General features: G+C 49.1%; 38 protein-coding genes and 1 tRNA gene (1 of these 39 running past the window's edge). 13 read left to right on the forward strand and 26 right to left on the reverse strand.

Features of this window, described 5'->3' with window-relative positions; translation table 11 throughout:
* Positions 1-191, forward strand: a 191-nt coding sequence (locus HPS57_RS14250; RefSeq protein ID WP_216653391.1) for a hypothetical protein, incomplete at its 5' end; no start/stop codon positions are given.
* Positions 192-518: 327 nt separating this feature from the next.
* On the opposite strand, the gene HPS57_RS08110 is transcribed toward HPS57_RS14250, so the two are convergent.
* The 14 genes from HPS57_RS08110 to HPS57_RS08175 all read right to left on the reverse strand — a co-directional run bounded on the left by HPS57_RS08110 (position 519) and on the right by HPS57_RS08175 (position 15,223).
* On the reverse strand, positions 519-1,553 hold the full coding sequence (locus HPS57_RS08110; protein ID WP_172181995.1) for a Rossmann-fold NAD(P)-binding domain-containing protein: 1,035 nt from the start codon (positions 1,551-1,553) through the stop codon (positions 519-521).
* A 30-nt stretch (positions 1,554-1,583) separates the two neighbouring features.
* The gene (locus HPS57_RS08115) at positions 1,584-2,819 is read right to left on the reverse strand and encodes a glutamate-5-semialdehyde dehydrogenase (RefSeq protein WP_369811498.1); all 1,236 of its coding nucleotides are present in this window, start codon (positions 2,817-2,819) and stop codon (positions 1,584-1,586) included.
* A 61-nt stretch (positions 2,820-2,880) separates the two neighbouring features.
* Positions 2,881-3,651: a glutamate 5-kinase gene (proB, locus tag HPS57_RS08120; RefSeq protein WP_369811485.1), complete on the reverse strand. Its 771-nt coding sequence runs from the start codon at positions 3,649-3,651 to the stop codon at positions 2,881-2,883.
* Between the two features lie 113 nt (positions 3,652-3,764).
* On the reverse strand, positions 3,765-4,556 hold the full coding sequence (proC, locus tag HPS57_RS08125; RefSeq protein WP_172182001.1) for a pyrroline-5-carboxylate reductase: 792 nt from the start codon (positions 4,554-4,556) through the stop codon (positions 3,765-3,767).
* Positions 4,553-5,698: an aspartate aminotransferase family protein gene (locus HPS57_RS08130; protein ID WP_172182003.1), complete on the reverse strand. Its 1,146-nt coding sequence runs from the start codon at positions 5,696-5,698 to the stop codon at positions 4,553-4,555. The genes proC and HPS57_RS08130 overlap by 4 nt, the downstream gene beginning before the upstream one ends.
* 131 nt (positions 5,699-5,829) lie before the next feature.
* Entirely contained in the window at positions 5,830-6,846 is a 1,017-nt protein-coding gene (gene argC, locus HPS57_RS08135; protein WP_172182386.1) for an N-acetyl-gamma-glutamyl-phosphate reductase, read from the reverse strand.
* A gap of 23 nt (positions 6,847-6,869) precedes the next feature.
* Positions 6,870-6,943: transfer RNA gene (locus tag HPS57_RS08140), tRNA-Pro, on the reverse strand.
* Between the two features lie 85 nt (positions 6,944-7,028).
* The gene (locus HPS57_RS08145) at positions 7,029-8,231 is read right to left on the reverse strand and encodes an argininosuccinate synthase (RefSeq protein WP_172182005.1); all 1,203 of its coding nucleotides are present in this window, start codon (positions 8,229-8,231) and stop codon (positions 7,029-7,031) included.
* A gap of 42 nt (positions 8,232-8,273) precedes the next feature.
* On the reverse strand, positions 8,274-8,885 hold the full coding sequence (locus tag HPS57_RS08150; protein ID WP_172182007.1) for a GNAT family N-acetyltransferase: 612 nt from the start codon (positions 8,883-8,885) through the stop codon (positions 8,274-8,276).
* A 1-nt stretch (position 8,886) separates the two neighbouring features.
* Positions 8,887-9,363 carry an arginine repressor gene (locus HPS57_RS08155; protein ID WP_172182009.1) on the reverse strand — a complete coding sequence of 159 codons (477 nt, stop codon included), beginning with the start codon at positions 9,361-9,363 and terminating at the stop codon, positions 8,887-8,889.
* A 289-nt stretch (positions 9,364-9,652) separates the two neighbouring features.
* The gene (locus tag HPS57_RS08160) at positions 9,653-10,144 is read right to left on the reverse strand and encodes an immunoglobulin-like domain-containing protein (RefSeq protein ID WP_172182011.1); all 492 of its coding nucleotides are present in this window, start codon (positions 10,142-10,144) and stop codon (positions 9,653-9,655) included.
* A 150-nt stretch (positions 10,145-10,294) separates the two neighbouring features.
* Positions 10,295-12,421, reverse strand: a complete 2,127-nt coding sequence (recG, locus tag HPS57_RS08165; protein ID WP_369811500.1) for an ATP-dependent DNA helicase RecG — start codon at positions 12,419-12,421, stop codon at positions 10,295-10,297.
* A 37-nt stretch (positions 12,422-12,458) separates the two neighbouring features.
* The gene (locus tag HPS57_RS08170; protein ID WP_172182013.1) at positions 12,459-14,006 is read right to left on the reverse strand and encodes an ATP-binding protein; all 1,548 of its coding nucleotides are present in this window, start codon (positions 14,004-14,006) and stop codon (positions 12,459-12,461) included.
* A gap of 140 nt (positions 14,007-14,146) precedes the next feature.
* Positions 14,147-15,223: a trypsin-like serine peptidase gene (locus tag HPS57_RS08175; RefSeq protein ID WP_172182015.1), complete on the reverse strand. Its 1,077-nt coding sequence runs from the start codon at positions 15,221-15,223 to the stop codon at positions 14,147-14,149.
* A 983-nt stretch (positions 15,224-16,206) separates the two neighbouring features.
* Here HPS57_RS08175 and ftsZ point away from each other — a divergent pair.
* On the forward strand, positions 16,207-17,508 hold the full coding sequence (gene ftsZ / locus HPS57_RS08180; RefSeq protein WP_172182017.1) for a cell division protein FtsZ: 1,302 nt from the start codon (positions 16,207-16,209) through the stop codon (positions 17,506-17,508).
* 4 nt (positions 17,509-17,512) lie between these two features.
* The gene (locus HPS57_RS08185) at positions 17,513-18,106 is read left to right on the forward strand and encodes a hypothetical protein (RefSeq protein ID WP_172182019.1); all 594 of its coding nucleotides are present in this window, start codon (positions 17,513-17,515) and stop codon (positions 18,104-18,106) included.
* Between the two features lie 449 nt (positions 18,107-18,555).
* On the opposite strand, the gene HPS57_RS08190 is transcribed toward HPS57_RS08185, so the two are convergent.
* The 4 genes from HPS57_RS08190 to HPS57_RS08205 all read right to left on the reverse strand — a co-directional run bounded on the left by HPS57_RS08190 (position 18,556) and on the right by HPS57_RS08205 (position 28,646).
* Complete coding sequence (locus HPS57_RS08190) at positions 18,556-21,423, reverse strand: glycoside hydrolase family 2 protein (RefSeq protein ID WP_172182021.1); 2,868 nt, start codon at positions 21,421-21,423, stop codon at positions 18,556-18,558.
* 136 nt (positions 21,424-21,559) lie between these two features.
* Entirely contained in the window at positions 21,560-22,849 is a 1,290-nt protein-coding gene (locus tag HPS57_RS08195) for a DUF4974 domain-containing protein (RefSeq protein WP_253946510.1), read from the reverse strand.
* 3 nt (positions 22,850-22,852) lie between these two features.
* Positions 22,853-25,246, reverse strand: a complete 2,394-nt coding sequence (locus tag HPS57_RS08200; RefSeq protein WP_172182023.1) for an alpha-L-rhamnosidase — start codon at positions 25,244-25,246, stop codon at positions 22,853-22,855.
* 16 nt (positions 25,247-25,262) lie between these two features.
* Positions 25,263-28,646 carry an MGH1-like glycoside hydrolase domain-containing protein gene (locus tag HPS57_RS08205; RefSeq protein ID WP_172182392.1) on the reverse strand — a complete coding sequence of 1,128 codons (3,384 nt, stop codon included), beginning with the start codon at positions 28,644-28,646 and terminating at the stop codon, positions 25,263-25,265.
* 514 nt (positions 28,647-29,160) lie between these two features.
* On the opposite strand from HPS57_RS08205, the gene HPS57_RS08210 reads away from it, so the two are divergent.
* The 10 genes from HPS57_RS08210 to HPS57_RS08255 all read left to right on the forward strand — a co-directional run bounded on the left by HPS57_RS08210 (position 29,161) and on the right by HPS57_RS08255 (position 42,313).
* Entirely contained in the window at positions 29,161-30,018 is an 858-nt protein-coding gene (locus HPS57_RS08210; RefSeq protein ID WP_253946511.1) for a glycosyltransferase family 2 protein, read from the forward strand.
* Positions 30,015-30,731 (forward strand): tRNA 2-thiocytidine biosynthesis TtcA family protein, encoded by a 717-nt coding sequence (locus HPS57_RS08215; protein WP_172182025.1) that lies wholly within the window; start codon positions 30,015-30,017, stop codon positions 30,729-30,731. Before HPS57_RS08210 ends, HPS57_RS08215 begins: the two co-directional genes overlap by 4 nt.
* A gap of 54 nt (positions 30,732-30,785) precedes the next feature.
* Entirely contained in the window at positions 30,786-31,970 is a 1,185-nt protein-coding gene (locus HPS57_RS08220; protein WP_172182027.1) for a MalY/PatB family protein, read from the forward strand.
* A gap of 10 nt (positions 31,971-31,980) precedes the next feature.
* Entirely contained in the window at positions 31,981-35,211 is a 3,231-nt protein-coding gene (locus HPS57_RS08225; protein WP_172182029.1) for a glycosyl hydrolase, read from the forward strand.
* Between the two features lie 9 nt (positions 35,212-35,220).
* Positions 35,221-36,702, forward strand: coding sequence for a sialate O-acetylesterase (locus tag HPS57_RS08230; RefSeq protein ID WP_172182031.1), 1,482 nt, complete (start codon positions 35,221-35,223; stop codon positions 36,700-36,702).
* 95 nt (positions 36,703-36,797) lie between these two features.
* Entirely contained in the window at positions 36,798-39,383 is a 2,586-nt protein-coding gene (locus tag HPS57_RS08235) for a glycoside hydrolase family 2 protein (protein WP_172182033.1), read from the forward strand.
* A gap of 638 nt (positions 39,384-40,021) precedes the next feature.
* Positions 40,022-40,813: a glucosamine-6-phosphate deaminase gene (gene nagB, locus HPS57_RS08240; protein WP_172182035.1), complete on the forward strand. Its 792-nt coding sequence runs from the start codon at positions 40,022-40,024 to the stop codon at positions 40,811-40,813.
* A gap of 9 nt (positions 40,814-40,822) precedes the next feature.
* Positions 40,823-41,371, forward strand: a complete 549-nt coding sequence (locus HPS57_RS08245) for a nitroreductase (protein WP_172182037.1) — start codon at positions 40,823-40,825, stop codon at positions 41,369-41,371.
* A 9-nt stretch (positions 41,372-41,380) separates the two neighbouring features.
* Entirely contained in the window at positions 41,381-41,797 is a 417-nt protein-coding gene (locus tag HPS57_RS08250; RefSeq protein ID WP_172182039.1) for a VanZ family protein, read from the forward strand.
* A gap of 36 nt (positions 41,798-41,833) precedes the next feature.
* On the forward strand, positions 41,834-42,313 hold the full coding sequence (locus tag HPS57_RS08255; RefSeq protein ID WP_172182041.1) for a PaaI family thioesterase: 480 nt from the start codon (positions 41,834-41,836) through the stop codon (positions 42,311-42,313).
* 128 nt (positions 42,314-42,441) lie between these two features.
* Here the strand turns inward: HPS57_RS08255 and HPS57_RS08260 are convergent, their stop codons facing one another.
* From HPS57_RS08260 to HPS57_RS08295, 8 genes are all read right to left on the reverse strand, one after another.
* A complete protein-coding gene (locus HPS57_RS08260; RefSeq protein WP_172182043.1) occupies positions 42,442-43,296 on the reverse strand; it encodes a hypothetical protein in 855 nt (284 codons plus the stop codon).
* A gap of 208 nt (positions 43,297-43,504) precedes the next feature.
* Positions 43,505-46,654 carry a DUF6298 domain-containing protein gene (locus HPS57_RS08265; protein ID WP_172182045.1) on the reverse strand — a complete coding sequence of 1,050 codons (3,150 nt, stop codon included), beginning with the start codon at positions 46,652-46,654 and terminating at the stop codon, positions 43,505-43,507.
* Positions 46,651-47,256: a DUF3826 domain-containing protein gene (locus tag HPS57_RS08270; RefSeq protein WP_172182047.1), complete on the reverse strand. Its 606-nt coding sequence runs from the start codon at positions 47,254-47,256 to the stop codon at positions 46,651-46,653. Before HPS57_RS08270 ends, HPS57_RS08265 begins: the two co-directional genes overlap by 4 nt.
* A gap of 53 nt (positions 47,257-47,309) precedes the next feature.
* Positions 47,310-49,040: a thrombospondin type 3 repeat-containing protein gene (locus HPS57_RS08275; RefSeq protein WP_172182049.1), complete on the reverse strand. Its 1,731-nt coding sequence runs from the start codon at positions 49,038-49,040 to the stop codon at positions 47,310-47,312.
* Between the two features lie 150 nt (positions 49,041-49,190).
* Positions 49,191-50,630, reverse strand: a complete 1,440-nt coding sequence (locus HPS57_RS08280; protein ID WP_253946513.1) for a glycoside hydrolase family 28 protein — start codon at positions 50,628-50,630, stop codon at positions 49,191-49,193.
* A gap of 523 nt (positions 50,631-51,153) precedes the next feature.
* Positions 51,154-52,188, reverse strand: a complete 1,035-nt coding sequence (locus HPS57_RS08285; protein ID WP_172182051.1) for a hypothetical protein — start codon at positions 52,186-52,188, stop codon at positions 51,154-51,156.
* Positions 52,189-52,556: 368 nt separating this feature from the next.
* A complete protein-coding gene (locus HPS57_RS08290; protein ID WP_172182053.1) occupies positions 52,557-54,842 on the reverse strand; it encodes a RagB/SusD family nutrient uptake outer membrane protein in 2,286 nt (761 codons plus the stop codon).
* Between the two features lie 13 nt (positions 54,843-54,855).
* Positions 54,856-57,671, reverse strand: partial view of a SusC/RagA family TonB-linked outer membrane protein gene (locus HPS57_RS08295; protein ID WP_172182055.1) — the 3' portion only. Its footprint extends 529 nt past the window's final position; 2,816 of the gene's 3,345 nt are visible here — the last part of the coding sequence; its start codon lies beyond the right edge, outside the window — the gene reads right to left on this strand; the stop codon is at positions 54,856-54,858.

The following is a 57,671-nucleotide window of genomic DNA, read 5'->3' on the forward strand; positions in this document are numbered from 1 at the left end:
GAAAGTCGCTTCTCTTGTACTACTTGTCTGTATTGCAAATCTTTCAAAGAACCGCTTTCTCAGCTGCCTCGCAGGGAGGCGTTTTTCAAAAGCGAGTGCAAAGGTATAGCTTTTTTGCCAATCTCGCAAGGGTTTTGAAGGATTTTTTAGGTAAAATGGGTGAATTTTCGCTTTTCGTTGATTTAAATTAATGGGTGCGGAGGGTGGCACATTATTATATATTATAAAGGGAGGGTGGAATTGATGAAACGCGGGAATGCATGATAAAACATGATACAATGTGGGACAACGTGGGAAATCATGATGCGGATTGTGGAAAATGAGGGGAAAACATGGTGAAAACGGAAGAAAAATCATAAGAAAATGGACACAAAAACAAAGTGTTACCTTTGATATGGTAAAAGGTAACACTTTATACAGCCAAAGGTAACCATTCGTGATGCGAATGGTTACCTTTGGTTATTGGTAAGAATAGCGGACTATTCTTTAAGAAATAGCAATTAATATGAGAAACCTTATCAGAGGCTTTCAAGCATACGCTTGATGACTACCGAACAGGAGATTTCACGGTTGGCAGCTTCAGGGATGACGAGGGAGTTAGGAGACTCAATGACATCATCGGTGACTATAAGTCCGCGACGTACAGGGAGGCAATGGAGGAACTTGCCGTTGTTTGTCCATGACATGTGCTCTGTGTCAACAGTCCATGACATGTCCTTGCAAAGAATCTTTCCATAGTCAGCAGGCCGGGTGACACCCGGACATGACCAGTTCTTCGCATATATAAAGTCAGCCCCCTCAAACGCCTTGCGCTGGTCGTACTCCACTACAGCACGGCGCACTTCACCTGTTGCAGGGTTGGTGTATTCAAGGAATTTCGGGTCAAGTTCGTAACCGTGAGGATGCGTAACAACAAGTTCCACATCAGGAGCGGCGAGCATCCACTGCGCATAAGAGTTCGGCACCGCCTGCGGCAAAGCACGGCAGTGAGGCGCCCATGTCAGCACAGCTTTCATTTTCTTATGGTTGAAATCAAAGTTGTCAAGACCATGCCCATTGTCCTTTGCCCACGATTCCTCCATTGTGATAAGGTCGGCGAATGCCTGCAGAGGGTGGACTGTCGCTGTCTCCATGGCGAACACCGGCTTACCACTGTACTTCAGGAACTGGTTGAGGACAGTCTCCGCATAGTCATACTCACGGTCGGAAAGTCCTGCAAATGAGCGCACTCCAATCATGTTGCAATAGCATGCCATGACAGGAATAGCCTCCAAAAGGTGCTCTGCCTTATCACCGTCCATTATGACACCACGCTCAGTCTCAAGTTTCCATGCCCCTGCATTGACATCAAGCACAATGACATTCATGCCAAGGTTCATCGCCGCCTTCTGTGTTGAGAGGCGTGTACGCAGGGAGTTGTTGAAGAATATCATCATCAAGGTCTTATTCTTGCCAAGATGCTGGTACTTGAAACGGTCGTTCTTGATTTCGAGTGCCTCCTGCATGGCCTTCTGAAGGTCGCCGAGGTCTTGCGGATTTACGAAACTTCTCATATTCAGGTAAGTATGTTATTTGTCTTGTTATCAGGCTCTTGTCTGTCCGTTGCCGTCAATGAGCCACTTATATGTTGTCATCTCCATAAGTGCCATTGGTCCTCGGGGTCCGAGTTTCTGTGTGGAAATACCAATTTCGGCACCGAGTCCGAACTGTGCTCCGTCGGTGAATGATGTCGGCGCATTGACATATACACACGCAGCATCAACCTGCTGTTGGAATTTCAAGGCTGTTTCTTTGTTTTCCGTGATAATAGCCTCAGAGTGTCCGGAACTGTATTTGCGTATATGTGCCAACGCATCGTCCACGGAATCAACGGTTTTGATGCTCAGTTTGTAGTCCATCCATTCCTTTCCATAGACAGAAGAGTCATTGTCATCGCAAAGGATTGCAGTGTTGAGGTATGCCGCCGCACGGCTGTCAGCATAGAAATGCACACGTCCCATCATCGGGGAGAGCAGTTCTTTAAGGTCATCAAGACGGCTGCTGTGGACAAGAAGGCAGTCGAGGGCGTTGCAGACAGATACCCGGCGTGTCTTAGCATTGTCGATTATCGCCTTGCCTTTCCCAAGGTCGCCGTCCTTGTCAAAGTATGCATGCACCACTCCTGCCCCTGTCTCTATCACCGGAACACGCGCATTGTCACGGACAAACTCAATGAGTTGCTTTCCGCCACGTGGTATGCAAAGGTCGATATATCCCACAGCGTTGAGCATCTCCGCCGTAGCCTCATGGGTGACAGGCAGCATATTGACAACATCAGGGTTAACACCTTCGTCCGCAAGCACCTGCTTTATCAGGGAAATTATTGCCAGATTGGAGTTTTCCGCATCCTTTCCTCCCTTCAATATGCAGGCATTGCCTGACTTGAAGCATAGCGAAAAGACATCAAAGGAGACATTCGGGCGTGCCTCGTAAATGACGCCGATGACACCGAACGGCACTGAGATGCGACGCAGGAAGAGGCCGTTTTCCAAGGTATGCGCATTTGTTATCTTTCCCAAAGGAGACTCCAACCGTGCCACGTTGCGCATGTCCGTAGCAATGTTTTCGAGGCGGCTTTGCGTAAGTTGCAACCGGTCATAGAGAGGGTTGCTCTGCTCCATGCGCTCAAGGTCCTTGCCGTTGGCCTCAAGAAGCATTGAGGCATTTGCCACAATAGCGTCCGCAACACGGTTAAGGACAGTGTTGCGCAGCTCGTCACTCATGCCGGCAAGTGTGTAGCCGGCATCTTTTGTTATCTGAAAAATCTTGTTCATAAGTATGGCAAATGCCTGTTATATTAGTAAAAGCCCGTTATTCGACGAGAGAAACGGCAAATCGGACTTAATCTTTTACCCTATTTGACGGTATGAATTCCGTATGGATGACTTTCTCCGGGCATGTCAGCACATCCGGAAGTATGTTGTCGCGGTTGCCGTTGGCTATTATCACGCGTATGCCTTCGGCAGCAACAGACTGTGCCGTATGGTACTTTGACTCCATTCCTCCACGTCCTGCGGAACTTTTGGATGTCCGGATGTACTGCTCTATGTTGTCATCGGGATGCACATGGCTTATGACCTCCGATGTCGGGTCTGACGGATTGCCGGTGTAGATGCCATCGATGTTTGATAGAAGCACAAGGGTTTTCGCGCCCATCATCTTGGCTATCAGTCCTGAAAGTTCATCATTGTCGGTGAACATAAGTTCGGTGACGCACACCGTATCGTTCTCATTGACAACAGGAATCACACCATTGTCAAGCATCACTTCCATGCAGGCGCGCTGGTTGTCGTACTGTTCGCCCTCCTCAAAGTTCTCTTTCATCGTCAGCACCTGCCCGATATGGATGCCGTATTCACGGAAAAGGTCGTAGTAATGATTGATGAGTTTCACCTGACCTATCGCCGAATACAATTGGCGTTGCTCCACAGAATCAAGGGCATACTCCACCTTCAGTTCGCTGCGGCCGCAAGCCACAGCTCCGGAAGAGACAAGGATGACCTCGTAACGGTGTTCCTTAAGCCATGCTATCTGGTCGACAAGAGCCGACAGACGGGTGATGTCGAGTTTGCCTTTGGCGGTTGTGAGCACATTGGAGCCAACTTTTATCACGATTCTTTCCACCTTAGTATTTGGGTTGAGGTTGTGGGGTTAGGTTATGGAAGGATATTGACAATATTGTCAGTACTGTCATTATTGTCAATATTCTCCCACAACCAATTATTCTACTTCATACCTGCTTTCAGGCAGCGGATTACCGCTGAGGTCATTCCGGAGTGCTCCAGTTCGTTGAGTCCACGTATTGTCAGACCGCCCGGAGTGGTCACCTTGTCAATGGCAGCCTCAGGGTGCAAGCCGGATTCCTGCAGAACAGCAACCGCACCGGTCATTGTCTGCTGCGCAATCTGCTGGGCGTTGGCAGGATAAAGTCCGAGCTCTACCCCACCCTGCATCATGGCATGGATGAAGCGCATCACATAAGCAATGCCACATCCGGCAAGCATGTTGCCTGCTGCAAGTGTCTTCAAATCGCAGACCTGTGTCTTTCCGAGAAGCGACAAGAGAGCCTGCACTGCCTCCACTGTCTCTGCCGGCACATCGTCCGCAGGAGATATGAAAGTCATGCTCTGTCGGTATTCTGCTGCAATGTTGGGCATGACGTAAAGAATCTGTGCCGTGCTTCCCGGCAACATTGACTTCAAGTCCTCCGGAAGTATGTTGGCAGCAACGGAGATGAATATCTTTCCGTCAAGTCTTCCTTCCGAAGCAATATCATCGATGACAGTCTTCACCATCCACGGCTTCACGGCAAGCACCACGATGTCTGCATCTGCCACTGCCGCTTTGTTGTCAAGCGTGCAGTGAAGTTCCGGGAAATCCACCTTGATTCTGTCCAACGACTGCTGTGTGCGTGCAGTGACAGTGATGTCAAGGTCCTCGCCTTCACGCTTTGCCTTCACCCATCCTTTGGCAAGGGCACCACCCATGTTGCCTGCTCCTATTACTGATATTCTCATAATACTGCTTTAAATCGTTCAATGAAATCGTCCGCTTCCTGCATTGTCAGGCACAACGGCGGCAGCAGGCGGATGACATTAGTTCCTGCACAGCCCGTGAAACAGTGCTGTTCCTTTACAAGTCGTGTGCGCGGCTCTTTGTATGGCACTGCCAATTCTATGCCTATCATCAGACCGCATCCGCGTACATCTGTGATGACAGGATAATCTTTCTGCAGTTCTTTCAGGCGAGAGACAATGTGATTGCCCACCTTTTCCGCATTCTCCACAAGGCTTTCCTGCTCCATAACGTCAAGGACAGCTATTGCTCCTGCACAAGCGAGGTGGTTGCCGCCAAACGTTGTGCCAAGCTGTCCATAGACAGGCGCGAACTTTGGAGAGATGAGCACACCGCCCATAGGGAAACCGTTGCAGATGCCTTTGGCTACTGTAATCATGTCAGGAGCATCCGTAGGGCTGTCCATGAGCCACTGGTGGGCGAAGAATCTGCCGGAACGGCCGTAGCCGCACTGTATCTCGTCGCAGATGAACACCGTATTATATTTTGTACAAAGGGCACGGAGTCCGGCATAGAACTCCTTTGTCACCATGCGTATGCCGCCTACTCCCTGAATACATTCGATAATGACTGCGCACACATCACCCTTTGCCAATTCACGCTCCCATGCTTCAAGGTCGTTGATTGGAAGATAAGTGACATGTCCGTTGGCATTTATCGGTGCTATGATTTTCGGGTTGTTGGTAGCCTCAACGGCAAGGGATGTCCTGCCATGGAATGCTTTTTCGAGCGAAAGCACACGTGTCCTGCCATTGTGGAAAGAAGCGAGTTTGAGCGCGTTCTCGTTTGCCTCGGCACCGGAGTTTATCAGGAACAACTGATAATCATCATATCCGCACACCTCGCCAAGACGCTTGGCAAGCTGTTTCTGCAAAGGATTCTGAACAGAGTTTGAATAGAAACCGAGTTTTCCGACCTGATTGCTTATGTCATCCACATAATGCGGATGGGCATGACCTATGGAAATCACAGCATGACCGCCATAAAGGTCGAGATATTCCTCGCCCTTATCGTCCCAGACATGGCAGCCTTTGCCTTTTTCTATCGCTATGTCGAAAAGCGGATAAACGTCAAATAGTATCATAATATGCTCTTTTTTACTGATTAAAAAGCCCTTCATGCAAAGGGATGCTGTTAAACCTGCGCAATGGACTGTTGCAAAGATACCATTGCAAAAAAGCAGGATAGGAAGCCCACCCTGCCATATATTATTGATCAGAAAGCGGATGCCTTCAGATTAAGTCCTGCCCATTCGTCACATCCGAACATGATGTTCATGTTTTGAACAGCCTGTCCGACAGCACCTTTGAGTAGGTTGTCTATAATCGATGTGACCACAACTTTCCGTCCAAAGACATCGACATGGACAATTGCCTTGTTCGTATTCACCACCTGCTTCAAGTCAGGAGCCTTGTCGGAATAGTGAGTGAAGGCTGCATCCTTAAAGAATTCCTTGTACAGAGCGACAATCCCCTCTGCATCAACAGCCTTGTCGAGAGTGACAACCTCTGTGCAGAAAATGCCACGGGCGAAATCACCGCGATAAGGAATGAAATCCACCGTTATGCCTTCCGTATCAAATCCGTAGTCAAGAGTGTCCACAAACTTAGGGGCGGAATCAGGACGAATAGCGTTCAAAGTTTGGCAAATCTCATGCAGATGCTGATGAGTGAAGAGCTTATAGACTGAGAAATTGTTGTTGCGCCATGAGAAATGGGTCGTCGCGCCCGGCTTCTGACCTGCTCCGGTAGAGCCTGTTACGGCATTGACACTGACATCATGGGTCAGCAATCCTGCCTTTGCAAGTGGAAGGAGACCTTCCTGAATGCACGTAGCGAAGCATCCCGGATTGGCAAGGTGCTTGCATGAGGCTATCTCGTCACGGTAAATCTCCGGCAAACCGTAGACATAGTCATGGTCGCCCTTTATGCGGAAATCCTGCGCAAGGTCGATTATCCTGACATTCTCAGGAATGGAGTGTTCTTTCAGGAATGCCGCACTCTTGCCATGACCGAAGCAGAAGAACACGACATCCACCTTGTCAAACGGCATCTCTGATGTGAAGACAAGTTCCGTATCACCAAGAAGTCCTTCATGGACATCGTAAAATTTGTTGCCGGCATTTGACTCTGAGTTTGCAAACACAAGCTCCACCTCAGGGTGGTTAAGCAGAATGCGGATAAGTTCACCTCCGGTATAACCTGCCGCTCCGAGAACACCTACCTTTATCATCATTCAGGAATATTACAAAATTGTCGGGGTGACCAGACTCGAACTGGCGACCACACGCCCCCCAGACGCGTACGCTAACCAACTGCGCCACACCCCGAAAAAGCAAAATGCAGACATATTCATCCCTTGGAGGGTAAGTGTTGAAATGTCAGAATGAAATGTCTGCACCATTCATTTATAGATTAACGCTCCTCGTCAGGATGCGCAAGGTAATATGCACGCAGTGCCGTCGATGTCACCTTGATGAATCCTTTCGCATCCTCGGAAGACCACGCCTTTGCTGTCTCGCCATACTCTCCGAGCTTGTTCTTGACAAGGTCGTTAGGAGACTCCACTCCGACAGTCTGGAAACCTAAAGGACGGAGTTCAAGTATAACCTCGCCTGTCACATTGCGCTGTGAGGATGTGAGCATTGCCTCTATGTCCGGCATAACCGGTTCAAGATACTGTGATTCGTGGAGGAACATGCCGTACCAGTTTGCCACCTGGTCTTTCCAATACTGCTGCCACTTGGACAATGTGTACTTCTCCAGGAAACGGTGTGCTCCGATTATGAGCATAGGAGCTGCGGCCTCAAATCCCACACGTCCCTTGATACCGATGATTGTATCACCGACATGGCAGTCACGACCGATACCGTATGCAGCGCCGATTTCCTCTACTGCCTGTATAGCGGCAATCTTATCCTCATACTTCTTGCCATTGACAGAGCAAAGCTCGCCTTTCTCAAAGCCCAGCTTCAGAATCTCCGGTCCTTCCTTTGTCACATGCTTCAGATAAGCCTCTTCAGGCAATCCCTGGGCAGAGTCGAGTATCTCACCACCGCAGATTGATGTTCCCCAGATGCCCACATTATAAGAATACTTCAGCTTTGTGAAATCAGCGAAATAGCCGTTCTTGTTAAGGTAGTCCACCTCTTCCTGACGTGAAAGGTTGCGGTCACGGGTAAGGGTGATAATCTCAATGCCCGGAGCTTTCACAAGGAAAGTCATGTCAAAGCGAATCTGGTCGTTACCTGCACCGGTTGAACCGTGAGCGATGGCGTCCGCACCGATTTCCTTTGCATAGCGCGCAATGGCGAGCGCCTGGAAGATACGTTCTGAACTTACAGATATAGGATAGCAGTTGTTGCGGAGAACATTGCCGTACACCATGTATTTCAATGACTTCTCATAATACTCCTGAGTGACATCGAGAGTGACATACTTCACTGCACCAAGCTTATAGGCATTCTCTTCGTTTGCCTTCAGCTGCTCAGCGGAGAAGCCACCGGTATTGGCACACGCAGCGTAGACCTCACAGTCCATCTCGCGTGTGAGATACATCACATTATAACTTGTATCGAGGCCACCGGAAAAGGCAACCACAACTTTTTTCTTTGCCATAATATCTGTTTTTCCTTTCTTCTTGTTCTTTGAAAGTGTTTTCTAAAACGGTATGCCTCTCAGTGTAAGAGTCTTTATCACATCCTGGAACACTTCTATCGGAGTAGGCTCACCTGTGTGCATCTCCGGGTCATAGAGCATTCCCGTGCAGATGCAGAACTTACGTTCCTTTGCCTTGAGAATGTCATGATTCGTACAGCCCTCACATCCGCGCCAGAAGGCGTCATCGTCAGTCAGCTGACCGAAACTGACCGGTACATATCCCAACTGAGTGTTCATTTTCATGACAGCATCACCACTTGTCAGTGAGAATATCTTGGCGTGAGGCCACCTTACACGTGCGAGTGTGAACGTATAGTCCTTTATGCGCTTGGCGATTCCCATTCCAAGGTAATCGAAATGGACTATCAGTCCGGAGGTGGTGACATAGGACTTGTTACCCCACGTCTCTATGTAGCTGAAGCCTGCGAACTTGTCTCCACACAGAGCGAGGATGGCTTTCCCCTCCCTCATCTTCGTGGCAACATACCCATGAGAGCGTTCTGCAATACCAGTGCCACGCTTTTTCGCAGCGATACGTATTGTGTCAAGAATTGTGTCGACATATTTCTCATCGTCGGCATCAGCAACCTTTATTGTTATCTCTTCTTGCATCTTAGTGTATATCCGGTATTATGTATGCCAATGCGTCAGTTGCTTCTTCATGGGTCACATCAGGAGCGAGCACAATGAATATAGTGTCATCACCTGCTATTGTTCCAAGCACAGAGTCAAGGCGTGCATTATCTATGTTATAAGCTATACTCGAGGCATATCCAGGTCGTGTATGTATGACACCCATGTTGCCTGAGAATTTCAAGGAAAGGAAACCAGTCGTTGTCAGCATGTCACGTGCGGTCATTGGTTTCTGCACACGTTTGTACATGGTCTCGGTCGGAAGCACATAGATGTACTTGCCATCAGCCATAGCCGCCTTCGCCACTTTCAGCTGCTTCATGTCGCGCGACAGCGTTGCCTGTGTGATGTTTATTCCTTCCTTACGCAAAGCGCGAAGCACCTCGTCCTGAGAGGAGAGTTCGTGTGTGGAGAACAGTTTTCTCAGTTTGTCAAGACGATTGTTTTTCAGCCCCATTTTGCATATTTATGTAATTCGAGTGCAAATTTACACATATTTATGCAAACCACCAAACTTTTTACAATGTTTTTTTTGCATAAAACAAACTTTTCTCATTTATCTTGTCGCAAGCAACCTTTTTTCTCATAGCATAGGAACATATTCAGAATGTTCCCTGATTATTTCCGAATATAGCCGAAATCATTTCCCGAAATTCCAGAATCTCATTAGATGCTTCTCCTTGCAAACCACAATCAACATACAGCTATATATAAAAATGGTGGTACTATAATCCCACCACTTTTTATCAACGAACAGTAAAAGGAGAGTACACATACCGCTTTTTACCATTAATTCCTACCTCTACGCCGAGCCTGTATTCACCTGGAGTGAATTCATTGACATAACACTGGCTCCGTAATGGTTGGTTCATAATCCAATATCCACCAGGTGCAATATTCACAGCCAATAGAGTAGCTGCAAAGAGATACCCCTCTTTTGTCTTCGAAAGATGCTTACATACAACCCATCTTCCATTTGTATTCTTTTCCACTCGCCGCCCTCTCTCTAACGAGACTGTTGAGTTCTTTGTCTTATTGGCTATCGTTACTGAAATAAGCGTATCAACAGGAGAATCGAACACTTCCGAAGACAGCTCTATAAAGATACTGTCCACTTGTTCGTGTTGTTGGGCAGCTACTGCAACAGCATCATTGTCGGTCGAACCATTCATACGAGTGAAACATCCAAAATATAAGAAGCTGTAACAAAGAAGCAATATACATGTTTTTATCCTCATAACCTAATATCGTTTTAAGCCGAGTACTTTCAAGAAATTGCCTGCTTTGAAGTGCTCAAATCTCAGCAGAGGGCTTTGTACAATAATCAAGCCACACTCTATAAAAAAGATAACTTCCGCAGAAATTGTCTTTACATTTAAAGGTGTGGCTTAAGAAATTGCACCCCAGTTTATGTTCGTCTTGCGCAGTTCATACAGGCGTTGCCACAGGACGGCATACTCCGGTTTGTTGCATTCGGGGTCATTGTCAAGCACCTGTTGTGCCATGTCACGCGCAAGCTGCACAAGCTGTCCGTCGCGTGCGATGTTTGCGATTTTAAGGTCAAACGCCATACCTGACTGCTGTGTGCCTTCCAAATCGCCCGGCCCGCGGAGCTTCAAGTCAGCCTCGGCTATCTTGAAACCATCGTTTGTCTCACACATTATGTCAAGCCTGGTGCGTGTCTCCTTCGTCAGTTTGTTGCCTGAGACAAGGATGCAATACGACTGGTCGGCACCTCGTCCGACACGCCCGCGCAACTGATGAAGCTGCGACAGACCGAAACGCTGGGCTTCCATAATGACCATTACGGAGGCATTTGGAACGTTCACACCAACTTCTATGACGGTTGTCGCTACAAGTATCTGCGTCTCGCCCTTGACAAAGCGTTGCATTTCCTCCTCCTTCTCGGCAGGCTTCAGTTTTCCATGCACCTTGCTGATACTCATATCAGGAAATATGCGGCAAAGTTTCTCATAGCCTTGTTCGAGGTCCTGCAAGTCCATCTTCTCACTTTCCTTTATCAAAGGATAGACAATGTACACCTGCCTGCCAAGCTGTATCTGCCGGCGGATGCTCTGATAAAGTGCCACAAGCTGGTTGTCATACCTATGCACCGTATGCACAGGCTTGCGTCCCGGCGGCAGTTCGTCGATTACTGACACATCGAGGTCGCCATAAAGAGTCATGGCAAGCGTGCGCGGGATAGGTGTGGCGGTCATGACAAGTATATGCGGAACAGTTCCGACAGCAGCCTGTGCTCCGGCAGAAGCACCGGGAGCCTTTGCCCACAGCTTTGCGCGCTGTGCCACACCGAAACGGTGCTGCTCGTCAATAACGGCAAGTCCAAGACGACGGAACACCACAGTGTCCTCTATGACGGCATGTGTTCCCACGACAATGTCAATCTCTCCCGTGGCGATTCCTTCAAGCACCGCCTTGCGCCGCTTTCCTTTCACAATGCCCGTAAGCAGTTCCACCCTGACGGACATACCGGAAAGAAAGTGGCGTATGGTCTCCAGATGCTGCTCGGCAAGGATTTCCGTAGGTGCCATAATCACTGCCTGATAGCCGTTGCCGACAGCAATGAGCATCGTCAGCAATGCCACCAATGTCTTTCCGGAGCCTACATCGCCTTGCAAAAGGCGGTTCATCTGCCGTCCGGAGCACATGTCGGCATGGATTTCCTTGACAACACGCTTCTGCGCCCCTGTCAAATCGAATTTCAGGTTGTTGTCATAGAAATAGCGCAACGGCTCGCCTGCCTTGGTGAAACGGCATCCGAGGTATCGTTTCCTGCGATCACCGACATAGCGCATGATGTTGAGCTGCACATAAAACAGTTCCTCAAACTTCAGCCGTTCCTGAGCCTTGCGCATCTCATTATTATTATGAGGATAGTGAATCCACCGCAACGCTTGGTCTCTCGAAATGAGATGATTGGGCTCGGTGATATATGTCGGGAGCGTCTCCCCTATCTCCGGCATCTTGGCAAGCAATGCTTTCTGCAACCGTTCCACACCGCGCGAGGCAAGCCCGGCATTCTTCATGCGTTCCGTTGTCACATAATGAGGTTGCAGCCCCATGTCACTCAGTACAAGAGAACTCGCCTCATCCATATCAGGATGGGTGAACTGATAACGCCCTTGGAATACTGTCGGCTTGCCGAAGACTATGTATTCCACACCAATACGGTAGGTTTTATGGGCATACTCCCCTCCCTGAAACCATACAAGGTCGACGAATCCCGTGCCGTCTGAGAAATGTGCGACATATCGTTTCTGCCTTCTGCCCGTGTCATAGACTTCCCAAGAGCGTATAGTGCCCTTTATCTGCACGTAAGGCATCTCGCCGTCCATGTTCCTTATGGCATAGACATGGCTTCTGTCCACATATTTATATGGATAGTATTCAAGTAAGTCGCCGAAAGTCTCAATGCCGAGTTCCTTACTCAGTATGTCTTTCTTCTTCGGCCCTACTCCTGCAAGGTACTTTATGTCTTGTTCGAGAAAATTGATAGTCGTAATTATTTTTAATAAATATTTTGTCTATATTTTATATACTCTCAAGCACATTTATATAGTCATCATCTATAATACGCCATGTTCCAAATTTACGTCCTCCTTCACGAACAATAAATTTCATGTCAGCAAGGCGTTTGAGGTGCTTTCTTATCTGTCTATCCGAGATTCCCATTTCCGCAGCCATGCAAGCAGTACTAATATGAGGATTCTTTACTACCAACCTATATATAGTTCTTTTTGCTTTTAGGAACTCTTTCCGCTCTTTTAGGAACTCTTTCCGCTCTTTTAGGAACTCTTTCCGCTCTTTTAGGAACTCTTTTTGCCCTTTTACGAACTCTTTTCCACTGTTTTCACCGTTTATAGTGAACTCTTCTTGCCTATTAGGAACTGTTTCGTCATTTATTACGAACTGTAAATTATAATTCAAATTCCAAAGAACAACACGGAAATCATGGGCATTAGAGCAGAACTCCGGTGCACGATAGCTTGGCAATTGCTCATAACGTGCGTATGCATCAAGAATCTTACGCATACCACTGCCACGCCTCTCCATCAAATCCAATCTGCTGAAAAAGTCTGCAAGCAATGGATTTCTACGACGAGAGGAAACATTTCTCAAATCTTGATGCTGGATAACACTACCGTCAACCATCCCACCCGGAGAAAATATCTCCAAACGGTCATCAAACATGTCCACATGCACCTCAGAACCAAGTTCCATATAGTCACGATGAATTATTGCATTCACTAAGATTTCCGAAACTGCACGCTCCGGATAATCCGGCAATTCCTCACGATGGTCAGCCTCCTTCCACCAACGTTTATGGGAATTGGCACGCACAAAAGCAATGGCCTCCTGCAGTTGGCTGATTATGCTGCCACAAAGCTCGACATCATCCAAAGCTTCACCCAAACCGGTTGTCTTGTCAATATCATTCCAGCGAGTACAGAATACGCGTGAATGCCTTATTGGAGCCTCATCCGCAACCAAAGCACCGGCATTGGTCAAGCGGCCATTCTCGTCAACAACACCCCATGACACAAACTCTTGTTCCTCAAACGAGCGGTGCAGCCTATTAAAATGCACAGACCTTAATTTCGTGAACGCCATGTCCGAAAATTGGAATTTTGAAGGCAAACTGTCGTATGTTTCTCCCGCACCACGCATCACAAGCTGCTTCAGTTGTATGCGATCAGCCACCACAGATTCATTACCTATCCGAACATACGTCTGTCTTTGTCCATTACCCACGAAATAATATGGTGTCTCTGTACCCGGACAAACATTCAGCACAATAAGCTGCTTCCCATCGACAAGCTCAATCTTCAAATCTACAGAGGGTACAGGATCCATAAAAACCTTAACAGCCTCACTTATGTCCTCACTGTCTTTCTTAGCATCCGACAACCCGACAATCTCATCATTGTCCGCAACACCAAAGACAAGAGCACCTCCATTGCCATTAGCGAAAGCACTGACACTCTTCAGCCAACTGCGAGGATTTTTCCTTTCCAGCATGAGTTTTTTGTCATAAGCTGTCGTTTCGCCTATCAGTAATTCTATATTTTGTTGTGCCATATCTCATCCTTTGCTTGCACTTGATTGTCAAATGATTTATTAAGTAATTATTGCAAATTACTTTATATTTAATTTGTGTTTGTACTAAATTAATTTCCAACAGTTACTTACATTTATGTCTTAGTCCTGCACCACACCCATTATTTCCCCAGCAAATCACGGAGATGCTTCACACGCACGCCGTAATTGAAACTCTGCGTGCCGTTCAGACCGGCATAGTTCACTGCCACAAGCTCGCCGGCATGGTTGACAACAGGAGAGCCACTGCTGCCGGGAAGGGCAGGAATGGAGTACATCAGGCGGTCGTCTGTCCTCTGGCTTATCGTGCCGGTGTTGAACTGCGACTTCACTCCGTCCTTCGTTATGGCAAGCGCAGGGCCAAGGTTGAAGCTCGTCATGAACAGACGGCTGTTCTTGTCATCACGAATTTCCTTTGCGGCTTTGTCCATGAGGGAATAAGTCAGGAGCGGATCTTCCTCCGGCACTTCAAAGACATATTTGTCCGCAGGGGTGGCCTTTGATTTCAGCTGTATGACCGCCAAATCGTGCTCGGCGTCAGTTTTCCGGACAACACACGGCACGAAATCCTTCGGTCCTTTCACGTGAGTGTTGTTGTAAGCGATGCTTATCCGGTTATGGTACTTTATCTCCGAATCATTGGCGCGTATCCTGTCTATGGAATTATAGTATTCCCCTACCTCGTCACGCTGCGCCTTTACGGCATCAAGGACAATCTTCATTTTGTATAATTCATCATAGCCGGCCGAACCACTGTAACCTGCATACCGGTAATATTGATATGCCTGCCTGTACTGCTCGTCAAGCTCATAATAGCGTGCAGCCAAACGAGACTTCAACGCCTTCAGCACTTTGTCAACGGATTTGTTGACATCCTTGTCCGCAACCATGTTCGACACGACATGCGTGTTCGTCACAATCTCCCCTGCAGGAGAGACAAAGAAGCCTGTACCGTAGGACGTGGTCACGTCCACAGAGTCCTTTTCGGTGGCAAGTCCTCTAAGTTCGCCGGAGTCATCAAAGCCGGAAAAATACAAGGACACGCCGTTTGACAGCTCCACTTCATAGAAACTCTCGTTCTGCACAAGCACCACTCCGGAGGCTGTCTCCGCCTCGATGTCGCCCTCCGCCTTGTTGACGCAAGAGACGGACAGCAGCATTGTGCAAACGCATACTAACCATAGACATTTATTCTTCATAAACATTTTTATCCTCGTTTTTATGGTTACACGTTCAAAAACCCTCATTCTTGATTCTGCATCACACCACCGCGGAAGTCCTCCACGGCTGCAATGCTACGGACAAAGGTACAAATAAAATTCCGAAAATACGGCAATGTGCGGCATATATTTTCCTATCTTTATTGATATTTGTCCGTTTTTCATAATTATTACGCAAGTCCGTCGGCAGCCCCACCAGTCTTTTCCGCAGGCAACATTTTCTCCACAAAGCAGTTGCCGCTATGGCATGGGCATGTTAAAGGCGGCGAAAAATTTTGACAACGAGAAGTCTTGAGTTTTCCAATCATTTCCTCTCAGAAAGTGGGAAAACACGCTTCGGAATGGGATATATATATATTCCCCACCCTATTCCTTACGGAAAAAGGTGTAAAAGATAAGGATTGGCAGTGCAATTCAATAGGTTTTGCAATGCCATTCAATACCTTTGGTAATACAAACCGATACCTTTTATACTGCAAACTGATACCTTTTGCAGCAGAAAAGCATATTCTGGGGATTATCACTCTTACTATTTCGCTGAGTAACAACGCATTACCAAAACTGCAAAATTCAGACGATATTTCGGTTTTTCTCCCACAAATTTATTTTCATGCGAGTATTTTTGTTAAAAACAACGTGAGTTTTCTAATTTCCAAACACCCTGGAACACTTGATATAACAAAGCGACATCTTTTATTATTGCTGTCCGGTAAACATATACAACACACTATCATTTATCTGTTTCAGTTGTGACAAGCCACAATCCTCGCATACAGCAACAGGATTTCGCTGTAAAGTGTGGAGTTTTGCCGGACAGCAATATTTTTTTCCGAAGTGGTCAAATTCGACCACTTTGAAATAAGGATTATAAAACATATTTTCCACCGCAAGCCTTGCAAACATTATGTTTTTACGATAATTTTCAATATCTTTGCAATCGAATTTCTAAAACGAGCAGAAACATGAGCGAGGGGACAGAGAACAACAATCTGATAGACTTCGGGCTTACAGAGGACAAGTCCAAGGGAATAATTAAGGTAATCGGTGTCGGCGGAGGCGGTTGCAACGCTGTCAACAACATGTACGACGAGGGAATCGTGGGTGTCACTTTTGCCGCCTGCAACACGGACAGCAAGCAACTTTCGCATGTCAGTGTGCCGGTGAAGGTGCTTATGGGAAAGAGCGGATTGGGTGCCGGCGGCAATCCGGAGAAGGGCAAGGAGGAGGCGGAATACAGTCAGGAGGCTATCCAAAAACTGCTCAGCGACGGCACGCAGATGGTCTTCATCACTGCCGGAATGGGCGGTGGCACAGGCACAGGTGCAGCCCCGCTTGTCGCAAAGACTGCCAAGGAGATGGGAATCCTTACGGTCGGTGTGGTGACAATACCGTTCTACTTTGAGAAAAAGCGCAAAATCAAGAAGGCGTTGCTTGGCGTCATGGAGATGAAGAAGAACGTTGATGCGCTTCTCATTGTGAACAACGAAAGGCTTTGCGACGTCTATTCCGACTCTGATGTCTATGTGAAGGAGGCGTTCAAGCGTGCCGACAACATCCTGAGCGACGCCGTGAAGAGCATCTCCGAACTGATAACCGTCTACAGTGACGGTGGCATAGACATCGACTTCCGCGATGTGGAGGCGACGATGAAGGACGGCGGAGGTTCGATAATGGCAATGGGGCGCGCCAATGGAGACAATCGTGTGGAGAAAGCTATCATGGATGCGCTGGACTCTCCATTGATTTACGGCAACGACATAAAGAAGGCGAAACGCATACTCTTCAACATTTATGCCGGTGACAAAGCACCGGTGTTTGTGCGTGAGATGCAAGAAATCGACGCTTTCTTCGACCAATTGGACCCGAACATCGAGGTGATTTGGGGCATCGCCACCGACAACACTCTCGAGGATGATGTGAAAGTGACTATCCTTGCAACGGGTATCGAGGACGCGCTCAACAGTCCGGATTATGGCAACGACAAGCTCCGTGACAAGAATGCTGCCGATGACGAATATCTGGAGTCCTTGATTTCTGTCCTCTACAAACCCATGAAGAAGCCTGTAGCACCAACAGAGTCGGACAATCCGACAGAGAATCCTCTGCCGAATGACCCTCCTTTGGTTATCGAACTCGTTGCGCCTGTGGAACCGGCAGAACCTGTGGAAGAGCCGAAGAACCCCCAACCGCCTTTGTTGGAACGCCTTAAATTATGGATTATAAAGGCTACCAAGCCACTGTTGGCAGACGCATCAGAAGAATAGTCAGATGGAAACGAACAAAGAACACCTTGACAAGATTGTTGCGGACATACGCCGCATGGCGGTTTATCTGCAACGCATCGGCCGCAACGACCTGCTACTGAACGCCATCGGTGTGCCTATGCTCGAGGAACTGCGCATAGAAGCTGCCAGAGGACAGTTGAGCCGTCTGCACATCACTGCCGACTTCCGTTTCCTGCTTACAGACTATGGCAACAAGGAGGTGGAGCTTTCGCCCATACACAAAGCGGTCTACCTTCTCTTTCTCAATCATCCCGAAGGCATTGAGTTCAAGCATTTGGCGGACTACCGTGACGAACTGACCCAGTACTATATGCGCACTGCCAACCGTTTGGACAAGGAAAAGATTCTTGAGACAGTGGACCGTCTTACAAATCCTGCCGACAACGCCATCAACGAGAAGTGTTCGCGCATAAAAAATGTGTTCCTGGCATTGATGGATGAGTACAGCGCAAACTACTATATCATAAACAGCCATACCAAACGCCATGTCGGCGGTTCACCCAGAATTTGGTATGAGCGCCTGAAGGTAATCACCCTGCCGCGCGAACTTGTGGAGTTTGAGGATGCGGAAACATGAAGTCGCGCCGGTGTCTGAAAGGGAAGGTATCCAAAGCGTTAACACCTCCCTCTTCCGAGACCCACAAAAAAAAATGTCTCCTATTAATAAAAGTCACGCAGATTACGCTGATTCTCACAGAAGAGATAGTTGTTTCTGTGAAAATCTGTGGAATCTGCGTGACCTTTTGCTTTATCGCTTATGTGAAAATATTATTATTTCAGGCGATATACCCCCATTTGTACCCCTATAAAATTTGGAATCGCTTGCGAAATATTGTACCTTTGCATAAGATAAGCTGCACCTCGGCAATCAGAGTAAACTCTATTGCACTCGGCTTGCATTATCTTTGCAAAAGAAAAACGGATCTCAGCAATAAGAGTGTCCATTTCTGCTGAAATCCGTGTTTCTTGTTTATTCCCTTTTTATAGGAATGCGTTCTTTGACATATTTACCATTATCTCGTCACTTCATTCAAAGCGCAGGATGACAGAACCGGTATACTGTGACTGGTCTGCCCAGAACGCCTGTGCGGAAGGGCCGTTAAGGTCGGTTGTGTTGACCTTGTTGCGCACGGAAGGAATAACCTTCAGAAGGGCGATACCTGTCTCAGGGAGTGTGTAGAGGATGTGGTCGCGTCCGTCGCGCGGAGTGTACACTCCGATGTAGTCAACAGCACCCGGGCGTGCCTCTGTCTTTGCCTTTGCGGCAGGAGCGAAGCCTCCTATTGGCTCGATAGTGATGTCACCGTCAGCAGTGTGGAGAGTCATCCATGAGCAGTTTGCAAAGTATCCCTTGAACTCAGGGTACTCGAATGTCTCGCCCGGAACAGGGTCGTTGTAGTCATTCTTCCAATAACCGTACTGCGGACCATGGAGACGGTTCTGCCAAACACGGTAAGGGCCGTCGCCCACCCACTCCTTTGACTTGACCTTGCTCTCAGGATATGCGAATGAGATTCCCATCTCGTCCACAACACCGCCGAATGTATAAGCATAGTCAAGCTTAACCGAACCGTCGGCAAGGAATGCCCATTCCGCAGACTCCAGTGAGCCGTGCTTGTAGTTTGCCTTGACTGTAGCCTTCTCTGCGTCAACAGTGAAACCAGTGAAAGCACCCTGGTCCATGTAGGTAGTGTACTGTGTCTTCTTCTTTTCCGCCTCCTTGTCATCATGGTTGTAGAAACCGTCCTGTGAGCGGTCGGAACGTTTCGCGCAGATGAATGACGGACCTGCTATCGCGAAGTTTGATGCTTTGATAAGGCTGCCGTCCTTCTTTGAGAAGCGGTATTCCTTGCCTGCCGCTGTGACGGTGAGACTGTAATCGTTCTCGCTTACGGAAATGGCAGCCGCTTTGAGCTCCTTGTGTGTGGCAGGAGTCTTGGCAACATTGGATTTCATTGACCATGTGTACAACTCTTTGCCGAAATTGTCAATCACGGTGACCTCCAGCACATCGACATTGTCACGGCGTGGGAGCGGCAGGATTCCCTGTGCGTGCGGTGCAACGTCAGGGCCTGCGAGAGTTCCGCTTGCCACTATGGTCGCCTTCTTTGTCTTGTCGGCAGGTGAAGGCATGTTCTTGTAAACATACTTAAACTTGCAATCCTTCAGGTTCAGGAAGTCATACTGGTTGTCAAGGTTAAGGACAGCATTGTCGAAAGCAGTCTCAAGGTTTGTTATCTGTACAGGACACCATATTTCCTTGATAGTGTAGTAAGAGCCTTCCTTCTCGAAATGAGGGCCGAGAATACCGTCCGCGCCGTAGTTTCCGACATTGTCAATCATGCCGTCCATGTCAACACGTTTCACGCCTTGGTCAGCAAAGTCCCACAAGTAGCCACCGGCGCAACGCGGAGCTTTGCGCATCATCACCCAATAGTCATAGAGTCCGGCACCGTGACCGCCGTCATAAAGTCCGTGGAGGAACTCTGTCGGCATGACAATCTCCGGCTCGCGGAGCAGTGCCTGTGTCTCGCCCCATGAGCGATAGTGCTTTGTCTCGAGTCCGTGCTCGTTAGCCCAAGGATAGACAACGACACGTTTCTGAAGGTCAAACTGGTGGAAAACAGGGTCAAGCTCCATGTTGAAACCGCCCTCATTGCCGTTGCTCCAGAAGATTACCGAAGGGTGGTTGTGGTCACGCTTCACCATAGCCTCAACGAGTTTTGAGCCGTTGATGGTGTTGTGGTACCAGTGCCAGCCCGGCTGCTCGTCCATGACGTAGAGTCCGAGTGAGTCGCAAGCCTCGTAGAACTCCGGATCGGCAGGTGCATGGGAGAGGCGCACGGCGTTCATGTTCATGGACTTTATGAGTTCTGCATCCTCGATGTTCTTTGCTTTTGAGAGGGTTCTTCCGCTCTCAGGACGGAAGGAATTGCGGTTTACGCCTTTCATCATGACCTTCTGGCCGTTGATGTACACACCGTCATGTGCACGCACCTCCACTGTGCGGAAACCGAATTTCTGCTTTTCTGTGTGCAAAGGCTTGTTGTCACGTGAGAGGGTGAACACCGCCTCGTAACGGTTAGGAGTCTCGGCAGACCATGGCTTCACGCCGTTGACCTTGAAGTCAAACTCGGCGAAGTCAGAGGAACGTGTGGTCTCTGACGCAGAAGCGACAGTCTTGCCTGTCTGCAAGTCCTTGATGTCCACACTTACCATGGTGTTCTCCAAGGCATGGTTCAGGTACGCCTTGCAGATGAAGCGTCCGTCATGGCGTGCGTCTATCGCCACGCGCTCAATGTTGTGCGCTGGCTTTGCTATAAGATAGACAGGTCGGATGATGCCGCCGAAGTTCCAATAGTCGGCACGGCGTTCAGCCATGTTGACAGCGTCTTCCTCCGATTCCTTATTGACAGTGACCTCGATGCGGTTCTTTTTCTTTCCGAAGAACACACGGTCGGAAACATCATAGCGGAAAGGTGAGAAACCGCCCTTATGCTTTGAGCCGGCTTTTCTGCCGTTTATCTCGCAGTAAGTGTCGGTCATAGAAGCCTCGAAGCACAGGAAAATCTGCTTTCCCTCCCAGTTTGCAGGGAGCTGAAACTCGTACTTGTACTTGCCTGTCTCGCTTGCAATGCCTGCCGGATGTGGCTTGCCGTAGAATTTCATGCCATACTGGTATGTGCCGAAGCCCTGCAGTTCCCAGCAGGAAGGCACACCGATTTTTGTCCATTTCCCACTGTTTCTGCCGTCAGTGCACATAAAGTCCCACTGCTTCATGTCGTCGCAGCCTGTGCCGGAGATGTAGACACGCTGCGTCTCTATGTTCTGTGCGGAACATGGAGTGAGGCTGAAAGCGGAGAACAGGAATAACAATGATGTCAGTCGTCTCATATTTTCTTTTTAAGGTTTTTGATTGTCGGTTGTTGGTTGTAGATTTTGGCTTGTCATGGTTGTCATGACAAGTCATGATGAATCATGAGTTATCATGAGTTATCATGATACAACATGATATTATTTTTAAGCAATACTATTTCTTCAGATTTGTCATCATCATTTCCTTTGGCTCTATCGTAACCTTGGATTCGTCCAGCTTTGAGCGGTCGAGTTTGAACACATCGATGAAGAATTCATAGTTTGCCTTGCGTTTGTTAGGACCGTAATCGTGGCGTTCCTTTGGCAGATGGACATTGCGGACGGCATCCTCCTTGCCGTAGAATCCCCAGATGCGCTGCAGATAAGGATACTCCAACTCAGGCACAGAGGCAGTCCAATCGCCGTCATCGCTCACGACAAGCACCGGATTAGGTGCGAACATGGCGAGAAGTTCAGGATTGCAAGTGCCGCCGGCAGACAGATGTATCGGCTTTCCGCTCTCACACGGACATCCTCCGTCGAAATGGGAAGCGAGGTTCACCGTAGGCGCAGCCGCCGTGAAACGTGGGTCAAGAGCTGTCAAAAGCACTGTGTGCGTGCCGCCACCCGAACCACCATTAGCACCGATGCGTGTCATGTCGATCTGCTTTCCGCGGTTCTCTATCATCCAATCAAGCAGGATAAGACCGTTCATTGCCTGGATTACATGGGCGCGGTCGGTCTGGTGAGTAGGATATTCCGTCTCGGATTCACCCCACGCATACAGGTCGAAGTCCACACAAATGGCACCCATACGCGCCAAAGAACCCAAGCGCTGCTGCTGATCCTTGCGGTATCTGCCGTCATAGAAATGACCGTTAGGGCAGATAATCAGCGCGTGCTTGCCCTTTGATGTCGGTGTATAGATACTTCCAAATATATGTTCTCCCGGCAAAGTCTCTATACAGATGTTCTGCACTGTATATCCATCATACTTGCGCACCTTAGAGAGAATCGCCTTTTTGCCTTTCACACAGGAGTCAAGGTACTCATCTATCTGCAGGCGCTGGCGCATCTCACGGCGCAATGTATCACGGCGTGCCTCCCATTCCTCCTTATTATTATATAGGGAAGACAGCCATGTCAGCATCTTTTTGCCATCCTCCGTATGACGGCGCATATACTCATAAGGCTTGATTTTGTATGTATTGCCGGACTGTTTCCACCAATTGAAGTCAAAATACTTGCAGATGTTGTCCAAAGTCTCCTCAATGGAATAAGGACGGATACGGAAATCGGCATGTGGAAGGCGCTTGCCCACTGTGTCGACATTGTACTTCAGGCGCACATTGAAACGCTTCTCGACATCCTTCATAACGTCACTCAGCGCACGGCTCTGCTGCGCAAAGCTTGCCGAACAAGAGAGGATTGCCAATGCCAAAGCGGATATTATTCTTTTATTCATCAGTTATATTATTTCATTTAAATTAGGGTCAACATACTTACAGGTCATTCCTGCCGGCACGGAGTAGTTTGCAACAACCTTTCCGGAAGCATCACGATGCCACTCGATGGATACCTTTCCCCAAGGAGTCTCTGTGCTTGCCTTCACCCACTGCATGTCATTAACAGGCTGCGGACGGAATACAACCTCCCTGCCATTGATGTTTATTCCTGCCAAGGATGTGAAATGGAATCCGTCGATGTGCCCCATCATGAAGTGGTTCATGGAAGAACCGTGTGCAGGGTCCCACTGTTCAGCGAGGGTTGTCATGCCCTGCTTCATCTGGAAACCGTAGCCCGGCACCTCATAGTGGTTAAGCATCTTGTACAAAAGTTCCTGTTGGTTCTCCTCGCAAAGCACCTCAAAAAGGTAGCGGTTGCCTATATCGCCAGTTGTAAGGCGGTCATTATGGCGGTGGATGTCGGCAATCAGAGAGTCGAGGACTGCCGTCCTGTCCGCCTCCGGACAAAGATGTAGGTTGAGAGCGATTGCCAATGCCGTCTGCGACTTATGCAAAGGATTCTTTCCATTCTCACCGTTGTAGAACTCTTTCTGCCATGCTGCCTTTATCTCTTCACTGCGTTTTGCGAGCATAGCCTCATCAGCTTTCTTGCCAAGCAATGCCGCTGTCTGGCGCATCATGTCCGTCCAACGGTAGTGATGGGCAGTGGAGACAAGCGGAACGGACGTGTTGCGTGAGAAACCCGAACGGAAATCGCCGTAGTCATACCAGTCGCCGAGACCTTGTTTAAGTATGCCGCAGGAATCTATTGTACTGAGATAATTCACATAAGCGAGCATATCGTCATAGTATTCCTTCAACAATGAGTCGTCATCATAGTACTGCTTGTACATCCAAGGCAGCATGATGAACGTGCCACCCCACTCCGGAGACTCGGCGAAAGCATCCATTCCCGGACCACGGAAAAGGACATATTCCGGGGCTGTTGTAGGCACTGCACCGTTAGAGTGCTGCGCATCGGCAATGTTACGCATGGTCTGGCGCGCGAAACCGGTAAGGTCGTAGTTCATGAACAGTCCTATTCCGTTGAGCCAATCCTGCTCAAGCCATCCCAATTTCTCACGGTGAGGGCAGTCGGTGAAGACACTCTGCATGTTGGAACGCACCGCACGGTCTATCAGTTCATGTGTTTTATTTACCAAAGGATTACTGCACTCAAAAGTGGAAACCTTCCTTGCGGAGTTATAGACAAAGCATGAATTGATTGACTTTATCACAGGAAGCCCCTGCGGGTTAGGCTCGCCGTCCATGACAGCGCCTTCCACCTGGATGTACCTGAATCCGTAATAGGAGAAGCGAGGACGGTAATGCTCCGTCTCCTTATCACCTTTCAGTGTGTAGCTGTAATAATGCTGGCGTCCAGTCTGACGCTGGTTGCACGCACCTTCGGGAGTAAGGGTCTCGGAAACATAGAGTGTCACCTCCTGACCGGCCTTTCCCTGCACAGAAATCTCAGGAACTCCGGCAAGGTTCTGTCCCATATCGAGGACAAAAGTGCCTTTAGGGAGCTCATGCTTGGTAAGTTTCACGGCACTTGCACGCTCTTCATCAGAGAGATACTTCACACTCTTCGGTGTGAAACGCTCCATGACTTTCACCGGCGGAGCCATCCTTTCACGCAGAACGCCCTTAGGGCCTTCCTGAATGACAACACTCTTCCACGTTCTGCCGACACGCGCATCGTAGTCCTCACCGCCATAGATACTGTTGAAAACAATCTCGGAAGGCGACCACTGCCATGACTTGTCGGTAACGATATTCTCCTCCGTGCCGTCCGCATAGACAAGATGCAGACGGAGTTTCAATGTCGGAGGGCCGAAACTTATCCTCAGTTTGGTGTAGCGTCCGCCCTGTTCGTTGTAGAAACCGTTGCCGAGAAGCACCTCTATGCGTGTCTTCTTCTTGAAGTCACGGCCGGAAAGGTCATATTTGTTGTAGAACACCGACTTGTCATAATCACTCCAAAGCGGTGTGAACTCATAATCATCAATGCGCTCACCGTCGATACGCACCTCGCTGAATCCCAGTCCGCAAGCGTACATTGTGGCTTTCATCACCTTCTTCTTCACAGGGAAAGTCTTCGCCACATATATGGAACGGCGAGACAATGGGTCTGCGGCATTCCAGAGAGGGAGAGCCTCTTTCAGCGCCTTGCCTGTATAGATTCTGCCTTCGGGAGTATGGGCGTCAGCCTTTGTTATGGCTCCCACCCACTCTGCACCTGAGAAAACATCCTGCGCACCGACACACACCGGAGCAGCCAGCAATGCCACAAAGGCAAGCAACCGCAACACAGAAGGGAATAATGGGAGCACTTTTGATAAACGATATATCATAACAATCAGATTATTATTAGTCCAACTTGCAGGTTATCTTCTTTATTCCGTCAGCGGAAGCCTTCTTTACACCATCGACAAAGACCATAAGTCCCTTGCCCTGATGATAACGGCTGCCGTCCTTGTCGTAAAGGATAGTGATGTCATGACCATGATAACGCACATTGTCAAGACAGAAATATGTCCACTTTCCTTCAGGAACAAGAGGGTTGATAACGACAGTGTTGTCCGCCTGTGGCTGCAAACCGCAGATGCCGGTGATAAGAAGATCGTTGAAAGTAGAGTGATTGTAGTAGCGTGAACGCTCCTGGTCGCCCTTCAGCCAATAACCTGTCACCTCGTCCTGATACTCGCCGATGTATGGTTTTCCACGCATGTGCTGCGCCTGAACGTATTTCTCCATCTGCTCAAAGAAAGCATCCTTCACACCCGCCAAAGGAGATGTCTGCTCCGCATTAAGGTAGTTAATCATACTTGTGAGTGTCTGTGCCGACGCGAAAGGCCAGATTGCACCGTCCCACTCGCATTTTCCCACACCGTGAGTGCGGAATCCCGGATGACGGCGCTCTGCCGTTGTCAGACCGTAAGGTGCGTTGAAGCCCTGCTCATCCATGACCTGCTGCCATGCAACGCCGTACTTTCCGTTGTCCAAAGGCATCTTTACGTACCACGGCATATAGCCGATTGCCTCACGGACATTGGCGAGCGAGTCGCCCGTATGTGTCTCAAAGAAACTGCTTTTTTCGTTCCAAAGGTTTGCAAGAATCAGCTTGCGGAGAGCCTCAGCACGGTTATTGTACTCGTCAGCGAGTGCCTTTTCGCCAGCAAGAGCGGCAACATTGGCAAGCGCGATGTCATTTCCATACATATAAGCATTGACAGAAGGACGCATAAACTGCTGTGTGCGTGAGCCGGAGATTGTCTCCTCCATGGCGTCACGGACATCACTCTGCCAGAAAAGTCCGTCGATTCCCTTCGCGTTACGCTTCCTTATCTTGCCATAACCTGACTTCTTTGCAGGGAAAGGCATGTCAGGACGGAATTGGTTCCAATGATACCAGTCATCTATCTCCCATTTCATCGACGGAAGGACAGACACCGCCCAATCCTTTCTGCCGTCAACAAGATAGCGCTGCCAGATGCTGTAAGGAATCCATGAGGAGTAAGCTGTGAGTTTCGCCATAGGCTTTCCCTCGTTGCCCTTGTACCAAGTGTTGATAATCTGGTCAAGATATTCCGGATTGCGAAGCCAGCGTGACTCATGGATATGGTGACCAACACCGGAGGAAATCAGCTTCCATTTGTCAGCATAGTTGCGCTGCACAAGGAACTCTGTCATAGCCCAGCCGACAGGAGTCTTCTCGATATGCTTGCGGAGAGTCCACCAGCGATACCAGTAAATCTCCTCGAAATTCTTCTGTGAGCACTCAAACGCCGGACAGTTGGCACGCATCCATTGCCATGCCTCGCTGTTAGGAATTGCCTGGACGATGTTCTCGTCCTCCATATTGTTGAAATAATCAACATAGCCCTTGTAGTTGTCGTAGTTCAGAACGGCAGGAGTCCCGTCAGTGGCAAGCTCACCTCCGTCGACGATAGCCTCAGACTTGAAGTTCGCAATGGCATAGACTGCGAGCTTGTCCTGCTCACCTGCATCAGGAAGTATGCCGTCCCAGTCTGCCGGAGTGTCAACAGTAGGATAAGTGCGCTGCACACCTGTGCGGAACATCACACGCTCCACACTCTCAACCGGTGCAAAGAGCATACGTGTGGCGGTCTTCTTTCCATCGACATAGACTGTATAATTACGATGCTCCACATTAATCTCGACACGGATGCGGTACTCCTTTCCTGCCTCGTATGCCGCACATTTCGCATAGCGTGCGCCACCCTTGCTGCGGAGTTCACCCTCGTTTGTCAGTTCAAGGCGTCCGCAAGCGGTGCCCTGCTTGTCAAGGAATTCTATCTGAAGCCATCCATGGTCGTTCTGCGAAGCCTTGAGGTCAAACTCCACAGCGAGCTTCTTTGATGCCGGAATCTTCCTCTCCACACGGCAGTAATCGAACTTGTCCTTGTCGGAAAGGGTCATCCATTTGCCGTCAAGACCCACAGGTGCTTCTATCGGAGAATAGATGTTCCATGCCGTAAGGTCGGCAAGCGACTTGCATTTCGTGAAGTCATCGTTGGCGTGCGCTGTCGCATCAATCTGCACAGGGACAGGAACACGCGCCACCCACATGTCCTCCTTGTTCATGGAGTACGTCAACCACATGCCGCCGTCTGCCGGTTCGCCGTTACCTTCCTGAATACCACGCACATACTGCGGGCCGAATGACTTATAGTTTCCTCCGTAACGCATCGGCGGAATCTCACCCGTCACGAGGTTCAGGGTAGTATAATTCAGACCGTCAGCCGACAGAGAGATAGCCAAAGGCCAACGGAACTCGGAAGGATTGTACACCGTTGCGTAAGTGCCGTCGGACAGACGCTGTCCCCAAATCTTGGCATTGCTGTTGACAAAGCCTTTGGCACGGAGGACAGGCTGTGACCATGTGTTACCGCCGTCGGAGGAAACACTTGTCAGGGCGTGCTTCCAAAGTGCCACAATCCTGCCGTCAGGCAACGTATAGTCGTTATAAGCCTTGTAAGGTTTGTTAAGCGGAATGAGTTTCTCGTCTCTGTCTGCTTCCTCCACCCACTGCATGCGGATGCGCGGATTGGCAAAGATTTCCGCCACCGCCTTGCGCAAATGCTTGTCGCCCTTGCGATAGTTAGGGAAGTCGGTGTTCTTCTCGTTGAAGTCGTGGTTGTAGTATATGAAATATATCTTGCCCATTGTGCCGTCCTCCTTTATCTCGCGGATGACACGCCCGATACCGTTTCCGTCGTTGTTATGGTCCTTCTTGGACATGCAGACACCGTAAGAAGCGATGGCGTACAGGCGGTTTTCGGAAGAGACATACCAACCCATGCGCTGGTGCATCACCGCCTTCAGATTCTTGGCAACGCCTTCCACACCCTTCTTTGTGAATCCGTCAGGCACGTCATATTCAGGGAAAAGCATCTCCGGCACCGACCATGAATAGCCGTCCTTGGAGCTTTGCACAAGGGTATGTGACGGCGGAACCTGCTCGTCCTTCGGGTCACAGAGATAATGGACGTAGAATTTACCCTTCCAATAGGCCATCATCGGCTGGTGGTTGTATGTCCATCCGAAACCGTTTTCCGCAGAAGGATGCTCACGGTTGGCACGCATAATCTGGATGTTATGCACGCCAACGACCGGTGACAACTGGCCGTCATGATGATTAGGATTGCTCAATTGAGTGCCCGTATAGTACACTTGTGCGGAAGCTCCCTGCACACAGAATACGGAACACATACACAACGCCGCCTTCATCAAGGAGGCGGTAATCGGTGATTTGAAATTGGTCATTTTATAATCTGTTAGTTTGATGTTTCCAACTTGTCAAGGTTATGATGTTGGCAAAGTTACTAATTATTTTCCAAGTTTGCATGCGCAAAAACGTAAAAGTATGTTAATACTTGAGTATAAGACAATGTTTTGCGCATTTCCGCCCTCATTCCACCATTCATTCCTAATCACTTGACAAAATGAAAGGTTATCTTTTGCATTACAAAGTGTTACCTTTTGCCAAGCGAAAGGTAACACTTCACAAGCTAAAAGGTTACCTTTCGAAAAACCATCCGTTATTTAACATACGTTTTGTTTTTAGTTTGCAAAAACACACGAATAACCATACATTCGTCAAGCCATAACGCCGTTTTTCTTACAAAACGAAAGTCCGAGAAATCTTTCTTCACACCATCCAACTTCGTTCTGCACATATTTAATCGCGCGAATGTCAAAATCTTTAGGAAAATGGTCGGCAATCAAAAAAAAATTAGTAACTTTGTACTCGTCAAACCCGCAGCGCACGGACATGGTTTCCATTGACCTCAAACCGTTGTCCGCTACCGCAGGGATTGCAGTGACTATCAAACTATCGAAAACAAAACAAGTGAAGATTACTCTCATCACCTGCACATACAATGCGGAAAGCGTCTTGCAGAGGACTCTGGACAGTGTCCTCCGGCAGCCGTATGCCGACATCGAACACATCATAATCGACGGTGCGAGTTCTGATTCCACCGTCGCCATTGCCGAAAAATACAAGGCGCAGAGCGACAAAATGCAGAACGGGCACGCCATAACCATACTAAGCGAACCGGACAATGGGCTGTATGACGCCATGAACAAGGGCATCGGAATGGCTACGGGAGCGTATCTCTGTTTCCTAAACGCCGGCGATATGCTGACGGACGATGCCATTCGGAAGTTTCCTTCAGGACGCAGCGTTGTCTATGGCGAGACGGACATCGTGGATGACAACGGCAATTTCCTGCGCCACCGCAGGCTTCAGGCTCCGGAAAAGCTCACCTGGCGGTCGTTCCGCAATGGCATGCTGGTGTGCCACCAGGCATTTTATGCCAACACAGAACTTGCGAAATGCACGCCATACAACCTGAAATACAGGATTTCGGGTGATGTGGATTGGTGCATACGTATCATGAAGGAAGGCGAGAAGCGTGGCATGACGACATGGAACACGCACCGTGTCCTCTGCCGTTATCTTGCAGGAGGCATGAGCGTGAAGAACCACCGTGCGTCACTTCTTGAGCGTTTCCACACGATGAGAGAGCACTACGGCATTGTCACCACCGTGGCGATGCACGCTTGGTTTGTAATCAGAGGCTTCATAAAGAAATGATTCCGGAGGAAAGAAAGATACAGAAATTGTTCCGGAAAGGCTGCGCCGAGTACGGTCTACTGGAGGATGGGGACAGGATTCTCATAGCTCTTTCTGGTGGAAAGGACTCCCTCGAACTGGTGAGGCTGCTCGCCGGACAGCAGAGAATCTACAAACCGCACATCAGTGTGGAGGCGGCGCATGTTCTCATGGATAATATCCCATACGAGACTGACCGCAGTTACCTCAGCCGGTTCTGTGAGAATGTTGGCGTTAAACTGCATATTCTCCACACTTCTTTTGAGGAGCGGGAGGGCAGCAAGAAGCCCCGGTGCTTCCTTTGCTCATGGGCGAGAAGGAAAACTCTCTTCTCATTTGCCACCGACAACGGCTTCAACAAGATTGCTTTGGGACATCATCAGGACGACATTCTTGTCACTCTGCTGATGAATATGGCCTTTGAAGGGTCGATACAGACCATGCCGCCACGGCTGACCATGGAACATTACCCGGTCACTGTCATCCGTCCGCTGTGCCTTGTGCCTGAAAGTCTCATCGCTGCCGTGGCTGAGACGGAGGGTTTTGAGAAGCTGAAGACCGCCTGTCCTTACGAGCAAATCACGAGAAGGCAGAGCATGACGGAGATGTTCCATAGGTTGGAGGAGATGAACCCTGAGGCGCGCTACAGTCTTTGGAACTCCATGCGCAACATACACAAGGACTTGTTGCCTTGATTTCCTTGCCGGACAACACACTCAACAAACAAAGAAAACAAACTAACAAACATTATGAAATACGACTTCGATGAGATTGTCCCACGCGAAGGGACAGACAGCATGAAACTGAAGTATGTCAAGGACATCTGCGGAAGAGACGATGTCCTGCCTATGTGGGTGGCGGACATGGATTTCCGCACGCCTCCTTTTGTCGTCAAAGCTATAGAGAAACGCGCCAATCAGGGTGTTCTTGGCTACACATGCACGCATGACAGATACTATGACTCTATATGCCGCTGGTCAAAAGAGCATTACGGCATGGAGATAACCAATGAGAATGTCAACTACATTCCGGGCGTTGTCGCCGGTATTCTGCTTGCTGTGCAGGTGTTCACGGAGAAGAATGACAGGATTCTCATACAGCAGCCGGTGTATCATCCTTTCCGCATTGTCCCCGAAGCGACAGGCAGGAAGGTGGTTATGTCACCGCTTCGCAGGGTGGGAAGCAGCTTTGAGATGGACTTCGAGCAGCTCCGCAAGGACATAAAGGGCTGCAAGATGATGATTCTCTGCAACCCTCACAACCCTGCCGGAATATGCTGGTCGAAGGAAGATTTGCAGACTGTGGCGCAGATTTGTGCCGAAGAGGGTGTGCTTGTCATCAGCGATGAGATTCATTGCGACATGATTCTCCACGGCAAAAAGCACATTCCGTTTGCCACAGTGAGTGAAGAGGCACGCATGAACAGTATCACTCTGCAGGCTCCGTCGAAGGTGTTCAACATGCCGGGCGTGGTCGCTGCGCACGCCATTGTGTTCAATCCGGAAATCAGAGAGAAGTATTTCGGCTACATTTGGGGCACTGACCAGGATGCAGGCAACGTATTTGCTTACGACTGTGTGGCAGCCTGCTACAGTGAGGAGGGCGACGAATGGCGCAAGGAGATGCTTGCTTATGTGGAAGGGAACATCGACTTGCTCTGCACAAGGCTTGCCGAGGAATGTCCGCAAATAACGCCTGTCCGCCCGGAAGCGTCCTTCCTTGTGTTCCTTGACTGCCGCAAACTGATGGAGGAAAAGGGCATGAAGGAGCAGTCGGAACTCATCCGTTTCTTTGCCGACAAGGCTCATCTCGCCTTCAACAGCGGGGATATGTTCGGCTGTCTCGGGAAGGGATATATGCGCATGAACATCGCTTGCCCACACTCTGTGGTGAACAAGGCTATAGACTTGATGGTAGAAGCAATCAAACAATAATAACATAATCATGAAGAAACATTTTTTTCTCGCTATCATAGCGACAGCCATTGCGGCATTACCTGCATTTGGCAGCATGGCACAACGTACCTATTCACCGTTCTGTTTCTGGTACTGGATGTACGGAGCTGTGTCAAAACCTGCCATTCAGGCTGACCTCGTGGCAATGAAAAACGCAGGACTGCGCGGAACGTATCTCATGCCTATCTACAGTTCGGAGCGAAGACCGGAGTACAACGGACAGGCTGACCAGTTGTCTCCGTTGTTCTGGGACATGGTGGGCTACTCCATGCAGCAGTGTGATTCGCTCGGTCTGGAACTGGGCATACATATCTGTGACGGCTTCGCCCTTGCCGGAGGACCGTGGTTTACACCTGAAGAGTCCATGCAGAAGGTGGTATGGACAGAGGATATTGTGGAGGTTGGCACGGAGAAAAGCAACTCCAAGGCTTCAAAGAAATATGGCAAAAAGGGGAAAATGCCAGCTCCTTATAAGTTCAGGCTTGATGCCTACAAAGGCGAAGGATACAAGGATATTGCCGCTTTTGCCGTACCTGTGAAGCATAAGGTGGACGAGGTTAAAGCCACAAAAATGGCTATGTCGGAGGGAGTGACCTCGGATGAGAAGAACATCATACGTGCAAATGCGCCTTGTTCGTTCTCTTTTGATTTCCCTAACGGCACTGTTGTGCGCACAGTGGAAATCACTCCGTCGGGCACAAACATTCAGAACCAGCGTCTGAAGGTGGAATACAGTCTTGACGGAAAGACCTTTACATACATCACTACATTCACTCCGGCGCGTCAGGGCTGGCAGAACACTGCCGCTGCTGCGACATTCACACTGCCTGAGTATATAAAGAGCAACGTAAACTCTCCTCTTACGCTTCGTTTCAGTTGGACTCCGGACGGCACAGAGCCGGGTTCTGAGGACCTTGACGCTGCAAAATGGAAGCCGACACTTAGACTGAAAGGCATCCGTTTCTTCCAGAATCCTAAGATTCACCAATGGGAAGGAAAGGCTGCTTACGCATGGCGCGTGGCGGAAGAGACCACCGAGAAGCAGGTGCCAAAGGACTTCTGCCCTGCTCTCTATGACATAATTCCGTTGGAAATGAGTGAGGACGGCACTGTAAGCATACCGGCAAACTGTCCCAGAACTTACCGTATCATACGTATGGGACACTGCTCCACAGGTCAGATGAATGCCACTGCCGGCGGAGGAAAAGGCCTGGAGTGTGACAAATTCTCCAAGGCTGCCGTCAACAAACTTGTCGACAACTGGTTCTGCAAGTTCATGGCACTGCCGCACAGCAACACTGTCAAATATCTGCATGTGGACTCTTGGGAGTGCGGTTGCCAGAACTGGTCAACGAATTTCGCAGAGGAGTTCCGCGCACGCCGCGGCTATGACATCAAGCGTTGGCTGCCGTTGTTCGCAGGAATCCCTGTTGTCAGCGCAAGCGAGAGTGAGCGTGTGCTGCGCGATGTGCGACTTACCATCAACGAACTCATCCATGATGTGTTCTTCACAACTGTCAGAGAGCGTGCGCATAAGATGGGTATGAAGTTCTCTTCCGAGAGCATCGCACCAACAATGGTGGCTGACGGACTCGACCACTATAGGTATGCTGACCTCCCAATGGGAGAATACTGGCTCAATTCTCCTACACATGATAAACCGAACGATATGTCTGACGCCATTTCCGGTGCTCATATCTATGGCAAGAACATAGTACAGGCAGAAGGATTCACTGAGGTTCGTGGCGTATGGGATGAGGATCCGGCGTCCATAAAGACACTCCTTGACCGCAATTTCGCCCTTGGCATGAACCGTCTCTTCTTTCATGTGAACACCCATAATCCATGGATGGACAAAAAACCGGGCATGACTCTTGACGGCATCGGTCTGTTCTTCCAGCGTGACCAGACATGGATGCCTGAGGCAAAACCTTTTGTTGACTACATCACACGCTGCTCCGCACTGCTCCAGCAGGGACGCCCGGTGCAGGACATCGCCGTATATACCGGCGACGAAATGCCACGCCGCTCCGTGCTTCCCGAGCGTCTTGTAAGCATGTTGCCAGGCATTTTCGGCAAGGAGCGTGTCGCTTCTGAGGCTAAACGACTTGCCAACGTCGGGCAGCCTATGGAGGTAAGCCCTGTCGGTGTGAACCATTCTGCAGGCATTGTCGACCCGAAAGACTGGGTAAACTGCATGCGTGGCTACCAGTATGACTCTTTCAACCCTGATGTTCTGCTTAATCTTGCGACAGCAAAAGACGGTTGCATGGTGCTGCCGGGTGGCGCCAAGTACCGCGTAGTGGTAGTTCCAGCCGTGCGTCCTATGAACCCTAACGGCATAATTAGTAAAGAAGCAAAGGCTAAGATTGAGGAACTCCGCAAGGCAGGTGTGGCAGTCATCGACAAGACTTTCACTGATGACGATTTCTCACGTTACGGTCTGAAGCGTGATGCAGAACTTCCTAATGGCATTGCCTATACACACCGCAGTGCAGTTAATGGCGAAATATACTTCATCGCTAACCAAAAGAACGAGGATGTGACATTCACTGCAAAGTTCCGTGACACAGCCAATGGCACACCTTATATATATAATGCCGTTGACAACACCATCACAGCATGGTCATCGGAGACAATCTTCCTCCCTGCCAACGGCTCTTGCTTCGTTCTTTTCCCAAAGAACAATGTAGCGGAGATACTCTCCTGCCTGCCTGAACAGCCTGCAGAGAAAGCCGAAACGACAGCAAAACAGGAAAGAGAAGCCATAGCTCTCACCAATCCTTACACTCTTACACTGAAGGAAGCGGGAGCGACAATGACGCTTGACGCACTGAAGAGCTGGACAGAGATAGAGGAAGGAAACCTCCGTTATTTCTCCGGACACGGCAAATACTCCACAACCGTGAAGCTGAAAAAGAAACCTTCAGGCAATGAGAAACTGCAACTCGGCAAGGTGATGAACATCGCCCACGTTTGGGTCAATGGCATTGACTGCGGCATAGTGTGGACAGCACCTTACGAAGCGAACATCGGCAAAGCTCTGAAAAAGGGCATCAACACCATCGAAATAGAAGTCGTGAACACATGGGCGAACGCTCTCCGTGGCATGGATGAGGGCAAAGCACCGTATGATGGTATATGGACAAACGCCAAATACCGCATGGACAAGCCTCATCTTCTCCCTGCCGGACTTCTCGGACCTGTAACTATCAAATAAACATAACCAATGAAAAAACTTACAACATTACTTTTCCTGGCATTCTGCATGGCATCAATCGCCCATGCAAAGGTATGGATGCCTACTATCTTTGACAGTGGAATGGTGTTGCAGCGTGAGTCAAACGTGAAACTGTGGGGTACAACCGATGCCGGCAAGACCGTCAAGGTGACCACCTCATGGAACAAAAAGACTTACCGCACCACTGCCAACAGCAACGGCAAATGGAACGTTTCCGTCTCCACTCCTGAGGCAGGAGGACCGTATAGTGTGACCGTCACCGACGGCGAGGCTGTGACTTTCGACAACGTACTCATAGGCGAGGTGTGGATATGTGCCGGACAATCGAACATGGAAATGCCTATGAAGGGTTTCCCTTCACAGCCTATCGAGAACGGACCGGCTGACATTCTCCACTCCACAGACCCTCTTCTGCATGTCTTCCAGTCAAAGCGCATCAGCCGTGTGGAGCCTACTGACACAACAGTAGGCCAGTGGAAAACCTCTGAACCTGAGGTAATACGCGACTTTGCTGCCACAGCCTACTACTTCGGACGTGAGCTTCGCCGCACTCTCAATGTGCCTATCGGACTTATCGTTACGGCATGGGGCGGCTCTTCCTGTGAGTCATGGATTGCACGCGAGTATGTCAAACCATTTGTGACAGAGAAGTCTCCTTACCAGATTCCTTACAAACCATCGGACATAAAGTCCAAAAACCGTCAGCCGACAGTGCTCTTCAACGGCATGCTTAACCCTGTCATCGGCTACGGAATAAAGGGAGCAATCTTCTATCAGGGCGAGGACAACGTGCCACGCTATCAGGATTACGCACAGCAGTTGCAGACTATGGTTGGCTGCTGGCGTGACAAATGGGGCATCGGTGAGTTCCCTTTCTACTATTGCCAGATAGCACCATACGAATACAGCCTTATCAACTGGACAGTGAACTCTGCCCTACTCCGTGAACAGCAGTACATTGCCGAGACGCAAATCCCTAACGCCGGCATGGCAGTGCTCATGGATGCCGGCATAGAGAAAGGCATCCACCCTCCGAAGAAAAGCGTCGCAGGCGAACGACTTGCCATGCTTGCCCTCGTGAAAACTTACGGCTGGAAAGGCATCACAGCAGAATCGGCACGCTACAAGAGCATGACCGTCGAGAACGGAAAAGCAATTCTTGAGTTCGAGCGTGACAAAATGAACCTCTACGGTGCAAACAGTTCGTTCACAAGCCACCTCTTCGAGATTGCCGGTGAGGACCGTGTGTTCCACCCTGCGACAGTGGAGCTGCACAAAAGGAAGTTCCTTGCCGTCTATTCCCCTGAGGTAAAGAACCCAGTGGCAGTACGCTATGCGTTCAAGGACTGGTGCGAGGGCGACCTCTTCTGTGACGGTCTGCCACTCTCTTCGTTCCGCACAGACAACTGGCCTGTGGAGGAACGCAAGACAGAGACCACAGAAACAAAGGACTACGACAAGCAGAGATAAGGCATTTTAGGGTTTAATCCAAATTGACATTACCGTCAGTTTTGACAATAATGTCATAATTGACCATATTGAAAACCTACAACCAACAACCAAAAATGAGAACAAGACTATCATTACTCCTTCTCCTTTTAGCCATGAACATCCTGCCGGGCTTCGCGCAGCAGGTATGGAATTTCAACCTCGATTGGCGTTTCCACCGAGGAGAAGCGAAAGGCGCAGAAGCCGTAAACTACGATGACAGCCAATGGGAAGTGGTCTCCACGCCACACACCGTGCAGCTTATGCCGGCAGAAGGCAGCGGAAACCGTAACTATCAGGGCGTCGCATGGTACAGGAAACGCTTCCAAATGCCTGCAACAAAATACACAAACGGCACTGTCTCCCTACAGTTCGAGGCAATCATGGGCAAGCAGAACATCTACGTAAACGGCAAACTTGTAAAGGAACATCTTGGCGGTTATCTGCCTATCACCATAGACCTCACAGCTGCCGGTGTAAAGGCCGGCGACGAATGCCTCATCGCTGTGATGACAGACAACTCCGATGACAAGTCCTATCCTCCGGGAAAGAAGCAGATGACCCTCGACTTCTGCTACCATGGCGGTATCTATCGTGATGTATGGCTCATAGAACAACCTGCCGTACACATCACCGACGCAGTGGAAAAAGGTGAGGTAGCCGGTGGCGGAATCTTCGTCCATTATGCGAACATCTCCGAGAAAAGTGCGGAGGTTTATGTCAACACAGATGTTGAAAACTCACTCAACAAGCCGCAGACCGTGACCGTCACAAACACTCTCCTTGACGCTGCGGGAAAGAAGATAAAGACTTGGACAAGCAAAGTAACAATCCCTGCCAAGGGAAGCAAGACCGTAAAGCAGGGCTCAAAGATTGCAAAACCAAACCTTTGGTCACCTGAGAAGCCTTATCTCTACACCATGCGCACACAAGTCCTTGCAAACAAGGAAACAGAAAAGCGTGACACAAAGATTGGCATCCGCAGCTTTGAGTTCAAAGGCAAGGACGGTTTCTGGCTCAACGGCAAGCGCTACCGCCAGTTTGTGGGTGCTAACCGCCATCAGGACTTCGCTTATGTCGGCAACGCCCTGCCAAACTCTCAGCAGCGCCGTGACGTGCAGCGCCTGAAGGATTGTGGCTTCAACCTCATCCGTGTGGCACACTATCCGCAGGATCCGGCATTCATGGACGCTTGCGACAAACTCGGAATCTTCATCATTGTGGCGACTCCGGGCTGGCAGTATTGGAACAAAGACCCGAAATTTGCCGAACTTGTGCATCAAAACACGCGCGACATCATACGCCGTGACCGCAACCATCCGTGTGTGCTCATGTGGGAACCTATCCTCAATGAGACACGCTATCCGGAGAAGTTCGCCCTCGAAGCCCTGCAGATCACCAAGGATGAGTACCCTTATCCTTACCGTCCTGTCGCAGCAGCCGACCTCCACAGCGCAGGCGTGCTTGAGAACTACGATGTCGTCTACGCATGGCCGGGCGATGACGAGAAGACAGACGGCCTCGAGCATAAGGCGCAGCAATTGAACAAAAACATGCTCACACGCGAATACGGCGAACTTGTCGACGACTGGTATGCGCACAACAACCTCAACCGCGCAAGCCGTTCATGGGGCGAGATACCACAGTTGAAGCAGGCTTTGTCACTCTCCAACACCACACGCGACCAGCACCGTACCACCGGACTGTTCCTCGGAGGATGCCAATGGCATCCGTTCGACCACCAGCGCGGTTATCATCCTGACCCATATTGGGGTGGAAACTTCGATGCGTTCCGTCAGCCAAAGACATCCTATTACATGTTCAACTCACAGATTCCTGTGACGGAAGGCGAGCCGATGGTCTACATCGCACACGAGATGGGACAGTTCTCTGAGAACGATGTGGTGGTGTTCTCCAACTGCGACAGTGTCCGCCTGTCAATCTTTGACGGCGAGAAATCATGGACACTCCCTGTGGATAAGTACGGTGAAACTGACCGTCCGTACAACGCACCGGTGGTTTTCAAGAACGTATGGGACTTCTGGCAGGCACGCGAATACTCCTACAAGCAGCGCAACTGGCAGAAAGTGAACCTCGTGGCAGAGGGAATCGTCAACGGAAAGGTTGTCGCAACAACGAAGAGAATGCCTTCGCGCCGCAGCACAAAACTGCGCATGTACGCCGATGAGCGTGACAGAAAACTTGTCGCAGACGGCTCGGACTTCATCGTTGTGGTATGTGAAGTGACCGACGACAGCGGCAATGTGCGCCGTCTGGCCAAGGAACAGATTAAGTTCACCGTGGAAGGTCCTGCGGAAATCATCGGCGACGGCACGGACATCGGTGCCAATCCGCGTCAGGCAGAATGGGGAAGTGCACCGATACTCCTCCGCAGCACAACCACTCCGGGCAAGATAAAGATACACGCCGACGTGCTTTATCCGGGCACCCACTCCCCCACTCCTTGCGACCTTGAGGTGGAATCCGTCCCTGCCGACTACCAATTCGTGCGCGGACTCGGCATCAATGCAAGCAGCAAAACAAAAGTTTCCGGCAACGCATCGTCCTCCAACTCATCCACAAAGCAAATCTCCGACGAGGAGAAGCAGCGCATGTTGCAGGAGGTTCAGGACCAGCAAGCCGACTTCGGTGTGACGAAATAAGTTACCATAACATTGCATTACAATCTGGCAATCATAGTCTTGCCAACCCAATAGGTGATACTTTGTTCGCAAAGTGTCACCTATTATTTTTTTGCCTCCAACAGCTATAAGCCACAGCACGGCAAATGACAAAATGAAAGGTAACCTTTTGCACCGTAAAAGGTTACACTTGACTGCACGAAAGGTTACCTTTGGCAATGCAAAGTGTTACCTTTCACTACACCAATGATGTTTTAACATCCGTTAGAGTTTCAGTTCACACAAAACAGCCCTTTACCTGACATTTTGCACACTGCTACGCCTTTTCCCTTGACATATTGGCAAAGACATCTGTAAGTTGTTATTCCGATTACATGGCACAATGCGTTTACTCAGCAAACAACACATTAGGCGACACCCTAAAAAGTCCCAGAAATTACAGCAATCTATATACAAAACGCAAGAAAAAGCACTTTCACAAATAAAAAATAAGAAGACATTGAACGTTTTTCCAAAATTATTCGTATTTTTGCAAGACAAAAGTCAGTATGCATAGTCCTGCACCGGCAATGCAAGAGAGTATATGGATGACATTCACCCACTACGAACTGCCATGGTGAGGATATGCCAAGTAATAACCAACAAAAAGAAAAAAAACAATGAGAGTCATTATCGAACCCAACTACGAGTCAATGTCAAAATGGGCTGCCAACTATGTCGCAAGCCGCATAAAGGAAGCCAACCCGACACCGGAAAAGCCTTTCAAACTCGGCTGTCCGACAGGTTCTTCACCACTCGGTCTCTACAAAGAACTGGTCAAGAAATACGAAGCTGGGGAAATTTCTTTCCAAAACGTGATAACATTCAACATGGATGAATATGTGCATCTTCCTGAGGAGCATCCGGAATCATATCATTCGTTCATGTGGAACAACTTCTTTTCACACATCGACATTAAGAAAGAGAATGTCCACATCCTTAACGGCAACGCCGAGGACCTCATCAAGGAATGCGAGGACTACGAGGCTGCCATCGAAGCTGCGGGAGGAATAGACCTCTTCATGGGTGGCGTAGGCCCTGACGGACACCTTGCGTTCAACGAACCGGGTTCATCCCTTGCGTCAAAGACACGCATCAAAACCCTCACAACAGATACCATCATTGCCAACTCACGCTTCTTTGATGGCGACCTGAGCCTTGTGCCTAACCAGGCTCTCACTGTCGGAATCGGCACCGTTATGGCAGCCAAGGAGGTGCTTCTCGTATGCAACGGTCATCACAAGGCACGTGCATTGCGCCATATCATTGACGGTTCGATAAGCCACAAATGGACGGCTTCTGCCCTGCAGATGCATCCTCACTCTATCGTTGTATGCGATGAAGCTGCATGTGACGAACTGTCTTTGGCAACATACAAATACTATCTTGACAAAGAGCGTGGAAACTTGTAAATCAACCTTATGAACAAAGTTATAGAGACAATCATGTCACGGCGCAGCTGCCGGTGCTTTGACCCGGAGCGCATGCCGTCGGAAGAGACTCTGCAGCAGATTTGCGAGGCAGGGACATGGGCACCCACAAGCCGTGGACAGCAGAATCCGATTATCATTGCCGTTACCAACAAGGAACTGCGTGACCGCATATCACGGATGAATTCCGCAATCATCACGGGCAACAACCTTGTCACTTCCACTCCTCCGGGTGCCGACCCGTTCTATGGTGCGCCATGCATGCTGATTGTGCTCGTAAAGGAATCGCCCAATGCCATGTACGACGGACCGATAGTCATGCAGACTCTCATGCTTGCAGCGGAATCACTCGGCGTAAATTCTATATGGATTCACCGCGCCAAAGAGGAGTTTGAGAGTGAGGAAGGAAAGCAGATTCTCCGCGACCTTGGCATAGAAGGTGACTACATCGGCATAGGGCATGTTGCCCTCGGATATGCCGCAAAACCGCTGCAGGAACCTAAACCGCGAAAGGAAGATTATATTTATTGGGCAAAATAACCGATGTTCATGAAAGATTGTAAGACCTCTATCAATATAATGGCTGTGACAAGGAAGTATCCACTCTCCATTGTCATAGCCATTGCCATTTGGATTGTGTGCATGATTCCTATTCCTGAGACACCGCTGAACAACATCTCCTTCATGGACAAGTGGACGCATTTCGTGATGTATGGCACACTGACAGCGGTGATTTGGGTGGAATATGCCAAAGCGCATAAAGGCTCATTCACTTGGAAAAGACTGCTTGTCGGTGGCTTTCTGTGTCCGATAGCCATGGGATGCCTTGTGGAACTGGCACAGGCTTATCTAACAACCTGCCGTTCGGGTGATGTCTTTGACGCTATATGCAACGCCCTCGGTGTCTGTCTCGGTGCTGCCCTCGGGCACATCATTGCAAAGATGATGCCACAAGGAAAGAAATAAAAGAACCCATAACCTACAACCAACAACCCATAACCAATGCTAAAAAGAATAAAGAACCCATGGCTGAAAGTGCCGGATTACTGTTGTCCGGGCTGTAGCCCGACCAACGAGAAGGGGCTGAAACTCGAATTCATTGAGGACGGGGACGACATAGTAAGCTATTGGAATCCTGACCCTGCCTACCAAAGTTGGAGGAACACGCTGCACGGAGGCATGCACTGCCTTATGCTTGACGAGATTGCCGGCTGGGTGGTGTTCCACAAACTCAGCACTATGGCTGTAACAAGCAAGATGGAAACAAAGTACCTGAAGCCCATAACCATTGACGGCGGACGGATAGAGATGCGTGCAAGACTCTCACGGCAGATGCGGCAAGTGGCATTCATCGATGCCGAACTGATTCAGGGCGGTGAGGTGTGTACCAAGGCACAGGTTGTTTATTTCTGTTCTCCACGCGCCAAAGCTATCGCGGAATATGGCTTCAGCGGATGCGAGACAGAGGAGATAAAAGAATAAAGAAACAGCGAAAAGACTTATTCCCATTCATGGTAAAAAGTCTTTTCGCTGTTTGCTTGTCCAAGAATCATCAGACTTGGACGATATGTTAATAAGGAGAAAACTTTGGTCTATAAAGCCTTATTTCGTTAGAAGATTCTGCCGTTGATACGGAAGCTGAGACAAGGATAGACAGTAATCTTGGAAATAGTCTTGATTATCTTACCACCGTCACCGTCAATTCCCTCATCCTGAAGCTGGAGTTGTCCGCCCGGCTGGTCCATATAAATCTTAGGAGTGCCCCAGAACTGTACGCCAAGATCCCAAGCGAAAGAGACTCTCTTGCGTGGAACAGCTCTGCCTGAACCTATACCGAGGTATGGTTTGAAACCGCTTGTCTTAAGATAAGCACGCGCCTCACTGCCATTTGGCTCAAGAAGGTAGTCACCCAACTCGACTCCAATCTTTTGAAGGTTGTTCTGTGGAGCAAAGTTATTGTTATAGTAAGTGATTGCCTCCAGGTTTTCCTGACAGTTTGTGGTATAAGCTTCAATAATCTGTCCCTTGCCGGCATAGAAACCTGCTGTAAAGTGGAAAGAGGAATGCTTGCTTGGATAGAGGTCAAAGAGGAGTTTGAAATTGGTCATTGAAATCTTGCCGTCAATGAGAAGCTCTTCTGGCAACCCTACTCCTTTATACTTCAGAGCCTCTGCCGGGGCTCCAGGCAAAGATATTTGCGTTTGGAACTCATTCCACGCACTTTGCGCATCATCATTAAAGTCCACATCAATGTCCTTCACCTTAATGGTCGGAAGAAAGCTCATTCCGGCACGCATCTGCACATAATTGCCTATCGGAGTAGCAAGGTTGAAACCAATACCGGTAGTACCAACTTCAACACCTACACCAAGGTGATTGAACAGATTCTTATCACAACATCCATTCTCAGCCTTTGCCGAGAAAGCAACAAAGGCAAGTAATACTGCTAAAATTGACTTTTTCATCTCTTTCTTTATTATTATTTAATTAAAAAGTTTATTCCCTCGTTAAAACTGTATGCAAAATTAATATTTTATTTTCAATTATGCAAATTTGTGCTAACCAAAGTTAACATTATCAACAAAAATTGCGTGCAATGGCTGTCTTTGCCAAAGCACGCAATTAAAATATATAAATTCGGAACAGATTATATGATAATCATTCCGCTTTATGTCACTTTATCCATACCAATGTGTTAGCCGGAACATCGGAAGATTTCAGCGGTGACACTGTACCTTCCTTCTGATTGACAACAAAGACAGAGCCTTTCACCTTCCCACCCATAAGCGAAGCGAGTGAAACAGCTGTATCTGTGTTGTTAAGAACCAACTTTCCTGACTTGCCCTCCATACGGAAAATGCCGTCATAAGGGAAAGATGAGTAGACAGGTTTCATCTCCGGCAATGCCTTTGCAAGACCATTGTCCTTGACAGTAAGCACAGGGCATGAGCCTCCGGCAAAGACTATCGCCCACGGATTGCGGTCATACGCCTTCGCATAGTACAGCACCGGCTTGGAAGGATGTGCCTGACGCATCTCGCTGACAGTGCGGTAGACATCATTGAATGTCGGCTGTCCTGTTCTGATCAGACGCAGATGCTGGCGCGGAGCAAGGTTCACACCGCCCTTAGGAGCATACAGCTTCGGATTATCTGCATTGGCAGCGTCCGCTGATTTCGGCTCTTTGAGAGATGAGTCGTAGAACCACTGCTCTATCTCCACAACATCCACGATGGCAGCATACTTTGCTTTCGCCATAACAGCGTCAGTGACATTCTTGTTGGCATTGAGGATTACGCGTGCGTCCTTGCCTGTCTTTGCCTGCCATTCGCCCACGCAGTCAAGCCAGAACTCAGTGAAATGCTGCGGACCGGTGAACTCTTCGGAGATTGAATGGTAGACATTCGGATTGTCGGCAAACTTGTCAAGCATCTGCCAAATGTACTGTTTGTAGAGCTGAGCGCGCTCCTTGTCAGTGACATCGTAGAACAAGTCGGCAGTGAAGATGCGCTTGTCACCGGTGAAAGGCACAGGTTCAAGGAAGTTTGTGCCGCGTGAGCCTTTACCGGTCATGACGCCTTCGCTCTGTATGTTGTTCGCAGAACGCCACGGACTGTCAACCCAGTGTGCGCCTGCCTCTATGATGTTGTGCTGGAAGAAGTGCTGATTGATGATAATCATCTCAGGAGCGGCTTCAGCAAGCTGACCTATACGTGAGACATACCACTTGTTCAGCTTTGTAAGGTCGTACTTTGAGAGACCGTCCCAAGCAGCTCCCTGACCGGAACGTGCTATGGACTGCTCGAAGAATGGTGCCCAAACATCACCGTTCTGACGCTTGATGCGCTCATGGTCATCACGGCGGCGGTCATACCACAGTCCGTAATTCTGATTCCAAACGGCAACACCCTGCTTCTTGATGTTCACAAGAATGGAGTCGATACGGTCTGTTCCGCCACGGTGTTCCATACCGGGAACGAAGCGTGTCACGGCATAATCCGCCTTAGCCATGTAAGGATAGCGTGTCCTGCCGTTCCACCATGGAGTGCGGTGGAAGCGTCCTCCCATGAACAAAGGCTGCACATCCTTGCCGGAAGAGGCTGCAAGTGCGAATGTTCCGTTGGCTGTTATGACAGGGGAATATGTGCTTTCCACCTTTGCCGGTGCAGCAACCTTTATTCCATCCACGGACTTTACGCCTTTCGCATCGGTAGATGCAGACAGGCAAGCGGAATCAATCCATTGGTCAAGTGTCACTCGTGGGTTAAGAGCCTCTCTTGCCATCTTGGCTGCAAGCTCTATGCTTGGCGATGTTGCGCCGTCATGTCCGCGCTCAAGTATCCTGAAACGCTCGCCAATCTCTTTGCCGAGACGCTCGGAAACCTGTGTCTTATAGAGTGAATATGGGTTGACAAAGTCATTGGTTGACCGCCATACGCCATCACCCTGACAGTAAGCCCAGCAGCCTACGGCATAAGACTTGGCATCCTCGGCAGGGGAATAGCAGTCGATGTATGACGCAGAACACTGGTAGAGAGTACTGTTGGCTGTGTTCCAACCTGCACCCCACTTGTCAAGCCCGAGGTTTTTGAACGATATACCGCCACCCTCGATGTTCACATTGTCAAACAGCAAACCTGTCGCCCATGATGAAGAGCCACCGCTAAAGCCATGGCTTCCGACAGCGTCACACTGCACAAAGGCATTCGGACCCGGTGCGCAATAGCCTGCAGAGAAATCGTTGATGCCTTCCTCTGAATAGCAACGCATGAAAAGGCACTTGCCTCCCATCGTCAGGAAGGTGCGGCGACGCAAGCCGCCAATCTCAGAAACAGGGTTTCTTGATATACAGTCCTCAACTGTAACCTGCTGTGCTCCGCGATGAACAATGACGGCTGAGCCTGCAAGACCTTGGAAATTGCACATGCGAACCCAGCAGTCTTCGGCATTCTCAATGTAGATTCCGTCCCATGCATGGTCCTCATCCATAGGCTGTGCAACGACAGCAAAGCCGGAAGGTTCTGATGAATCCTTGCGTACAGCGTCACTTGCAATGGTCAGATTCTCCACACCGCAGTTTGCGATTCGTCCTTTCCATTCGTAGAGAACGGCAAAGTTCTTGCCCCATTTGCTGTCCAACGCCACTGTCAACGGTGCGTCGAGAGTGACCTCATTGCCGTTGACTGCAGTGCAGGAACGTGCCCAACGGACATCCATCTCACCGGCTTTCCAGCCCCAATAAGGGAGGTTTCCGCCAAAGACATTGCATCCTATGGACTCTATCCACTCCTTTGTGGAAGGGCGTACCACGAGCATACGCTGCGCATTGCCCACCTTTGAGGCAGCGGAAAGATGAATCGTCTTCGCTCCGGCAGCAACATAATCGTCGGTAACGCTCAGAGTGTCAAGGGCACGGAAATCATCCTTTCCCTCAATATAAACCACCGCACCACGGTCAACACCTGTCTTCTGCAGCACTGTCTCTGTCTTGGATGTGCCACGGATGACAACACCTGAGGCAGAGATGCGCAATGGTGTGGCAAGTTCATAGACGCCCTTGTCGAGCAGAACTGCACCACGCAAGCCTGTCACCTTGTCTGGCTTCAGCGAGGAGACATAGTCAATAGCCTTCTGCAGGCGTGCCGACTGGTCACCGCCTTTATGGCTAACAAACACCTTAACCGCAACATCCGGCAATGCCTCTGCCGACATTCTGTAGCCGCAATAGCTGTAATCCGGCAGCCCCTCCAAATGCTTATGCGCCTGCGCACTGCCTGAAAGGCAAGTGAGCAAGGCGCAGATAGTCATAATAATATGTTTCATTTCTTCTGGTTCTTCTTTCTCTCCTCAAGACGCTTGAACCACGCTTCACGCTCTTTGTTTAGGTCATAACCGCGCTTGGAGAGATAATTGTTGACACGTCCCTTGTACTTGTTGAAGGCCTCATGCTTTCCCTTGCTGTCACCGGCGTCAAGGGCAAGCTCGCGCGCCTCTACCATCCAAGCATAAATCTGTGCCTTCTCCTCTTCCTTGAGTGAAGGAATCTCGTCAAGATAAGCCTCGTAAGTGACCTTCACCTTATTATAGGTGATGTTGTCCTTAATGGCTGTGACCTGCTCAGGTGTGAGGTATATGCCAAGCTGTGCCGGCATTGCGAAATGGGTGCGGTAGAGCTTTGAATCGCGCTCCGCCTTGTTCTCGGTCTTGTAGATGTCGTTAAGCTCAAAATAGCGGTTAGCGACAATGTTGCGGACAGCCTCGAATTTCTCACCTGTGAGGTTCAATGACTTGATGTTCTTCTCTGAACGTGCAAGGATAGTCTTGACATACTCAGCGTCACGTCCCTCACTGTTCAAAACGACACTTTGTGCCATTGCCGAAGCAACGACACAAAGTGACATTATAATAAATGATATTCTCTTCATAAAAAATAAATGGTTAGTTCTATAACTTTCCGGACTTATTGCCTGATTCTTTCTTAATCCAATGAACCCTTGGCAGCAAGAGTGTCATAGTTGTTTGAAAGATCACGCCAGTCAACCTTGACGCGAGGGTCGATACCGTTGATGTACTTCTCGATGTTTGTATAGCCATCGCCGTTGCAATCCTTCTGTGCGTCAGTAGGGTCGTTAGGGTTCAGACCATACTTAATCTCCCATGCGTCAGGCATACCGTCACCGTCAGAGTCGACACGTGGAGTGCCGTGGTACTCAGGATAGCCGCCCATCTGGCGTGGGTCTGTGATTATGCCGTCCTTGTATGAGTCCTTTGGCAGACGACGGTACTTGAATGAACCGTCAGGAGCCTTTGATTTCTCATGCAGACCGCTTGTGTCTCCGTAAGGATTGTCCTTCGGGAGTTTCTTCACATAGTAAGCCTTGCCTGTGCGAACCTCCTCGATGATGCGCTGATCGACGATGTCACGTGTAGGGATTGTAGCACCGGCATTGTCAAGGACGAAATCATAAGCCTTCTGTGCGCCCATAATCTGTACGTAAGGCATTGCGAATGGCACGTCAGCCTTCATCTGCTCAGTGTAGCCTTTTGTATCATGCTGTGACTCCACCTGTATGCCACCGTCCCAATTGTCCTTTGTGACACGCTCGTTGCCTTCCATGATGTTGCCGGTAGCATAGACACGTCCGTACTGCTTGTAGTCAAGTTTTGAGCGTCCGGACTCCGGCTTCAGGAAGCGATGACCTACAGGGCTGTCTTTCGGAGTGAGAGGTCCCGGCTTGTAATAGTTGTTGATAAAGTTGTACATAGCCTGATAGTCGCCACCGTCAGCTGTACGGTGAACCCAGTTATAGACTACGTTGTTGACAAAGTTGAATATGCCGTTCCAGCCCACAGAAGGGTTTCTGCCACTGTTGCTTGCCCAAAGGTTACGCATGAAGCAGCAGTTCTCACCGCCGAGAGTAGAGCCGAAAGCGTGGTTATAGGTGTCAAGAGCCTTTGCAGAGATAGAGTTCTGGATTGTCACATTGACAGTTCCTCGCTTATCCGCCTTATAGTCTGCACCAGGATGCCACATGTGACGATAGAATGAAATGTTCTCATCAAGTCCCCATTCTGCGGAGATATGGTCAAGCATGATATTGCCTACAGGGTTGCCGCCGAAAGAGTCCTCACGGTGATGGGCGTAGGTCTCACCGCGGCGGAAGCGCATGTGGCGGATGACAACGTCATGAGTGTCGACACCGAAGGTCTGACCTGCCACGCAGACACCGTCACCCGGAGCTGTCTGACCTGCAATAGTGATGTAAGGAGCCTGTACAATCAATGGGCTTTCCAGACGGATAATGCCTGATACATTGAACACAACGATACGCGCACCACCTGCCTCGCAAGCCTCACGCAGTGTGCCGGGACCTGAATCGGCAAGGGATGTCACGACATAGACCTTGCCGCCACGGCCGCCGAAGCTGTACATACCGCCGCCTTCAGCACCCGGGAACGCCGGAATCTTTGCCTGTGGAAGGTCTGTCGGACGTCCTGCCCATGGCACATAAGGACGGCCCTCCGCATGTTCTTTCTTTACAATAGGCTCACACTTTGCCCAAACTTCGGCCTGATGCTTTGCCCATGCCTGTTCCATTGAGTCAATCTTCGCTTTCGCAACTTTGTTGAGCTGAGGATACTGCGCTGCAGCAGGAGCGGCAGCCAGTGTGAAAGGTAAAAAGATTAATGCTTTCTTTAATAAGCTCATAATGATTTGTTTATTTAGTTAGAGTTGTTATTTCTCACTTGGTCTATATTGCCAGTTACGACAGTCTTGTCAATATTGTCCTGACGGTTCTGTCAGCACCGTCAATCCTGACACTACTGTCTGCACTGACAAAACTGTCGGAATATTTCTTTACTTCACCTCTATCACAAACGTTCCGACATCCTGAAGCGTGACTTTCTTGCACGCCGGAGAGGAGACATTCTTGAAAGTGACATTCTCGACAGGCGATTCCGGCAGACCGATGGCTTTCACAAAGTCTGTGCAGTGCTCCACGGTAAGGCCGTCGAAATGGATGTTACGGAAATAAGGGGTCAACTTCGGATTGTTGTCCTTGTTGAAACGCTCAGCAAGTTTGCCCACATAAGTGGCAGAACCGAGCATGTCCCAATATATGGCACGTGTCTTAGGATGCACCATGCGGACATTCTCGAACCACAGATTCTCACCGCCTCCGCCACGCGGACGACGTGTCTTGAAATAAATTCCGTACTTAGGATTCTCTATTGTCACATCGTACATGTACACGTTCCTTATTCCTGCGGCAGTCTCCGAGCCAACGGTCAGACCGCCTGCCCCGCGCTTTGCGGTGCAGTGGCGTATGACAACATTCTCCGTAGGGCGTGCCTTAAGCAGTCCGTCCATGCCTCGTCCTGCCTTCAGCGTGAAGCAGTCGTCACCGCAATCGAGGGTGGTGTACTCGATGAGGGCGTTCCGTGACGAGTCGATGTCTATGCCGTCGGTGCGCGCAATGCCGGCACTGCTGACCGTGACGCCACGGATGATGATGTTCTCGCAATAAACCGGCACAATGTTCCAGAAGATGCTGCCTTCCAAAGTCACTCCCTCGAGGAGGACATTCCTGGAGTTCATCGGACCGAAGAACACCGGTAGGCAGAGCGTACCGAGATGACGCTCGCCGGCACTCGTCTGCATTGTCTTCGGGCTACGTGCCTCAAAACCGTAGCGCTCCGTAGGGATAGTGCCGTCGAAGACACGCTCCTTCAACGGCATGGCCTGCACAGCCTCTGGAATTCCTGCCATCGTAAGCTTCAGCAACTCACAGTCACGTGACGGCGCAACGAGCTTTCCCTTGCCGACAACGGCAATATTCTCCGCTCCGTCAGCATAAATCATTGCTCCCGGACCGTAGATGTCCACGCCCTCATTGCGGCATGGGACAACCGGAAGGTAGTCCTTCACATCGCCAGAGAAGCACAATTCCGCGCCCTCGTCCACCTGAAGGCAGATATTGCTCTTGAGGATAATCCTGCCGGTATGCCATTTTCCCTTAGGCACAACGACAGTTCCACCGCCCTTCTTCGCCAGTTTGTCAATGGCAGCCTGTATGTTTTGCCCTTTCTTGATGACAACCTTGCGTGCCGGGAACACAGGGCGCTGCAGCTGCGGCATGTCGAAAGGTGCCTTTATAGGTTCAATCTCTGCAGGACACTGTGCGGAAGCCAACGACGCAAAAAGCATGAGAACACTTACAATTACGGTACGCAAGCCATAATTGCCATACGACACGCCGAAACCTGCGTGTGAAAGCCCGAGAAAAGAAAAATGCATTGTCAGTTGTTTGATGTTATGCCTGCAAAGTTACTAACTTTTTTCGACACTGGCAAATATTTCTTATTCTAAAATTATGACAATGGCATTTCGTAACACATTCGTAACATTTCATTCCCATTTTGACACAAATCAAAACTGTACTTGTAACTACTAAAAGTCAGAGGATGGCAGGTGACATAATGAAAAGTTACTTTTTACATCATAAAAGGTAACACATTAGTTGGCAAAAGGTAACACTTCATCATACAAAGTGTTACCTTTCGCCAAACATAAAATATTTTAACGTTTGTTATTATTTCAATTTACGAAAACGCAGGCATTTCTGACATTTCGAAAGAAAATCACTTTTGTTAGTTGCATATTGTTTTATCGCTCGAAGAAAGAAAATGAAACAAAAGAACATGTCCGCCACCAATCTCACAACCGGGCAACAAAAAAGAGGGCAAGCCTTTTACAGCCTGTCCTCTTGGAGCTTATTCATAAGCGCATCACACAGTGCGCCATGCTTATCAAAGAATGATTACTTAACGCGCTGGCCTGCGATGTTGAAGTCACCAATCATAATCTGACCGTTCTTCACAACTTTCTTAGGAGCAACCTTAGCAGCCTCTGCATTCTCAACATTCTCAATGCCTGTGCCTGTACCACGGAACTCGAAACCGAAGATACCAATCTGGCTCTTAGAGCTGAATACATAGTACTTCTTGCCAGCCTTAACATCGAATGTCAAAAGTCCGAAGAACGCACGGTTTGTATCCTTATCTTCTCCAAAATCAATGCAATAGTCCTCGTTAAGTGCGAACTCTTTGAAACCACCTACAGATTCACCGGCCTCGTTCTTCTCATAAGTATTGTTCTGACGGAAGCCCTTCAGCTTGATGTTTCCATAAGGAAGAAGTTCTGCTGTCTCATCTACCACATAGAAAGTTCTTTGATTGAGATTCTTGTTTGCCCACAGACCCATTGTCAGGACACCGTCCTTTGCAGGAGTGAACTCATAGTAGCAACCCTTTACAGGGAGCTTGCCACAACCAGGAGTCCAATAGTTGTCAGCCACACGATGAACATTGCCACCCGATTCGCTCTTCTCATAGAAATCATAATAGCCAATGCTTGGGTTACCGTTCTTTGGAGCAACATATTTTGTGAACGCAGCGACACCGCCTTCTATAGCCATAGACTCATTTCCACCATTACCTTTATTCTGCCATGCTTCTTCAGGTTTTGCATCAGCATTGGGAGTGGAAACAGCCTTCAGTTTCATGTTCGCTGTAGAAGCCTCCCAAACATATTCATTCAGAACAATAGTAGAGCCACCTGTAATTGCACTGAAATCACCGGTTGTATTTGCATTTTCCCATGTACCAACCGGGAAAACAGTCTCTGACTCAGGAACTCCAATAAGATTCTGATTGTTGTTCTGTGTAGGGTTTGCGATAGAATTTGTAATCTGGTCACAAACAACATCGCCATTCATGACAGAGAAGGTCTCAGTCTGCGCGTTAGCACTCATTGCACATAATGCAATGGAAACAAGAGTAAAAATTTTCTTCATAATTTTTCGTTTAGGTTTGGTTAGTAAATAATTCGTCCGCAAAGATAGTAATAATTACAATCATTTACATTGCCATACGGACATATTTACTTATTTTTAACTTATAAGCAGTTATTAAATGTCATTCATGAAACATTAGCAACATCGCTTAAAGAAAGAGCTACGCTCAAAGAATCCGCAGAAATATTGGGTCAGCAGAAATTCAGTGTGGATATGCACTTGTGATGTCTGTCCAACCATTGTTACGGATAAGCAAACAGTTTCCTACATAAGATAGGCAAAAAGAAGAGACGACCGGAATCTCTTCGACAAAAAAACTGTCATTGAGATTTCCAATCGTCTCCGCTTATAATGTTATGTTATGGCGTTTACTCTGCCAATGGATCGAATGTGCCGTTTGCGCCACCATTGAGGTTATCCTCCCAACCGATGGTCTGCTGAACATAGTCGAAATCAGTCTTGTTGTTGTTCTGAGCAGAAGAACCCAAGCCGAGGAAGTAGTAGTGAGGACGGAACTTCATTGAGTACTCATTGTGTGTTGCCTGATCCCAGCCGTCACCCTTACGCAGTCTGCGTACAAGGTAATTGTTGTAGAACTCAGCAAGCTTTGTGAGCTGATTCTCAAAGTCAGTACCACTCTTGCGCAGGTCAAGAACGTAGTCAGCACGCTCGATGTTCTGTGCAATGAGATGCTTCAACAGTGGATCAGGGTTGTTAGGGTCTTTCAGAGGAGTCTCGTCCGGATTCTTCAGCCAGTTCACACCACCAAGACCATTGTTGATGTCGTTCTTCACACGGAAGAAGAGGTTCTCACGACGCTGACCGTTGAGAGGAGTGAAGCCAAGCCATGTGCAGGTGTTGCCACCATATGTTGCTCCAACTTTCCAATGTTCAGGAGCGCCCTGAACCTGAGAGAAGTTTGCGCCACCGTCCCAAAGGAGCCAACGGCGGACATCGTCGAAGCGCTTGCCCTCGTAAGCGAGTTCTATCTGACGCTCATAGAGTATTGCAGCCATACACTTAGCCTTGTCACTCTCAAGGTCTGCAGGCAGACCATAATTGTCTGTTGAGGTATAGCCGACACGACCGCGGATAAGTTTGAGCTGTTCAACAGCCTCTGTCAAGTTGTTGGTCATACAAGCTGCCTCGGCAAGGTTGAGAAGAACTTCTGCATAACGGATTTCCATCCATGTGTTGGCAGACTGTTCGAAACCTGTCTCCTGAGAGTACTTGTAGCGTGCACCTTCCTTGCTCACATCCTTGTCGTCAGAACGCTTACGGACATAGATGCCCTTTGCGCCTGAGCCAAGGTTGTCAGAACCGTAGGCACTGCCGTTCTCGCCATAATCATCATCACGAGCTTCTTCCTTCTCGTACCATACGTAGTTCCAAAGAACATAGGAGTCACCCTTGTAAGGGTTGTTGAGAGCGGAAGTGTTAGGGTCGCCATCAAACGCCCAACGCACGCCAGGGAACGCGAAGGTACGGTAGAAGCGTGGATCACGGTTAAGGAACGGAGCATTCGGGTCATAAGTTTCCGCACTTGCATCCAACTTGGTGTATGCTGTGCAAGAAGCCGGACGCTTGCCGTCCTTCATAGGGAAGAGGTCAACCATTGTCGCAGAAGCGTTGAGACCGGAACCGAGTGCATTGCCCGGACGGATAAGGTCTTCCCAAGAATTGTTGAAGTGGTAGTCAGGAGTACTGCCCTTCAGGATGTCATTGTACAATGTAACGAGGATGCCTTCCTTGTTTGCCTTTCCCGTACGTGAGAACATTGATGCCCAGTTTGATGCATTCACGCCAGGATCACCCTGATACTGAAGTTCATTGCCGCAAGACTTGATAACAGGGATAGAAGCCTTGATACAGTCATAAGCATCCTTCCAGCGCTTCTCGTCACCACTGCGGTTGAAGAGTGGACTTGCGTACATCAGGAGGACACGTCCCTTAAGAGCAAGGGCTGCACCTGAGGTAACACGACCGTAATCGTCAGACTTTGCCCATCCACCGTTTGTAGTGTATGGTGCAAGATACTCGTTAGCTTTGTCAAGCTCACTGCAGATGAAGTCAATACAATCCTTTGTTGATGAGCGCTGAGTGAACGATGCTGCTTCAGGAACCTGCTTTGTGGTTACGATAGGCACACCACCGTACCATTTCACCAACATATAGTAGCACCATGCTCTCCAGAAATGAGCCTGGCCAAGAAGCTCGCGCTTCTGGCTTTCAGGCAAGGTGCTGTTCTCTATACCTCCGATACAGTCATTGACGTTACGGATACGTCCGTAAGCCATGGTACGGATGTTGTTGGTATTCTTGAAACCGAAGTCAGGAACCTCGTTAGGAGTATGTGAAGTGTACTCAATCTGGTCGTTCACAAAGCCGCCCAATCCGGTAAACTCCTCTGTACACTTTGTCAGATCGTCAGCACGTCCTGTGCTTGGGAACTGCCAGTTGGCATCAGAGTTAACGTCAGGCTGACAATATTTATAGATGTCATTGAGACGTCCTTGTGCTCCGGAATAATAGTTATAGCAATCCTCTGTTGTCTGGTCGTAGGATTTCATTTCTTTCAGGAAATCATCACTACAAGAAGAGAATGCAAGGCCGGCAAGGAGTGCCGCACCCATATATTTTATATTTGCTTTCATTGGTAGTCGTTATTTAGAATGATACATTGACACCGATAGTCCACTTGCGGAGAGTTGGGTATGAGTTCCAACCGCCCATCATTGGGTCTATGAAGTTGTCTGGATATGGGTTATAGAAGCTCAGGAGGTTCTGACCTGTCACATTGAGGCGGACGCTGCTGATACCGATAGGCTTAAGCCACTCAGAAGGGAGCTTGTAGGCCAAAGTCAGACGGTTGAGTGCAACGCGTGTGCCACTGATACGCCAGAAAGAAGAACGCTTGCTGTTGATGCTGTGTGCAAGGTTAGGGAACTTTGCATCACGGTTCTCTGCAACAACGAGGTTGCCGCTTGCGTCGTAAACATCCTGATAAGAATACATATCATCCGGATTCCAGAATGAAGGCATGTTGGAATGCTGGTAGATTGAGTTGAATGACAGCATTGAAGAATCAATGAAGCTGTATCCACCCCAAGATGCTGAAAGCTGAGCAGTCAGAGAGAATGCCTTGTACTCACAGCCGAGGTTTGTTGTGAATCCATAAGGGTTAGAACGGTTGTTCAGGCGAACGAGGTCGAATGTCTCATCGACACTGCCGTCAGGACCTGTATAGTTGCCGTTGGCATCCTTACCACCACGCACGTCCTTATAGATGAGCATACCCGGATAGACCTCATTCTTTGGCTTGCCGAAATAGCGGCACTGGTCAACAGGTGTACCGGAATCCTCACTCAGCTTTGCGAAGTACTCCTCGATGTCCTGGAAGCTGCGGAACATGCCGATGCACTGCAGACCCCAAGCGCCCATGTCGGAACGATGACCCTCATAAACAGACATGTACTGTGTGTCACCTGTAACCCACTCCTGAAGCACAATCTTGTCATCAGAATAACCTGTGTTCACACCGATACGATACTTGAAATCCTTACCGATTTTGTCTTTCCAGGTAGCAGAAAGCTCGACACCCCAACGGTTGCTCTTACCCCAGTTGACATCAGCAGACTGAGTACCTACGGTTACAGGAACACTCTGTGTGAACGACATCAGTTTTTCTCTATCCCACTGATAGTAATATTCCAAACCGATAGAGAGACGGTTGTTAAGGAAGTTAGCGTCAACACCGAAGTTGAACTTGTAAGACTTATCCCAGTGAACATCAGGGTTCACTGCTGAGTTGTTCTTGTTCAGACCAATATGTGAACCGGCATTGATAGAGTTGCCCTCACCGAAGATTGCACCCTTATCCTTGTCAGTACCATAAGTCTGGAGCCACTGCCAAAAAGTTGTGTTGTCACGACCTGTAAGACCGAAAGAGACACGTGCCTTCAAATAGTCAATCCATGTTACATTCTTCTGGAACCAATCTTCCTGGGAGATTACCCAACCGGCACTTGCTGAAGGGAAATATCCCCAATAGTTGTCCGGATGGAACTTTGTAGAAGAGTCGGAACGGAAGAGGAACTCGAAGAGATACTTGTCAGCATAAGCATAGTTCACGCGTCCGATGTAAGACAAAGAACCAGCCTCACTACGGTAAGAGTTTGTGGTAGGGATACTTCCCTCGCCTACTGAGTTGAACTCACCAGTACCGAACTCATAAGGCTTTGTAACCATACCGTCAACATACTCAGACTCTGCCTCTGACTTCTCGATTGAGAAGAGTGCACCTACATGGTGCTTGCCGAAATCACGTGCATAGTTGATGCTGAAGCCCAACTGGTAGTTGTCTGTACGGTTCATGGAACGACGGAGATAACCGCCTTCCTGACCGTTGCTGATTGGAGTGCCATTATTGGCGAGAAGGAAGTTGTTTTCTGCCATAAGGATGTCCCATTCTGCCTCCTGTCCTGCGATTGGAGTGTAGAGGTGTTCACCTGAACCAGAGCGGATGACCATCTTGTAGAGATCATAAGAAGAGCCACGCTCGTTGCCTTTGCTTTGGTTGATGCTCTTAGAGTAGCTCAAACGTGCTGTCAAACCCTTCAAAGGCTTGTAGATTTCAGCGAAGTCAACATTAAGGTTTGCACCTATGCTGATATTGTTGCTATTGCTGTTGCTGTAGTCAGGACCATTCTGGAGAACATCGTAGTTATAGTGCTCATTCTGGTTCTTCACACTGTTAGAAAGACCATAAGCAGCAATCGGTCTGCCATTAACATCCTCAGGAATATAGCGTGGACGGAAGAGAAGAGCCTGGTAGTCACGCTCTGCACCTGAACCACCGACCTTCACCAAAGGCTTGTTCTTCTTGCCATAGTCACCGGAAACAGAGAGACCTGCCTTCAGCCACTTTGTGACCTTAGCGTCAACACCTGCACGGAAATTCCAGCGGTCATAGTCAAGTTTGCCGAGGTTACCGTCCTGCTTGAAATAAGAAACAGATGCATAGTAGTTAGCGCGCTCTGTAGCACCGCTCATGTTGAGGGCGTGCTTCTGTGTGAACGCAGCCTTCCAGTACTTGTCAAGGAGATCATAGTCAAGAGACTTCATTGCCTCAAGCTCGTCTGCCTGGAAAATGTCACGCATATTGTCAATGGTCTTAAGCGGATTAGCTGTCACGGCAGCATTCACAAGGCGACCATAATTGTATGAATCAAGCATCTTAGGCATAGCGACAGCGTCTGTCACACCAAAAGTTCCGCTATAAGAGATTGAAGGTGCACCAATCTTGCCTTTCTTTGTAGTCACGAGGATAACACCGTTAGCGGCACGCGCACCGTACACGGCAGCAGCAGCGTCCTTAAGGACAGAGATAGACTCAATCACTGAAGGGTCAAGGTTGTTGAAGGCTGTAGCACCAAGGTTTTCAGATGATGTACCAACCTTCACATCGTTTGGATAAACGTATC

It is taken from the genome of Palleniella intestinalis, assembly GCF_013166595.1.
GTDB classification, from domain to species: Bacteria; Bacteroidota; Bacteroidia; order Bacteroidales; family Bacteroidaceae; genus Prevotella; species Prevotella intestinalis.

Coding starts and splice junctions, on each gene's coding strand:
- HPS57_RS08110 (WP_172181995.1), bottom strand. CDS start 1,553: ATGAGAAGTTTCGTAAATCCGCAAGACCTCGGCGACCTTCAGAAGGCC.
- proC (WP_172182001.1), bottom strand. CDS start 4,556: ATGAGAATATCAGTAATAGGAGCAGGCAACATGGGTGGTGCCCTTGCC.
- HPS57_RS08130 (WP_172182003.1), bottom strand. CDS start 5,698: ATGATACTATTTGACGTTTATCCGCTTTTCGACATAGCGATAGAAAAA.
- argC (WP_172182386.1), bottom strand. CDS start 6,846: ATGATAAAGGTAGGTGTTCTCGGAGCGGCAGGTTATACCGGAGGTGAA.
- HPS57_RS08145 (WP_172182005.1), bottom strand. CDS start 8,231: ATGGCAAAGAAAAAAGTTGTGGTTGCCTTTTCCGGTGGCCTCGATACA.
- HPS57_RS08150 (WP_172182007.1), bottom strand. CDS start 8,885: ATGCAAGAAGAGATAACAATAAAGGTTGCTGATGCCGACGATGAGAAA.
- HPS57_RS08155 (WP_172182009.1), bottom strand. CDS start 9,363: ATGGGGCTGAAAAACAATCGTCTTGACAAACTGAGAAAACTGTTCTCC.
- HPS57_RS08160 (WP_172182011.1), bottom strand. CDS start 10,144: ATGAGGATAAAAACATGTATATTGCTTCTTTGTTACAGCTTCTTATAT.
- HPS57_RS08170 (WP_172182013.1), bottom strand. CDS start 14,006: ATGGCACAACAAAATATAGAATTACTGATAGGCGAAACGACAGCTTAT.
- HPS57_RS08175 (WP_172182015.1), bottom strand. CDS start 15,223: ATGAAGAATAAATGTCTATGGTTAGTATGCGTTTGCACAATGCTGCTG.
- ftsZ (WP_172182017.1), top strand. CDS start 16,207: ATGAGCGAGGGGACAGAGAACAACAATCTGATAGACTTCGGGCTTACA.
- HPS57_RS08185 (WP_172182019.1), top strand. CDS start 17,513: ATGGAAACGAACAAAGAACACCTTGACAAGATTGTTGCGGACATACGC.
- HPS57_RS08190 (WP_172182021.1), bottom strand. CDS start 21,423: ATGAGACGACTGACATCATTGTTATTCCTGTTCTCCGCTTTCAGCCTC.
- HPS57_RS08195 (WP_253946510.1), bottom strand. CDS start 22,849: ATGAATAAAAGAATAATATCCGCTTTGGCATTGGCAATCCTCTCTTGT.
- HPS57_RS08200 (WP_172182023.1), bottom strand. CDS start 25,246: ATGATATATCGTTTATCAAAAGTGCTCCCATTATTCCCTTCTGTGTTG.
- HPS57_RS08205 (WP_172182392.1), bottom strand. CDS start 28,646: ATGAAGGCGGCGTTGTGTATGTGTTCCGTATTCTGTGTGCAGGGAGCT.
- HPS57_RS08215 (WP_172182025.1), top strand. CDS start 30,015: ATGATTCCGGAGGAAAGAAAGATACAGAAATTGTTCCGGAAAGGCTGC.
- HPS57_RS08220 (WP_172182027.1), top strand. CDS start 30,786: ATGAAATACGACTTCGATGAGATTGTCCCACGCGAAGGGACAGACAGC.
- HPS57_RS08225 (WP_172182029.1), top strand. CDS start 31,981: ATGAAGAAACATTTTTTTCTCGCTATCATAGCGACAGCCATTGCGGCA.
- HPS57_RS08230 (WP_172182031.1), top strand. CDS start 35,221: ATGAAAAAACTTACAACATTACTTTTCCTGGCATTCTGCATGGCATCA.
- HPS57_RS08235 (WP_172182033.1), top strand. CDS start 36,798: ATGAGAACAAGACTATCATTACTCCTTCTCCTTTTAGCCATGAACATC.
- nagB (WP_172182035.1), top strand. CDS start 40,022: ATGAGAGTCATTATCGAACCCAACTACGAGTCAATGTCAAAATGGGCT.
- HPS57_RS08245 (WP_172182037.1), top strand. CDS start 40,823: ATGAACAAAGTTATAGAGACAATCATGTCACGGCGCAGCTGCCGGTGC.
- HPS57_RS08250 (WP_172182039.1), top strand. CDS start 41,381: ATGAAAGATTGTAAGACCTCTATCAATATAATGGCTGTGACAAGGAAG.
- HPS57_RS08255 (WP_172182041.1), top strand. CDS start 41,834: ATGCTAAAAAGAATAAAGAACCCATGGCTGAAAGTGCCGGATTACTGT.
- HPS57_RS08260 (WP_172182043.1), bottom strand. CDS start 43,296: ATGAAAAAGTCAATTTTAGCAGTATTACTTGCCTTTGTTGCTTTCTCG.
- HPS57_RS08265 (WP_172182045.1), bottom strand. CDS start 46,654: ATGAAACATATTATTATGACTATCTGCGCCTTGCTCACTTGCCTTTCA.
- HPS57_RS08270 (WP_172182047.1), bottom strand. CDS start 47,256: ATGAAGAGAATATCATTTATTATAATGTCACTTTGTGTCGTTGCTTCG.
- HPS57_RS08275 (WP_172182049.1), bottom strand. CDS start 49,040: ATGAGCTTATTAAAGAAAGCATTAATCTTTTTACCTTTCACACTGGCT.
- HPS57_RS08280 (WP_253946513.1), bottom strand. CDS start 50,630: ATGCATTTTTCTTTTCTCGGGCTTTCACACGCAGGTTTCGGCGTGTCG.
- HPS57_RS08285 (WP_172182051.1), bottom strand. CDS start 52,188: ATGAAGAAAATTTTTACTCTTGTTTCCATTGCATTATGTGCAATGAGT.
- HPS57_RS08290 (WP_172182053.1), bottom strand. CDS start 54,842: ATGAAAGCAAATATAAAATATATGGGTGCGGCACTCCTTGCCGGCCTT.